Genomic DNA, 57,671 nt, shown 5'->3' with positions numbered 1-57,671 from the left:
TGAAAACAGCTGGATGGAAAAATTTTTATCGAGTAATCAATTGTAATGACCCAGCACTTTCAGTATTTCAACAAGTAGATAGAGCCAGCAATGATTTAAAAGTTCAAATCCAAGTTTGATTTGAACTTTGTATGTTGTCTGGCTAATTAATAAAGGAACACCCGTCATGAAAAGTCAACATAATATCGAAAAAGATCTGGCAATAGACAAAAAAGATAAAATATCAACCTATTTGTCAAAAGGAAAATATTCTAAAATTTTGTCTATATTTGATGATTACGGCGTTTCCGACGTAGATATTGGAAATCTCCTCGCCAAACACGCTATAGAATTAAAATACAACACTCGCCAATGGCATCTTTTTCAAAGCTTTCTAGAAAAGATGGTTATGAAGAAGTGGATAGACGAGGATATGCTAAAAGCTGTCTTGGTTGATTTAAAAACAATATCATTTTCAAATGAAACACTCGATAACTTCAAACCTGATAAAGATAAAATAAATAAATGCTGTAATTTTGATGACAAAATGTTTTGTCATATTCATAACGATCATGAAATTCAGGGGGAAACTGTACAAGGTAATATTTTTTTTAAAACCTCAGATGTTTTCGTTAACCTCTTACAAGTTATCAATGATGCCGAACCTTCTAAGGATATAGGGAATGTTATAAGTTTAATTGAAAATATCCCTCATAACATGAACTGGTCTGAACATGATATAGGGAGTGTCATAGATACCTTTACTTCAAATTCAAATGATTCTCTAGTGCTCTTTGGTGGATATCCAGGCCATGCCATGTTGTATCAAGTAACAAAACACGATACTGAAAAAGATGCATTTTATCTGGATATTATTAATACAGGCGGAGGTGTGAATTTTCATGAAAGCATAGATGATACCCACCTTGAAAAATCACAAAAATACTCAGACACTTTAAGATTTGAAGTCAAGAGTTCAGAAGATTTAAAATACATACTCCATACTATTTTAAAGCACCAAAGAGAAGAATCCAAATCCAATGCGTCAGGATTATACCGTGACATTTTCGTCTCCACTCATGATAGAGGAGCCAAATTATGTCCTGTTGATTTAGAAGTATCACAATTAATTAATCCTCAAAAATCTGGGACTTGTACATGGAAAGTCTTAAAGTCGTTTTTAAAAAAGAATATAAAAGATAAAACAGAACAAGAATATGTGTTTTTTATGATGCGCTTTCTTTCTTTGCAAGGGTATTTAAATAATAACAGTATTGAAGACATGAGCCCATCGGAGCAAAGACATTTGAAAGGCGCGTGTATAAAATTATTAAAGAAAACAGAAAATTTGATATTGACTTCCAAGTACTCTCAAAGTGAGCATCACTTGGCTTTATTTAAAGCCGGGATCAATTTAGCCAATCAAACACTAAAAGCATTAGATATCCAACAACATATAGGAAATAAAGCTTCTCCAGAAATCACGTATCAACAGGAAATATTAAAAACAAACTTGAATTTACATGCGCTTAAATATCAAACGCTTACCGAAAAAATTAATTTACCACCATTACCAGACACTTTAATTGCATTAGTTTCAACCAACTCCTTTACTAAGGAAAGTGAAAAAATAGATTTTTTAAGACAAATATTAAAATCGCCTGAGACGGATGTAGAGAATCATTTAACGAATGAATACATGGACAATCTCGAAAAAATAGCTGGTGAAATGCAAAAGACAAATCAATATATTTCTAAAACAAGAGTCATCAGAGGACAAATAGAAAAGCACCAGAAAGCATATAAAGAATTAATTGAAAAAAAGGCACTGATTACCTTTGCAACTCTTGATATGCAATCCCTGAAAAACGAAATACAGAAAATGAGTTGTGATGAAATAGCTGATTTTCAGAACACACTTAATCAGGCATTTCATTCATATACTAAACTTAAAGAACATTCATTTAATATGAATGATGTATTGGCTCAAATAAAACTAATCAGTATTAATATGGCCTGTACAATACAACAATCAAAACTAAGAGGTAAATCCATAGATCTTAAAAGTTATCAAGGAGAGATTCACGAAAAAATAAAACTTTTAAGAGAATGTGGCTATTTAACAGGTCTTAGTATCGAGCAACAAAATACCTTAACGGAAACCATAGAATTTGCCGAAAACCAACTCTCCGAATATTCAACGTATAAAAAAGAATTAAGACATGATACGCCAGAATTTGGATTAACCAGTATAACTGATTTCCATTTCGGTCAAGATAATACATTACATTCCAATTATTTGGCATGGCTGAAAAATTTGGTCTCAGATTATGTAAAAAAGAATTTAAGTACAACAAACATGTCAGATAAGCAAATTGATTCGTCCATTTTAGAGGTTGTGGATTCCTTGGCACTGGATAAGGAAAAAGGTCCTATTTTGAAGATCTGCTTCCTTAAAGAAAACGGAATGTTATCCACAGATGAAGAACATGAAATAAGTACAGTATACAACCAAAATGTTTCTAAATTGCTTAACCTGATGGATGCGCCTGGTTATTTTGAAAAACTACCAGGGAAGGAAGATATTTCAGAAATAAAAAATATTATCTTCGACGTTAATAAAGACTATTTTAATCCAGATAAGCTAATAGAAATACGACGGGTAGACGATGATTTTAAAGCGACTATCAAATTAGACTCCGATGTCATTTTTGAATTGGATTCTGGTGAGTTACTGGTAGATTGGGCAAAAAGACAACATTCCAAACAAGTTGGCAATACCAATACTTTCCCAATTATAATTCAAGACAAAGACAGATATAAGTTATCTGCAAATCAACTCCATTGTAAACTGCTTAAAGAGAAAAGCTCTGCACAAGAAGAGCTTGCCTTTTATCGCAGATTGATTCAAACCCAGGTTTCAGAAAGAACTTCAATTACAGCACTAACATCCGTATTGCTACAAAATATCCATAAAATTCAAAATCCTGAAGTCATATCCCTATTATTTTCTACAGTAGAAGCTCGCCTCCATAATCAACTGATGGATAAAGGAACAATAAAACATTTATCTTACTTTATTAATCAAGCGCTGGAGTTTCTCCAGGAATCAAAATTTAAAGCAGAACTTGAAGGCAATACCATTAGCGCTTTACTTATACTTAGTCGAATGAATGAGAAGCTCCATTCTCTTGAAGAAAGCACTGAGTCAGTGAAATTAATACAAACGAACAACACGATTATCGATACCATGTTAAATGAGACAGACTATCGTCTGCTCACAAAGCTATATCGGCTTTATCATAAGTCAAATAAGGATAAATTAAATCTTAAAGACTACAAAGATTTCTTAACGCTCAGATCAGAAATACATCTACGCGGTATTCATTTACAATTTGACACACAGAACCTCTTGAATGAATTAAATGATTTTTATTTTTATAACAACTTTTTTAATCAATTAACACTGCCCGAAGACTTGGATAGTTTCCCAACGTTGATAAAACAGTTTTCCAGTGATGATTTTAAATTCGAGCGATTTGGCTGCAACATAGTAGTGCGTGATCATAGTAATCAGATGGTTGGGTTTTCAGATATTACAACCGGTGAAACCAGGCTGTATGGAGACGCAACACCATCAACTTGTCCCGATTGGGCAATGACCTTGCTTAAAGAACATTTCAATATAACATACGATAATATAGATGGTTTGCTCACTGCGGATAAGAAGGAGTTTACAACTAATTACATCGATAGTTATAAAATTAAAATTAAAAAAGATAAATCCTGGGGGGATAATATTAACCCCATATACAGAAGTTTCCAGGAAGAGAGAAAAGAAATCTGGTATCAGCTTTCAGACCAGATTCCCGAAGATATGAAAAAGATCTTGAATCGTTGCAATATTCCAAAAACTCTACTATGCAAAGACACATGCCTTTGGGTCGGGAAAGATCAAACTCCTCCTTGCGCTTATATTACCAATAAAGTTACAGGAGAGATCTTATGCAAAATCGTTGGAGATAACATTATTCATCGAGACTCTAAAATGATAAATGTATTTTCCTTGGGAGAGGATTTAAAAAAAATCCTTTCCCGGTTTGAAGGAGAAGAATTTATTGAAGTCTGGGAACATGATGATGGAACCATTAGATTTGATTTACCACGATATCAACTGTCGTTTGAAACTCGTAAAAATAAAAAAGGTGAAATTTGTCTTGTTTGGCTGGGAAACCCCGATTACCAAGTTGATATTAACTCTTCATTAGATGAAGCTAACTTTGGCCTAATTAAACTCAAACCTGCAAATCCTGAAGAGGATCTTGAACCAAAAGCCTTAACCCTATTTAATGACCGATTGTTTGTACCTAAAGTAAGTCAAGAACCCTGTATCTATGAAACAGAAAAAGATATTCATGGATTACTGCTTATGGAAGAACATTATGAAAAACAAGAAAAACCACTTAAAGAAGAACTGGATAAAGCCATTAAAAGTACCTGGCGTTACGATATAGAGAAAATTCCCCGTCTTAAAAATCAAATAGACAAATTAGGTTTAAATGATAACCATCAAAACAATATTATTACCAGTTCCTACTTTAATTTAGCCAATACATGCCATTATTATATCATTTCGAATGATTTGGAAGTGGATACCTCCCGCACTAAGGAAGAGCCGGAAAACATACAATTAAAATTTATTTATCAATTAATGGGACTCAAGGATCATGAGCAAGCCTTTAAATGCATGGAGCGCTATAAGCAAACACAAATAATGAAGTCAAATCCAGAGAAGATTAAGACTCTTGTTGATATTATTGCTTGCCTGCCTGTTCAACTAAAAGAACCTGATAGATTAAGAGGATTATTTCCTGCTCTTGCAGGACAAAATGAGCTGGATACATTGAAAATAGGCAGCCCGGAAACCACTTGCCTTCAAATGCATAGTGTAGTATTGCTGATCGAACAGTTAATTAATTTTCCCAAAGATTTAACGGGTATGGAGCAAAAGGAACTATTTCTTCTTATTAGCAAAGTAACCACCGATTATTATGATAAGTTAAGAAATATCAATGCGTTACATCATATCTCAACGGATGACGAATACAAACTCCTTAAATTTATTCCAAAACAATATCTTAACTCTGTGGCACAAAAACGACTGATAGAATTACAACACAGTAAACAAATAAACATTAACGATACCAATGAAATTGTATTATTAAAATGTAACTATGAAGAAAATCAAGTAGGTTTTCCAGAGATATATGGTTTATCACTTGACAATTTCAAAATTAAGAATACACAAGAAAATTTATTGCGATTCATTTTCAAAGATTCATACACGGCCCAAATTATAAAAAAATTGCAGGCTAGACAGCCATACGACAGTGCGGGGAGATTAATTCCTGATTTATTTAAGTTGACTGGAGAAGATACCTTAAACAACATTCTAATAGGCATAATTGAAAAAGGGCACCTGCTTGCAAGAAGCATTGCATACAAACGTGATAGCCTTGGTAGCGCAATGAGGGAGAGCTATGGATTTGAATCTGACTTTCCCAATATCGAAAAAATAGAAGAAATAATAAAGTTATGTGAGAATTTTCAAAAACTAATTGCAAATCATGAAATTACCTCTCGGAACCTTAATACTTTTTTCCAAACAGCATTAAAAAATGAATTTTCTAAACAAATTATCATCGATGAATTTAAAAAAATAGGATATGTACCAATTCAAGTTAAAAATCTTGATGATAAGGAACAAGACTCTGAAAATCTTGATGATAAAAAACAAAATTCAGAAGAGTCATCATATATATCTGATGAGTCTTCTGATACTTTAGAAGTAGAGATAAGTCAGGAAGAACATTTAAACAATTACCTAAGTAGATTTAAAGAATCACTCCTTCAATCCAATGAGGATTATTCTAGTAAAAAGGACATGTTGAAACCTCTGTTAAAATTTAACATCTCATCGGTAGAACGTAATCCCAAGCTCTTCGAAAAATTTGTTTTGGACCACTTTGCTCTTTTGCAAAATATAGCTATCAGCATTTCATCCCCTGAAAATGCAACAAATCAGAACCTGGTGTTTAGATATGGTGAAGAAATTAATGGTATATTTTTAAAACAAATTATTCCATTGTTAGAAGATAGGGTGCGTCGAAGATACTACACCAATTCATTTTCTTATCGAAACAAAGAGGAAAAAAATTCAATCAGCCAAGGTGTTGAAAATATTGTAGATGAATTGTCGTGTATATTGGTTGCTCTTGCACGTAAAGATGTTTCTGATTCCAAACTTCCAATGATATATGATCCTGGATACAGGACATGGAATAAAGATTATTTTGAAAAACTTACTAATTTTTACAATAGTGAATTAAAAAAAGAACTTCTTATTAATGCCAAGACAAAATCTCCAAGCACTTTCGAAACAAGGGTCTTTGATATAAAGCCTGTTACATTAAACAAAATAGATGAAATCGATATAGCGCAAAACAATACAACTACATTGACGTTATTTAATGAACTAATTAGTGCCTCTAAACTGAAACCACCATTTAAATATCCATATTATATAGAGCTTGAAACGGAGCCTTCTTTTGAAACACTTGACTTACGCACTGGCGAAGTGATGAATAATGTCCATAAGAGTAATATGAGATGGCTAAATGAGAATCTTAGTAAGAATGGAAATACTTTTGATGAGTTTAAAACTCACCTTGATAAAGATTTAATTCCAGAAGCTCAAAAACTGAAAAAGAAGTGTAAGCAAAAAATATTAACTTTTGTTGAACAGAACGTCTTATCCGCAAAAGGACTCTCTTCAGAGCAAATAAATAATGAAGCAATGCTGATGTCTGGACAGCAACTAGTCCCTAATATGAGCATATTGTTATCCATTTATCTTAAAAATGATATATCGCTATATAGTAAGCTTTTAAATATAGAATACTCTGATGCCATTACTTTAAATGAGTTAATAAGACAATACCTTGTTGAATCGTTAAACATAAAACACATGAACGCTATTTCCAAAAATATAGCCATCATTACAGAAACCAGCAACTCAGAAGAAGAAATATTAGAAGCCAAGAAAAACCTCATTACTAATTTAAATCAAAGCAGCCACTTATACGATTTTTCAATGCATCCGGAACGCCTGGTCTTTGAGTATCATAAAGGCTTCAATATACGGGAAAAACAAATAGAAATATTAGATGTGTTGGAATCCCTTGAAAAAGAGGAATCGGAAGTAATACCTCATGTCAGTAAAATAATTAAACTGGCTATGGGGCAAGGAAAAACATCGGTACTGACACCACTGTTATGTTTTTCAAAAGCCAATGGCAATAACCTGTTAATTTATCAATCCCCTTCGAGCCTGGTGAAAACGAATTATCAGGATCTCTCAAAAAATTCAAAAAAATTTTTTGGGCAATCTCCCTATTTACTGGAATTTGACCGTAATGAAATCTCACCAACCTATCTGAAGACAATTCTGGACAAACTGCAATTGTGCATTGCAAATAAAGATTACATAGTAACAACGCCAGAAACCCTGCAACGAATTGAACTGGTTTGGCTAGAACTACTTGAAAAGAATAAATCAGACTCTTTTAGAGAATCCATCTCACTTCTTTCAGACATACTCAACTTAATTCGAGAAAGAGGAGAAGGATTAGTTGATGAGGTTGATCTGTTGCTCGATCCGACCAAGGAACATAATTTTTCCTTTGGCGAAGAAATCTCTATAGACGATGAATACATAGACTGCATGATCAATTTCTATAGATTTATTAATGACAGTGACGCCTTTAAGGAATTATTAACACAAGGTGAAAATTTATCTGAAGAATATATTAACAGTGCAATGGTAGAGATTTTGAACCTGCTCTGTGAACAGCCTCAGTCTCCACTTGCGTTACTTTTACAAGAACAACCGCTATTACAAGCTAAGCTGAAAGGATTCCTTCTGGATGCCCCTGAATCGGATTTGGTTAATTTGGTTTCCCCTGACCTTTTTAATAAACTGATTCTTTATAAACAGCTCTATACCTCCATGCTTCCTTCTTTTATTGATAAAAAACATAACTTTAACTATGGCCGCTCACATCTCACTACCACTACTGATAATCCTATTTACACGGTTAAAGTCAATGCCGAACCCCAAATTAAGCAAGTCATTGAACAATATTCAACTCAGATTCCTTTAATTTTTCAGTGTTTTGGAGAATATTATGTCCTGGGGAAAGATGTACAAAATGAATATAAAATTACTAAAATTACAAATGATAAGAAAGGCATTTTCGAATCTTTAGAGTTCACATCAGAACTCAATAAAATAGATAGTATGCCTCAAAATATGATAAATTTTCTTAGAACTGAAAATATTCATACTTTTTCATCTCAACAAGTCACTGGTTTGGAAAATGAAGTCGCCATTCCTTATAAGGGAAATAAGAAACCTGTTGAAGGCTCTGAATTTTCCGACCCGTTTATTACGGCTAACTACACCATAGGCACGAATTTGATATCAGGTGTCTCCAAACAAGTAACTCAACACTATTTAAAATCAGTACTCGATAATATCAAGCAAGAAATAAGTATTGTTGGCAATATGAATAACACTCCTGCCGCCTTTGCTTTTCATTCCTTAACAAATAAATCCATTATGGATTACTTGCCACTCACGTCTAAGTCCATGGATGATTTTCATAGCGAATTTTCTTGTAATCGGAATTTCATTTACCACTGCTTAAAGGAAATTATTCTAAAAGAGATTAAAGTGTCTCCTTTGTATTTAAAACAAAACTCCATTTTTTTAAGTCATATGTTTAAAAGTATACAGGGATTTTCTGGGACGATTATTTCACCTGACTGGTTCCCAAGTAAAATGAAATTTGAAGAAGAATTGGCTATTGGTCAAAGCGGAGAAATTCGTGATAATTTAATTAAAAAAGATCCCAAAATATTTAGAATACCTGAACTCTCTGATGAGATTGGTATCCAACAGCAAATAGAATTCCTTATAAAAAGCAATCCTAAAAATACAGCAATTATTGATATGGGGGCCTTTTTTAAGGATTACTCCAATCTTAAAATTGCAAAAGACATCGCTGAATATTTAAAAAAAGAAAACTCAAAACTTCAATATGTTCTTTATTTTGATGAAGAAGACAAACTGTATGCTTACCCCATTGGAATAACAACTGATAAAGAAAAGGGAATTTTTATTGGTTCAATGGATTATGATGTCATTCAGGAAAAATTGGGTTGCGATAAAACGGGTTACTTTACTTATTTTGATCAATTAAGAACTACTGGTACTGATATAAAGCAAGCGAGCGATGGAAATGCCGTCGTCACTTTTTCTAATACAAATCTTACAAGAGATGTCATGCAATCAGTGATGCGAATGCGGGAATTACCTGATCAACAAACTGTTTCTTTTGCTGTTTCCCCTGGATTTATGTCCACTAAACCTGAGATTAAAATTAAAGACCTGCTTGATGTCACCGATGAAAATCAGCGAAAAAAAATTAAAGAAGTAAATAATCAGGTAGTTCAAGCTAAAATAGAAAACGTCCTTCGTAATTGGCTTGTTGCTCGAATTTTAAAGATGCCACCTGATACGCAATGCATGTTGTTTGAAAAGCTTAAAACAAGCCCTTTATTTTCTGGGAAAGTCACTACAGCACCGGTTGATTGTTATTATCACTCCAAGCAACCTGATAAGGTTGGTGAGCTTAATGAAAATATCAAGAAGCTGCTTTCAGACTGGGATGAGCATGTACGTACATTTAAAGAATTTTATAATGTTACCCCTGAAGATATCGATAAAAGATATGTTACATTACAGGAAGAGATGGTTGGTATAATAGAATATTATAGAAACAAGCTCAGTAATGAAACGACGTCTGATAAAATTGTTGAAGTTGAAAAAGAAGTAACCAAAGAACAAACGAAGGAAATTATAGGCGAAGTAGTCGACATTAAAGAAACAATCAATTTTAAAGCCCTGCCTGATGAAATTGTTTCAATTGCAAGCCAGCCCTGGCCTATGAATATTTTTGATGATGAGACGGCGTTTTATAATTTTACAGACAACTTATCAAAACATGAAGTAACAGGTTATGGACAAAATTTCTTCCCTTTAAGTATCTATTTTTCCGAGGATAATTCGTCTGCTTTACCATTAAATCTTTTTTGTAGTTCAAATTATTTTCATAGCTATCATATAGACAGAGAAAAATATACTTTAAATGATGAGGTTTATAAGCCGATATCCTATGTGCTTATGTTAAAAAAGGGAACTCAAAAACAATTCGTCATTATTTCACCCGATGAAGTTGATTTTTTTATGAGTTATATCGATAAGCTGGAAACAGCAGGTACGGATTTTACAGCAGCGATATTTACGCCTACTAATTTTTGTCTAAATCATTCCGTTGAAGAGAAACTCTCTAAAGACGATAAAGATGAAATTACCAAAGTATTAGATGAAGTTAATTTTATTAATGGTGATTTAAATATTAGTATGTTACTTGATACGAAACCAGACGTTTCCAAAATTTCCGAGGATAAATTAGAGTCATTTAAAACATCTGTATTACCTACTCATACGGATAAACAAAATAAGCTGGCCATGTATCAGCGTTTGATGGTGTGGAAAAGCCCTGTTATTGTAGACACTGATGAAGGTATAAAAAATGTGATCAAAACTTTATAATAATAGTAATTACAAATTTCCAATTTTGACCGCTGTATTTTGATCCTAAACATCAAAAGAGCAAGGACAGAAGTTTGTTGTTGGATAGCAAATCTACCTATTATATAATGCGCAACAATTCAGCATAACTACCACTGTCATTCTCTATCAAGGAATTAGATCTCATGTTTAGCAAAGCCCTATTAACTGCGACATACAAAAATGGAAGACCCAGTCAACGAACCGATGAACATGAGAAAGCCGAGCATCACCGTTTTAAAACGGAATATCTGTTTAAAACCACCAAGATCCCCCAAGATTTATATGTCGCTCGATTAATTCAACATTTTTTGATCATTAAAGCCATAGAAACACAATTACAAAATTTGTCAAAAACGGATAAATCAGAAATTAGTGCATTTTTTGCTTTATCTTATCTGGAACATTTATGGCGTACCCCAGGAATAGAAAATGATTTACGGCAATTAGGTATTAATCCTAATGAAATTCATGAGAATGAGACAGCAAAAACAACTGGAAAATACCTGAAAAATATAGAAAAACTCACTCCTAAAGTCCTACTATCCCATTTTTTATTACATGTTGCCGGTTTTATGCATGGTGGAAATATTATCCGCTCGAAATACATTGAGCCTAGTAATCGTTTAACATCTTATCAAATACCAACGAATCAATATGATTTTTCCTCTGCCGCCTCATTTTTGTCTACTGAAAAACATTCAGCACTGGATCTTTACCAGGATATGATGAAGCAAGTGGATAATATAACTCTGGACAATGAGGAGTATGAAGAGGTTTTTGAGCAATGCAAAGGTATCTATGAAACCATGACAAACATCTATGATGACTTATGTGATATGCACATTCATCAACCAAAACTATCGGGTTACTCGCTTGCTGTTTTCAGTGTCAGTATAATTGCTATTGCATCTTTGGCATTAATTTTAAAACTAATGACTAATTTCTTAAATCCAATGACAAATCATCTATCACCTAATCCTGCTTAAGACTCAGAAGAGTGACTTTATGTATTCTAGTCAAGCAAATTATCTCGATCATTAGTAACTGTAAGCTCAGGATCAACAGGATTCCCAGGAATTTTTCTGGTTTCACTAGCCCATTCACCTAAATCAATGAGTTTGCATCGGTCAGAACAAAAAGGCCTGAAAGGATTTTCTGGATGCCAGGTATTTTGTTTACTGCAAGTAGGGCAGATAATTTTTTGATGGTTGTGCATAACTTTCTTCAATAATTTATGTCAGATAAGGAGTATGCGATACGACACCAGTGATTTTCAATACACCGATTTCATTTTTCCACTTCAAACTAATCAACATGCATTTCGCGCACTAGAGCCAACCATGCTTTCGCAGCTTCTGAAAGATAGGAATTTCTACGCCAAGTCATAGCCATATTCCATTGTAACTCACTGTCGTTAAGTAAAAGAGTGTGAATTGACGTGCTATGTCTTTGAGTAGCAATCATCCGAGGTAAAAATGTAACACCAAGACCTGCCAAAACAAGCTCTAGCATAAAATCAATCTGACTGCTTTGAGCAACCACCTTTGGCTCGAAACCGGCTCGATGACAGGAGTCCAGTATCATTCGATGTAGAGCAAAACCACTGCCAAAAAGGATGAATGGTATGTTTCTAAGTTCTGATAAAGAAATGGAATGTCTGGTTGCTAATGGATGGTTCGATGCCAAGAGTGCCACTAAAGGTTCAGAGCGAACGAGTTGGCAATCAAATTCTTCAGAAATTGGTAATAAGGTTCCAGCAAAATCTATATCTCCCACTCGCAAACACTCAGCAAGCTTATCACTCCCATGTTCAATGAGCTCTACCTCAATACCTGGATAACGTTGGCTATAGAGCACAAAAAGAGGAGCAAATAGAGTACTACTACCTACTGGAGAAATGCCCAGGCGCAGTCGTCCTTGCTTCAAACCTCTGATTTCATCAAGTTCTTTAAGCAGATCATCTCTATCAGCAAGCAATTTGGTACCTCGCCGATAAACAATTTCACCTGCGGTAGTCGGTACATTACGCTTTTTAAGCCGATCAATTAGAGGAACACCCAGTTGCTCTTCAAGTTGCTTTATGGCTTTACTCACAGTGGACTGCGTAGCAAAAAGATTTTTAGCCGCTTTGGAAAAGCTGCCCTGGCGCACAACCTCAATAAAAGTATGAAGCAGTTTAAATTCCATAATTATTCCAAATTGGAAAGGTTATGAGTCTATAAATTCATTTTATTCATCTTAAAAGAAAGTGTAAACTTAATTGAAAAATTAATATCCATCTTGGCTGCATACATGACAATAAAACTCCAAAAAAACTCACTCTTCCAAATCGGATTAGTTTGCCTATTTTGGGTGACGAGCGAAATACTGGTCAGTCTTATAAAACTCCCCTTATCCGGTGGGATTCTTGGCTTGGGAATTGTTTTACTACTTTTAGCGACAAAACGCTTAAAACTGGATAATATAAGGCGTGGTGCCGAATTACTCCTGGCCGATATGCTCCTTTTTTTTATTCCAGCTGTACTCGCAATACTAGAGCATCATGAATTTATTGGTCTCTTAGGTTTGAAGATTCTCTTTGTTATTTTGCTCAGTACAATGGTCGTGATGTTAGTCACCGCTACCGTTGTTGATTATTGCTACCATTGGAGAGCCAATCATGCTAAGCCGCATTCTCTCTGAACCAGTAATACAAGCACTTTTCTGGTCACTTATAACGATAAGCTTGTATTTTATTGCCAAAAAATTATATAAACAGTGGCCATTTTGGTGGCTAATGCCACTGGCCTTGACACCAATACTTGTCGCCAGCCTCGTTCTTATATTGCATGTAAGCTACCAGGATTATTTTCGCGGAACAAAATGGTTAGTACTATTAATTGGGCCTGCAACTGTCGCCTTCGCGATTCCTATTTATGAGAAACGTACCCTTATTCGCCAACATTGGCCGATCCTTTTGATAGGTGTGATTGCAGGAAGTCTAACCGCTGTATTATCCAGCTGGGCATTAGCAATTCTTCTTGGCCTTGATGACAATTTACGCCTAAGTCTGCTACCTCGTTCTATTAGCACCCCCTTCGCAATGGAAATTTCACGCGGCATTGGAGGAACACCTGATTTGACTGCCATTTTCGTTATTATTACAGGAATATCGGGAGCCATTATAGGTAAGTACCTACTAACACGCCTATCTTTTAATTCAGCCCTTGCCAGAGGTGCGCTTTTAGGTGTTGGCGCGCATGCAGCAGGAACTGCACAGGCTCATAAAATGGGGAATACTGAAGGAGCTATTGCCAGTCTGGTTATGATTTTAGTGGGTCTTTTAAATATACTTCTTCTCCCTCTTATTAGCTATTTTTTGAATTAAGTAAATAACAAAGGATCATTTTAGAATTCTAGTCAGGGGGATTGGGAGTTCATTTCAAGTCAGTTGTTACGTATACGTATTCTTGTGAGCACACTGTGTAGTTTTAATTACTAAAGGGTAATTTTCAAAGTAATCAAATTGAATTGAAATTTCTGCCTATTGAACACCCCCGATTCCAAGTTGGGTTATAGTTTGCAATTATTTTTCTTCTTTAAGCCGTTTACGGCGGGAGAGCTCCGCTTCCGATGGCTCATCGAGAGCGAATGATCCTGTCTTGATATCTCCTGCACGCGCGTATGAGGCAGCGATCACCCCATTGGGTGAAACCACGCTTTCGAGCAATTTGAATCCAACCGGAATTGTCCCTTCGGCGAACAAATGCTTGCCTCCACCAAGTGTAATTGGGAATATTTTCAGCCAAAACTCATCCACCAAATCATGTTTCAGAAGTGTTTGAATGAAGTTGCCGCTACCATAAACCTGCAACTCAGGTCCATCCTGCTCTTTAATCTTTCTAATTTCTTGCGGGACATTGTCAGTGATAAGTACAGAGTTCGCCCAGTCAAGTTTCATAAGCGTTGTCGAGACAACGTATTTTTTCGCACTATTGAATTTGTCTGCAATCGGATCATCTTTCACATACGGCCAGTAAGCAGCGAATATCTCGTATGTTTTCCTGCCCAGCAATAAATCAAAGGGACCTTGCATTTGCTTGTCCATCACTTTACCAAGAAAGCCATCAAAATAAGGGAAAACCCAACCACCATGCTTGAATCCACCTGTAGGGTCTTCCTCCGGGCCACCAGGAGCCTGAATCACCCCATCAAGAGTGATAAATGATAGTACGATAAGTTTTCTCATATTATTTCCCTTATATGCTTACTTAAAAATTGTAGTATCCAATCCACTATCCCAGATACCAAATTTTGAAATAATTCGCATACATTTCCCTACTGTAAAATCATTTTTAGTTTAAATTTGCATATTATGTGAACACATCGCAGGGAGCAATTGATTAGTATGCTCTTTTTGTTTTCGTTTTATTAAAGAGAGTTGATCAAATAACCACTGCTGTTCCATAGCATAAAACTTCTGTGCCAACCTGTCCGACTTCACCTGTGTCGTAACGCATTGCAATAATGGCATTGGCATTGAGTTCCTGGGCGTGTTCTATCATCAACTGAAACGCTTCATCTCTTGCATGTTCACACATTTGCGAGTAGGCGCCAATTTTTCCACCAACAATTGATTTCAAGCCTCCCATCAATCCCTGACTGATGGTGGGGGAGCGCACCACTATCCCTCTTACTATACCCAAATACTGTTTGATAGCTTTCCCCTCAAACGAATCACCTGTCGTTATCATCATTGTCATGATCGGCTCACTGAAAATTCCTTTTATCTTTTCATAATAGTTTAAAATTTTAAAAATAGTAGTGCGTTGGTAATAAAATTAGTGAAAATCATGTCCATACTGGTTTATAGCTCTTTTTCCAAAAGTATTAAGCAGTCTTTCATGATCTGACATTCTGAATAAAATACATCTACTTTATTGTTTAATTGGAGTTCCACTGATTTGCCACAAAATTGGTTTGATTTAAAAGCGAGACTTCATAAATTTCCTGCAGAAAGAGATATTTTTTGGTTATCGTCTCCGTGACAATTGAATTAATTATAATTTTCTTAACTCTAAATCTATAACACTCGATTTTGGAATATGGCCATCATATAAATGATAATATTTCGCAGAGCCACCAGGATTTGTTTCGAAAACCAATCTCCCCGGTAGTTTTTGTGGATCAAGCTTAAGAATCATAACTTGTTGTGCATGTCGCCAATATTTCTTTAAAATATTGGGTATCTGTTCTTTCGTTGCCAAATGAATGAATGTACTATCAATGGGTTCAAGCGTTAAAAATGGATAGTCTTTTCCACTTTCCCAACTTTCCATCGAAAGAATTTTATATAGTGTCGGTGCAATTGAGCTTGCAGAAAAAATACTATGAGACAAAGTAAAAGTAATAAAAATATTTGTTAATCATCTTATCGCATACTGTTTTAAAGTCAAAGTAATAATAGATGAGAAGCACATATCAAAAGACAGTAGGAATTGAACTTGCTTACAGCGATTTTAAATCCTTCCATCCCAAAGACCGTGAAAAACCAGTTTAATGCAGAATTAAAGTCTGAATCGTCTAAAAACCGTATCGGCTTCAAATGTCCTGTAAAAAAGCAAGTAATGGCACGAATTCCTCTTTTTTACTGGTAACCCTTATCTTGTTAACTAGATATTTCTTCTCCCACCCAGTAGTATTACTAGTAATATTAATATAATAGAGAGAAACCACCCCATTAGTTGGTTCATTTCTTTTTCAAAGGTATTGCATGAAAACAAAGCGTTTTCTTCAATGGATGATTGCAATTATTTATCTATACGGAGGAGGAGTATCCTTTGCTGCTGATAAAACAGAACCACTCACGCTAGCTGAAGCAGAACATTTAGCTCTTGCCATCTCCCCTGAATTAAAGCGTTTTCAAGCAAATAGTCAAGCATTACAACAACAAGCTGTCGCTGATGGCCAATTACCTGATCCACAGTTGCTGACTGGTATGATTAATGTTCCTACGGATACCTTCAGTTTTACCCAAGATGAAATGACTATGGTACAAGTTGGAGTGCAACAACAATTTGCACGAGGTCACTCTTTAAAGATGAAATCTAAACAAACACAAGCTTTAGCGCAAGCAGAGTTTAAGAAAGCCTTTGATCAAACCATTACCTTGTTACGTAATGTACGTGAAATTTGGTTAGATCTGTATTATTGGACGAAAGCCTTAAATATTCTACATGCTAACCGGTTATTATATAAGGACTTACTGAAAGCCACTCAATCTCAATACAGTAATGGCAAAATTAGTCAATCCGATGTGATTCAAGTGGAATTGGAATTATCCAAACTCAGTGATCAGGAAATTCAAATTCAGCAACAACTGGCTGTATTACGCGCACAACTCGCTCGATGGATTGGAGTTAAGGAAGACAATCGCCCATTAGCTCTTGTTATGCCTCGATGGCCCAGGCTACCACCATTGAACCAATTACAGGCTCGATTATCAAAACATCCTTTATTAGAAGCCGATGCAGCCAATGTGAAGGCATCCCATTACGAAGTTGCGTATGCCAAAGAACAATATAAACCAGGTTGGTTATTAGGTGTGAGCTATGGTTTTAGGCAAGGAATCATGCTAGACAGGATGCCTCGATCGGATATGTTGACTGCTCAAGTCACAATGGACCTGCCTTTTTTTACTGCTAATCGACAAGATAAGCAATTAAATGCCAGTTACAACCGACTCAATGCCAGTCATTGGGATAGACAAACTCATTATCAAGATTTGCTCCAGGCACTCAACGCGCAATATACGACGTGGCAACACCTTTCCGAACGTGAAACCATCTACGAGAAGCAGTTGCTTCCTGAAGCAATGCAAAATTCTAAAGCAGCTTTGTTGGCTTATCAAAATGCAACCACTGAATTAACCACTGTGCTACGTGCTTACAGCAGCCAATTAACTATTCAACTGGAACAAGTACAGATACAAGTCGAACGCTTGAAATCCCGTGCAACACTACTGTATTTAGAGGGAGTTGCTTTATGAACAAGAAATTATTACTCATAATCGTAATCTCCATTATTTTGGGAGTATTTCTGGGACGTTGGACAGCTACATTCATTAATGGAAAAGCTTCGCAAGAGACAACAAACAAAAAACCACTCTATTGGATTGATCCTATGGAACCGACAGTCCATTATCCGGGACCAGGGAAATCGCATATGGGTATGGAACTTATCCCAGTCTATCCAGAGAACAACCAGGAAAAAGGCAATGAGGTGACTGTGCGAATCACTCCGACTGTTGTCAATAACCTTGGTATTCGTATAGCCCCTGTAATACAAACAACATTAGCTAAACATATAGACACGGTAGGTTATGTAGAGCCTAATGAAAATCAGATCAGTCATATCCATACTTATGCTGATGGCTGGGTGAAAAATCTGGTGGTCAAGACGGTGGGAGACTCGGTTAAAAAAGGTCAGTTGCTGTTTCAATATTATTCACCTTTGCTAGTAACCGCCCAAGACGAATACCTAATTGCCTTGGAGGGCAATAATCAATCATTAATCGCAGCGTCTTATAAGCGGTTACAAGCATTACACATTTCTGATCAACAAATTCAAGACATCAAAAAAAGTCATCAATCGAACCAATTAGTAGCTATTTATGCTCCTCAAGATGGGATTGTTACGGAGTTAAATATTCGGGAAGGTATGCGAGTTACGCCTGATGTGGAAATAATGAGTTTGGTTGATCTTGCAAGTGTTTGGATAATTGCCCAGATTTTTGAAGAACAAGCTGCTTGGGTCAAAGAAGGTGACTCTGCCGAGGCGCGAATATCTGCATTCCCTCAAAAACTATGGAAAGGCACCGTAGAATATGTTTACCCTCGATTAGAGCCCATGACTCGCACCGTCAAAGTAAGATTTCGTTTTGATAATCCCGACAATCAATTAAAACCCAATATGTACGCCAGCATTTCAATACTGGTAAAACCGAAATCCAATGTGCTGAGTATCCCTCTTGAGGCTTTGATTCGGAACTCTCACGGTGATCGGGTGATCGTAGCCTTGGGCAAAGGGCGTTTTCAAGTCCGTCAAGTCAAGACAGGTATGGAATCGGGTGGTCGAGTCGAAATTCTTTCGGGCCTTAAGGTAGGAGAAAACGTCGTTATTTCCGGACAATTTCTACTTGATTCCGAATCGAATTTAAAAGCGGGTTTGGAGCGCTTGGAGTCACCTAAAGAAAATGGAAAAAATTCCTCAGGGATATCCCAGTAAAGGACAAGAACAATGATTGCAGACATCATTCGCTGGTCAATAAAAAATCGTTTTTTAGTGCTGCTCGTTACCTCGATGTTAATAATAGGTGGTATTTATATCATCAGCAATACTGTCGTCGACGCTATCCCTGATTTATCCGATGTACAAGTGATCATTAAGACAGAATTTCCTGGACAAGCACCGCAAGTAGTTGAAGATCAAGTCACTTACCCCTTAACTACTGCTATGCTAGCAGTACCTGGAGCTGTTACGGTAAGAGCTGAATCAGGTTTTGGGGTGTCTTATGTGTATATCATTTTTAAAGATGGGATTGATCTGTATTGGGCACGTTCACGTGTTTTGGAGTATTTGAGCCAAATTGCCAATCAATTACCACCCGGAGCTCAAGTAGCTTTAGGACCTGATGCAACAGGCGTTGGATGGGTTTATGAATATGCGCTTATTGATCGTACAGGCCAGCATGATTTGTCACAACTGACCAGTATGCAAAACTGGTTTTTGAAATACGAGTTGCAAAAAGTACCTGGTGTTGCTGAAGTGGCTACCGCAGGTGGTATGGTAAAACAATATCAAATTACTTTAGATCCCAATCGATTACGCGCTTACGGTTTGACTTTGGATCAAGTCAAACAAGCAGTGTTACGTGGTAATCGTGAAGCGGGAGGCTCCACCATTGAAATGGGCGAAGCAGAATACATGATAAGGGCTAAAGGCTATTTGCAATCTATCCAGGATATTGAGCAAATTCCAGTCGGGTTAGGTAAGAATGGCATACCCATTTTATTAAAAGAAGTAGCACAAATACAATTAGGCCCGCAAATACGTCGAGGCATTACTGAATTAAACGGTAACGGAGAAGTCGTAGGTGGTATCATTGTCATGCGCTCAGGGCAAAACGCCATGCAAACCATTTCTAACGTCAAAGCAAAACTTGACCAATTGCAAGCCAGTCTTCCGAAAGGAGTAGAAATAATTACTACCTATGATCGCTCCAGTCTAATCCAACGAGCGATTAATACCTTACGAGATAAATTGATTGAAGAATTTATTGTTGTTTCTCTGATTTGTGTCGTCTTTTTATATCATTTTCGCTCTTCATTAATCATTGTGATTAGCTTGCCTATTGCAATTTTGCTCGCATTGATGGTGATGCACATGCAAGGAATTAATGCCAACATCATGTCCTTAGGGGGTATCGCTATCGCCATTGGCGCCATGGTAGATGCGGCCATCGTCATGATTGAAAATGCCCACAAACACATAGAACATAATACCATTACCTCAGAAAATCGCTGGTCAATAATGGAGCAAGCCGCCCTTGAAGTGGGTCCACCTTTATTTTTCTCTTTACTTATCATTACGGTGAGTTTCTTACCTGTCTTTACCTTACAAGCTCAAGAAGGAAGGTTATTTGCGCCGCTTGCATACACTAAAACCTATGCGATGGCAGCTGCTGCAGCACTTTCAATTACCTTAGTACCCGTATTAATGGGTTATCTCATCCGTGGCAAAATAAAAGTAGAACAAGAAAATCCAGTCAATCGTGCCTTAATGGCTGTCTATCGACCGATTCTAAAAGCCAGTTTGCAAGCACCCAAAACAACAGTAGCAATCGTTGCCTTTATCGTACTTATTGGATTTTGGCCTATCGCTTATCTTGGTGGTGAATTTATGCCGGAATTGGATGAAGGGGATTTGCTCTACATGCCAACTACTTTTCCAGGTATTTCAGCAGGCAAAGCACAACAACTCTTACAACAAACTGATAAACTAATTGCAACCATACCTGAGGTTAAAACGGTATTTGGCAAAATAGGGCGAGCCGAAACAGCAACAGACCCGGCTCCTTTATCGATGATGGAAACCACCATCCAATTCAAACCTAAAAATGAATGGCGTCCCGGTATGACCATGAATAAACTGCGTGATGAACTGGAGTCACGTCTCAAATTGCCAGGGCTTTCCAATGCGTGGGTGATGCCTATTAAAACCCGCATTGACATGCTAGCAACCGGGATTAAAACTCCTGTAGGAATTAAAATTGCAGGACCTGATTTAAAAACCATTCAATCCATTGGCCAACAAATTGAAACCGTGTTGAAAAAAATACCTGGTACAACGTCCGTTTTTGCCGAACGTGTTGCCAGTAGCCGTTATGTGACCGTAGATATTGACCGTATCAAAGCTGCGCGTTATGGGTTAAATATTGAAGACATTCAGCAAATTATTGAAACAGCCGTGGGTGGAATGAATGTGACACAAACAATTGAAGGACGGGAACGTTATCCGATTAACTTGCGTTACCCTCGTGAGATTCGCGATTCCTTAGAAAACTTACGCTCACTACCCATTGTCACTCCAACAGGAGCCACCATTCCTTTAAGTGAAGTGGCTAACGTTACGATTACTGAAGGACCTGATATGATTCGCAGTGAGAACGCCAGGCTCAATGGCTGGATTTATGTGGATATTACAGGACGTGATTTGGGCTCTTATGTGAAAGAAGCTCAGAATATTATTAGACAACAGGTGAAATTACCCGCAGGTTATTCACTAACCTGGTCTGGCCAATACGAATATTTGGAACGTGCCAAAGAACGCTTGTCTCTGGTTGTTCCTTTTACATTAGCCATTATTGCTTTCTTATTGTATCTTAATTTTCGTCGCCTAAGTGAAGTCATCATCATTTTAGCTACCCTGCCATTGGCGCTCGCAGGTGGCATTTGGCTATTGTATTTACTAGGTTATCACTTGTCTGTTGCAGTAGGTATTGGTTTTATTGCTTTGGCGGGGGTTGCGGCTGAAACAGGTGTCATTATGCTAGTGTTTCTGAATCAGGCCTTGAAAAAACAAAAACAGCAAGCAGAGCACGAACAGCGCGCGCTTACACGCCATAATGTATACGACGCAGTCATCGAAGGTGCTCTTCTACGACTACGACCCAAAATTATGACCGTGACTGCCATTATCGGTGGTTTATTGCCGATTATGCTCTTAGGTGGTACTGGCTCTGAAATAATGAGACGTATTGCTGCTCCAATGGTGGGTGGTATGGTGAGTGCAACCATACTCACTTTGATTGTCATTCCAGTGATTTATCTTTTGTGGCAGCAGAAAAAATGCATGGAAAAATAATAACTGGTAAGTGAATTATTGATTATATTGAGCACCACTATTTAACAAATAAATCAGTCCTTCCATACGCGCAATATGTGTTCAGAACAAGTTAAATATTCATCCATATCCATGCCATCAAAATCAGACCAGTGTTCATACCTAACTGGATGGGGGAGTTGCTTGTCCTATTTCTTATCGTAGATGATCACACCATCCCAATCACTGGGAGGTTCATGCGTTGTGAAATGGTGCGCTCTTTCATAAAACATTTGTGCTGGTTTATCGTTTGGATTGGTTTTCATAATTTGTGCAAATAATCTTGCGGCTTCTTTAAATCTACGACTATAAAAATAATCAAGCGCTTGGTTATAATCCTGTAATGTAGCTTTTTTTAAGGCTATGATTTCTTTATCTTCTGCGTCACATACTTCATAAATACACACCGGTTCCATTTTTCCAACGACCCGGATCTTATCGAGGTATCGGATAAAATAAGCATCTTTTTGAGTGAGTTGTTCAACCACCTTATTGCTGATAATAACTAAAGCGTTATAGTACTTTGTTAAACCTTCAATCCTGGATGCTAAATTGACGGTATCTGAAATGACAGTACCGTCCATGCGTTGCTCCTCCCCCACAGTACCCAGCATTACACTGCCACTATGAATTCCAATCCCAAGATGAACGGTGTGGTAACGCATGCTGTCTTTACTTTTATTATACTTTTCTAAAACACGGTGCATAGACAGTGCGGCATTTAAGGCGTCATCCACCTGTCCAGAGAATAGAGCCATAATGCCGTCGCCGAGGTATTTATCAATGATTCCCTTATTATTACGAATAACTGGCCCTAAATGTTTAAGATAAGAATTAATGAAATCAAAATTATCTCTGACGCTCATTTTCTCAGAAATAACTGTAAAATTTCGCACATCAGCAAACAATATCGTCATTTCACTCAAAATATGATCACCTAGATTGACATCAACAATGCTTTCTTTTTTCAGGAGTTTTAAAAGATCATAAGGGACAAAGCGATTAGATGCCGCAAGGATTTGCTGGATAGTATCTGCCATGTAATTGAAACTGTATCCAAGTCGGCCAATTTCATCATGACTGCGCAAGTCGGAGCGTGCATTAAAATCATTCTTTGCAAATTGTCGGACTAATTTATCGAGCCGAATGATACCTCGAGTCATTGCAACCCCAAGTATCACTGCAGTAAAGAATGAAATGAGTAATGCGATGCCAGCCACTAAAATCGATTGTTGAGTCACTACCTTTAGGGCTTTTTGGGCGTCTTCATTAGTCATGTCAATTGCCAGAAGTGCCAAAAACGTTTGGCCATTCTTCGCAAAAATTGGCGCATACCCGGAAATCGTGTAAGTGTGATATATGTCATCATAAGTGAATTGTTTTTCGATCAAAAAAGCCTTTTCTCTAAATGCCTGTTGCATCACTGGCCAGGAGGAAATATTAAAATCGGCATAAAAATCAAGTGTTTTCGAGGTGGGGTAAAGGAAATCCGCATCAACAATCTGCTTGGCTACGTTGGGATCTCGGGTTGGGATAATCAAGTAAATATACTGTACGAGATTGCTTGTAGAACGGATAAAATCTAATTGTTTTGCCAATAAAATCATCTCTTTTGAATGCTGAATGGCATTAATTTGTTTGTTTGACAACGGCTTTTTGGTTTGATCAATGATAGTTTTTAAAGCATCACGATTTAAAATTTGGGTGCTAAGTTGCGTCATCGTCTTAACGTTGTACAAAAATTCTTCAAACATTCTTTTTTTAAGCATGCTGTAAGATACATAACCTAGAGCGATGCTTATAAAAAAACTAATGGCAAGAAATGCTACCATCAGCTTATAACGAAGACTAAAAAAGTAAGATTTAAACATAATCCTTTGTCTTTAACGTATTCTCTTACAACTGAATAATTCGGCCATGGAGATGTCAATACTGCCTTAGACTATTCCTAAGTTAAGGGTAGCTCATACTAATTGATTGGGCAACCAGATGACAATTTAGCCAAAATTTTACGCATGTATGAATTACCTCTCATCAAGTGATTATCCAAGCCAAAGCGGCATAATAGTAGACCTCTTGCATAATCTGCCTCTTTTATTTTATTGCTGTGTTGTAGAGATTTCTGCGGTGCTCATTTACTCTATGTAAACTTCGCTCCCTGAAACCTTTACGCCTCGCACTAAAGCAAAATATACAGGTTATGCAAGAGGTCTAGTTAAGGACTATGTGAGTGCCACCTTCTAGTTGAACACCCAAATTCTCACCATGCGCTCAAATTATTTTATTGAAACATTCTATTTTTGGTAAATTTTTAATCAAAAGCTCTATACTTTAAGAATATGTTGAACCAAAAATGGGGATCTGTCATGCATTCCAAATATGATAAACTCATTTACATCAATTTGACCCAAGATCAAATAACGGCCAATATTGATACGCTTATAATTCATGAAAGCCCCACAACACTCGTGAAAATACCAGACGGAAGTGACCTTAAGATCCTGGATGGTCCTGATTTCTTTCCTGAACCGATTACAAACCGTACTAAAATATATTTTTCGGCTCATGGACATGAGGACTTAGATGACATGGTCCTTGATAGACAAAAAGGCAATTCAAAGATATACAATTTAGATGATGTTGCCGCCTATTTTGGAAAATTACTAAAAAATCCTGATTTTAAAAATCCTAATGTAATACCTCGGTTGACGCTGGTGTTGAGTGTATGTGAAGGATTAGGTTTTGCCAAAAACTTACAAAAAAAATTATTTGACGACTATGGACTATTTATTGATGTGATTGCCAATAAAAATGTATTACATGAGCAATTTATACACCCTCCAGGTGGAAATACGGCATATATTACACACAGAGAAACCTCCATCAAAACTGTGGGGAGAGAACACAAGCGACCACATAGCAAGGTATTATTGACTATTGATAAAGATGGTTCACAGCAAGAAATTGATGCCTATGAATTAAAATGGATAGAAAATGTCCTCAATACGATTCATCAACAAGTAGCAACCTTTAGCAAATGGGCTGATTTTGAAAAGCCAGAAAACATCAGAATATTAAAAGGGCTCACTGCCTTTTGTCAGGATGTTGATGCCCTCATCTCGTTATCCATCAATCAAGATATTAATTTGACTGCTAATAACCTCTTGGCATTGCTGCTAAGTTGTCAGAAAAGCTCTGCTGATCCACTGTATCAACAAGCAATGAACTATGAAATGTTTCAAATCGTGACGAGAAATCTCATTAATGAAGGGGTAAGATATATAAATCCGAAAATGGAGATGCAAGAATATTTTCATGCTCTTGAGAACCTTGAATCACAAAAGAACAAAATGATTCGAGATAAGGTTGCCCCCAACATATTTCAGGCAAAAAAAGCAATTTTTTCTGCATTACTCACTGAAGCTTCAGAATATGGTATAGAGTCGGTCTTGGAGCAACTTGAAAAAGCAAAGCGAGAAGTGTCCGAGGGGAAGATGAATCCTTTTTAAGTAACAACAGAAGTTTATTTAAAAATGAGGGATGTGACACGTGCCGTAGGAATATCATCGATGAATTCTTCTCGAATGAGAGATTTCGCACGATCGCTATCGAAAACCTCCTTAATGTCCATAATTTTTCCAGCGGGAACATTTTCTCTGTATAGAATTTCGAGAAGCTCATCGCTCTGCCATGTCGCTGTTTGTTTAGCAATTAGTGAAGCAAGTCTCTCTCGGTTCCTTACTCTGTTCTGATTGTTCCTAAACTCATCCTGCCCTGGCAGATCTTTTAGCCCGAGGACAGTACATAGTTTTTCAAAATGCCGATCGGAGCCTATTGCAAAGACTACAAGAGCACCATCTGCTGTATCGAACAATTCGCCATAGGGAGCGATATTTGGATGTATTGACCCGATGCGCTGTGGTACTTGACCAGTCATTAAGTAATTTGATGCCTGATTAGCAAGACTGCTAACGGCAGCATCGTAAAGAGAGACAGTAACAACCTTGCCTTTCCCACTTTTTTCCCGAATATAGAGTGCCAGAAGGATGGCTTCTTTCAGGTGGTGTGCCGCAAGGACATCGATTAGAGCGACAGGCATTTTAACCGGGCCACTGTCATGAGTACCATTGATTGACATAAAACCGCTTTCGCCCTGAAGGACAAGATCATAGGCTACGCGGTCGCTTTCTTCACCGTAGCCATTTATTTTTCCAATGATCAGGCGCGGATTGATACTGAGAAGATGAGCGTCTTGCATTCGAAGTTTTATATCATCGCCCTTTTTAAAATTCGTTATTAAAATATCGGCTTCTGAAATAAGGTGCAGGAAATGGTTGTGATCCTCTTCCTTCATGAGATCTAAAAAGAGGTATTCCTTCCCGAAGTTAACACTTGCAAAATAAGCTGAAATCTCAGAATCAGGGTCTTCTCCCGGGAGTTTCCATGTTCTGGTAACATCCTTATGCATGGGGTGTTCGATTTTAACTACTGAAGCACCTAACTCAGCAAAGAAAGTACCTACAGATGGGCCAGCGAGGACCGAACTCAGATCAATTACCTTTAAACCATTTAACATATGTTAGTTTTCCAAAGCTCAGTAAATACCCAAAAGCCCTATCCCATTTGCTCCTTATTGTGAGGATGATAAGAATGGCAAAAGCATTCCGAATTAAGCAAAGACTAACCCGGGATATGCTATTTTTAAGTCACATTGCTTGATAGTTGTTTCACCAGGTCATAAAGAAACGCTTGAGCTTCATAGAATGATTCAACGCGAATTCGTTCATCACGCCCATGAGCTCGAAAATCATCTCGATCTAAAAATAGTCCCATTGTCCCATAGGTAGGAATTCCAACTGATCGCAGATAACGTCCATCCGTTGCACCAGTAACCATAATTGGAATAGTAGGAACAGAAGGCCAATAGGTTTGAGTGAGCTGAGCAATAGTTTTTAATATTTCGGGACTAAGTGGGGAACTTGGACCTCTTGATATTTTGCCAATGCGTTTTAGCGTAACTTCCGGATCGTTGATAGCTACCCTTAGGGATTGCTCAACCATTTCAGGTGAGTCCTCTGGAAGAACACGACAATTTATTGTGGCAACAGCCAGTTGCGGTAAGGCATTTATTGCATGTCCCCCTTCCAGTACAGTAGGAATACACGTGGTTCGCAGAATAGCATTCCATTGTGGTGAACTATCAGCTAAACCTTGCATGGCTTGCTTAGAACCCTTGCTTGCCTCAATCATTTCTGTTTTCAATGACCCTGTCTCAATAGTAGCCATCTGTTTAAAATAAGCAGCGGTGACATCATTAGTTTTTAAAGGAAAATTAAATTTTGACAGACGCTCTAAAGCCCCGGCAAGGCGATAAATAGCATTATCATTGGTAGGAAGCGAACTATGACCGCCTTTATTACGGACCTCAAGATTGTAATTGATAATGTATTTTTCACTCACTTGGATATTTTGTGATATTTTTTTCCCTTTAGCCAAATCGCCCCATCCACCTTCGTTAAGGGCGAAGTCAGCCTCAATTAAATTCTTATGATTCTTAATCAACCAGCTAATTCCGTTGTATGGGCTACTTCCTTCTTCATCAGCTGTCAAAGCAACAATAATATCACGCTTGGGTTTAAACCCTTCATGCTTATATTGGATTAAGTTTGCTATCCAAAGAGCAGCTTGAGCCTTATCATCCAAAGTGCCTCTTCCATAAAAATACCCTTCTTTTTCAGTAAGTTGGAAAGGATTCATACTCCAATCAGAAGACTTGGCTTCAACAACGTCCGTATGCGCAAGTAATAACAAAGGTTTTTGCTCCCCAGTACCATGATAACGAACAACCAGATTGGCCTTTTGGGGACTAGCACCACCAACAAAGATATCTTTATCGGAGAAGCCTGCTTCTTTTAAGCGTTTTACAGCAACCTCGACTAGAGGCGTTGTTGATCCGGTAGAGAATCCAGATTGAACTTCGATAAATTGTTTATAAATAGAGCGTGCGAATTGTTGTTCATCCTCAGGTCGAGTGATATTTGCTTCTGTTGCCCCAGTAATCAGTGCGAAAACAATGGAAAATGAAATTTGGGTTATTTTTTTCGAAATCATAGAATGAAATCCATTCAAAGGATTAAACGTTTCTTGGAGAAACTAACTATAAAGTAATCTAAGTAAAAAGCAATGTACATTTTGGAAGTCATGACTTCATTTTTTATTACACCCTTTCGCGTTCTTTGTATGCAAAATTCGAACCTTTGCCCTGTTACTTTGGGAATGATATTCATCTTACGAAACCGCTTTAGCATTGGGATAGCTTCCTGAATAATTGTTTAATAGCGGAAAACGGATTTTGTTTCATCATGTTGAAGTCAAAAATAGCAAATGAGTTTTAACAGCAGACCATTCGTTTGCAATGATGCTGTATACACAGGTGTCCCTCAATGTGCCGTCGGGCATGATCATATGATTTCGCAAAATACCATCGAATTTTGCGCCGATACGCTCAATCGCTTTTCGGCTTTGTTTATTAAAACTATGTGTTCTGAATTCGACGGCGATACAGTCCATGGTTTCAAAAGCGTGAGTAAGAAGAAGTAATTTACACTCTGTATTTACAAAGGTACGTTGCGCACTTTTTCGATACCAAGTGCCACCGATTTCAACACGACGGTTTGGTTTATCTATGTTCAAATACGTGGTCATCCCTATGGCATTTTGTGTTTGATTATCAATGACGGCAAAGGGCAGCATGGTTCCTGCTTCTTGCATAGATAAGCGAGCAAGGATATTTGCTCGCATTGAGGTGGGTGACGGCACAAATGTGTACCATAACTTCCATAATTCACCATCTTGTGTTGCACAGACAAAGTCGTCATGATGTGATTCAGAAAGCGGAACCAGTGTCACATTGTTCCCTTGAAGAGTAACTGGTTTGAATGCATCGGTTGTCATAAAGATATTTTTATCTTAACCATATTAATTTTCTATCATACCACGTTCGATGTTTCTTAAATTATATTACTATGATGTTTTATAATGTTTTGAGGACCGCATTTTAGGGTCAGCGTCCTTTACGCTTATAAAATTTGTATTGATTACTTGAAGTTATGAAACACTTTATCTGACACATGGGTCAAGTTTTTAGAGAATGGACTAATTTTTCTAACTTATCAGCCGACATTGGTTTATTAAAATAAAACCCTTGGAATTTATAGCAATTATGTGATTCTAAATATTTAAACTGGCTCGTAGTTTCAACGCCCTCAACGACTAAATCCAAATGTAAATTGTTAGCCATGTCGATAATCGCTTGGAGAATCACTTCATCTGAACGTTTAGAATTAATATTTTGTATAAAAGAATGATCAATTTTTAATTGATCAATGGGGAGCTTACTCAGATAATTAAATCCTGAATTAGCCGCGCCAAAATCATCAAGAACAATACTCACACCCAGCTTCTTCAATTCATTAATTGAATCAGTCACATTTACTGTATTGATAATGACATTTTCAGTCACTTCCACTTTCAAATATTTAGGATCCAGCTTACTGGTTTTTAATATATCTTTAATCATTGTAATAAAATCAGGCTGCATGAATTGCTTAGTCGCAATATTTACTGAAACAGGAAAGGCTTGAATTCCTTTGTCCTGCCAGGCCTTATTTTGATAACAAGCTGTCCTGATAACCCACTCACCAATCGGTACAATTAGTCCCGTTTTTTCTGCAAGTGGGATAAAATCCATAGGCAATAAAATACCTTGTGTTGGATGTCGCCAACGAATCAGGGCTTCTACCCCAATTAATTTTTGTTCCTGCATATCGTATTGTGGTTGATATTCTAAAAAAAATTCATTTTCAATTAGTCCACGGCGCAGATCAAATTCTTTTTCTAAACGAACAATGGATTTTTCTTCCAATTCAGACGTGTATAATTGAAATTGACTCCCTCCTAAAGCCTTCGCCCGATACATCGCCAGATCAGCATTACGTAAAAGCTCTTCAACTGTTGAGCCATCTTGAGGATAAACACTGACTCCAAGGCTTGCAGAAATAATAATGTCTCGATCTGCAATCTGCAGACTTTCATTGAAAGTATCTAAAATTTTTTTTGCAATATGCTCTACATGTTCAATTTTATGTACTTCTGATGAGACGGAGATGAAAATAAATTCATCACCACTTAAACGTGCAATGGTATCTTCTTCTCTTGTAACCTTAGACAGGCGCTCAGCTATTTGTTTAAGTAAAATATCGCCTGATTCATGGTTAAAACTGTCATTGATTAGTTTAAATCGATCAAGATCGATAAAAATCACGGCAAACATCAAATTATGTCTTTTAGCCCGAGCAATTTCATGATTAATCCTATCCACTAGCAAAGCTCGATTGGGTAAATTGGTTAAACTATCATGAGTTGACTGGTACTCAAGCATAATTAAAGTTTTTTGTAGGGAATTGGTACGTTCTTCGACAGTTTTTTCCAAAATTTTCTCGCGATTTTTTGATTCTTGCATCAATCGCCATTTTTTGGTTAATGAACAGGCTAGTTGTCGTACAGAAATACTATCAAAGGGTTTTTTGAGAATTAATAAATTATCAGTTAGCCCCAATTCATCTACAGTTTCCTCCCAGGTATAATCAGAGTAGGCTGTGCAAATCACAATCTGTATTTCTTTATCTGAGGCCCAAATGCGTTTAATGGTTTCAATGCCGTTTAATCCAGGAGGCATGCGAACATCAACAAAAGCCAAAGCATAAGGTTCTCCCTGATCTAAAGCCTGTTGAATATATTCAATACCCTCCTCCCCTTGCGAAGCACAGTCAATTTGAAAGGATGGAAAATCAGTCTCGGCAGATTCTGATTTATCTCCAAAGACCAGTTGATTTAGTTTGTTAAATGTTGGGGTTAATTTTCTCATTTTTAATATTTTTTGAAAATCAAGATGAATCGCAGGATTATCATCAATAATTAATATTCTAAAATTGTTTTGAGTATCCATTGCTACACCCCTCCCACCTCTTTTAATAAGCTTGCTTTGCGATAAGGTAAATTAACGGTAAAAGTAGAACCCTTTTCAAGGCCTTCGCTGTTAGCACGAATTTCGCCCCCCAATTCATTGATAGCAAGAGCAGAGGCATGCAGACCAAATCCATGACCCGATTTTTTAGTTGTGAAACCAAAAATAAAAATTTTATTCAAATTGTCTTTTGAAATACCAATACCATTTTCAGAAATCTGGATTTCAATTTTGTCTCTATTTATCAGCCCTGTTTTAATGATTAGGGCTTTATTTGGATTTGAGGATTCAAGTAAGGCATCTTTTGCGTTGGAAAGGAGATTACCGAATACTTGAAACAATTTAATCTTATCAACCGTAATAGGCTTGATATCGCCATATTCTTTCTTAACCTTAATCTCTTTTTTTAGATGAACGCCTGACAAGAGAAGAGTTTCATCAATAAGATCATTAATAGAAATAATCTGTTCAAAATTATCCACTTTAATAACCTTTTGTTGGGTTGATATGATGTTTTTGATAAGTTCGACATTTTTGGAAATTTCTTTTAATTCACCCATCTGGAGTTCATATTCATTTTGCCAACACTGGGCTAACTCATTAATATAAGCTCCAACATGAACGCCGTGCGGATCTTGGGTGAGAAACTGAGGTAAATCTTCTTTATGAGTATTCAATAGATCTGCTAATTTTTTTATTTCTTGCAACGGTGAAGAATGCTGGCTGGCTATCATTGTTTCGACTGACACATTAACAGAATTGAGCACATTACCTACATTATGCAAAACAGAGGCTGAAATTTCAGCCATGCCTAATTCTCGAGCCCTTTCAAATTGCTGTTGATTTTTAGCTTCTTTATAAGAAGAAGCTAAAAAAGCAATGCCTAAAATCACTATAGTGACTCCAGCGATTATAATGGCCAGGAGGGTTTGATTAAGTCCGTGGTAACTGCTTATTTCGATGGGCTTACATAGAGGAGTAAACACGGATGCACCCATTGCTGTATAATGCATTCCACAAATTGCCAAACCCATGGTGATGGCCGATAAAATTTTAATCCGGGTTCTTAATTTTAAAACGACCGTGTTGCTTTTTAAAGCGAACCAGATAGCAGCCTCTGAAGCTAAAATTGCCACAAGAATTGATAACAAAAATAAGCTAGGCAGGTAAGCAATATTTAACGAAATAAGCATTGCCGCCATGCCTGTATAGTGCATGGAGGCAATCGCTAATCCTAAAATTAAACCGCCAGCAATGAGATGAATAATATTAATGATTGATTTTTTTAATATAAATAAGGCAAAACAAGAAGCCAAAATGGCAACAAAAAGTGAAAAAACAGTCCATAACAAATCGTACTCCAAAACAAGACCAGGAATTGTAAATGAGAGCATCCCAATGAAATGCATAGACCATATCCCTGACCCCATCGCAATAGCACCACCCAATAACCAGAGCCTGGCATCTTTTTTTGTATTATTGTGATCTCTTAAGCGTCCCGTTAAATCAAGTGCAATATAAGAAGCCATAGCAGCCACTAAAAAAGAGAGAATAACTAATTTGGGATCATAGATCCCTATTAATTGATTAGTTGGTAAGGCATCCAATTGAAAGAAGCCAGTATACATTTACATTGATACCCTTTATATTTTATTTAAGTGTAGCATGGATTGCTGTTAATTATTTGACAATATGAACAAGATTACCTCCATAATCCTTTTTTATTTAGTTCTCGCAGCGAGTTTCATTGTTTACGTTGTCTTTAATCATAGTAAAGTCAACCTGGAAGATGGAGTTTACATCAATCAACCTCAACCCATCGCTCATTTTGAACTTATTGATAATCATGGAAATTTATTTACGGAAAACAACTTAAAAGGTCATTGGTCTTTACTATTTTTTGGCTTTAGCTCTTGCACAATGATTTGCCCTCTTACTATGCAAACGCTTAATCAAACTTATGAGCGTTTAGCTAAAACCAAAAAACCACAAGTTATTTTCATTTCAGTTGATCCTGGGCATGATTCCTTGCAGAAACTAAATCAATTTATTCATCAGTTTAATCCTGACTTTATAGCGCTTAGGGGTGACATGTCAGCAATAAATACCTTACAAAAACAGCTGCATGTTACCGTTTCTACCACACCGATGAGTCATGGGACAGAAATTTTGCTAATTAATCCAGAAGCAAAGATACAAGCTTATTTTTATTATCCTGTTAGTGCGAAGACATTGATATTGGATTTGAATCGCTTAATTAACTAGTCGAAGCAATTCCATATCGCATTGTAAAGATGTGTGTTATCCCCATTTAATAATAACTTAAGATTCTGACTGTATAATTTAACGACAATATATTAGTTGAGATTTTAATGGCAGCGTCTTCTAAAAATTTTTGGTCAAGATTTTTTGCACTTCCCGAAAACAATCAGTCCTATTTACCCTATATTTTAAGCTTTAAATTTATTTGGGCTCCAATTGTTTTTATTGTACTAACTATTAAAAACTGGCTCTTTGGTTTTTTTGGAACCTCTGACAAAAGAAATACGCATACAGTTAGTCCTGAAGAGCCTACCATTACAATAACAGGCACCCCTTTGTACAAAGACAGCAACATGACTCCATCTTTGTCATCACCAAAAGAAATAGTAGAACCTGTCCAAATGCTTGAACAGTTTGAAGCAAATCCTTTTTCTAATGATCAAATAGGCAATACTCCCTTAACCAGCTTTCTGGCTGCAAGAGTTTTTAATTCATTGAATAATTATAAAGAATTATATCAACAAGAGATCAAAGCTGTTTTAACTCGGCTATGTGAGTTGGCCAAAACGTCAAAAACAGCTCAAAAATTATTAACCACTCCGAATGATCCCAATATAGAAGTAAATACCAACCTTATTAAGAGTGGTATGCCAGTGAATACACCCTTGATGTTATTGGTGAAAGCAGGAGACATCGAAGCAGTTAAATTGGTGCTTCCGTTTTATTCTGCAGAAGAACTGATGAGAACGACTCCCCGAGGGAATAGTGTATTTCACATTGCATCCATTACAGGACAAGAAGAGGTTCTTGTCGCGTTAAAAAACAGGGCTCAGGAATTCAATATTTGGAATGCGTATAGAGAGCATAGAAATAATGCTGGATATACTGCCTATCAAATGTTAACTGAGCTGTATTCTACGAAAAACTTTTTTCAAAACCTCCTGGATTTTTCAGATTCATTTTTAGGCGGAGAAGAAATCAATAAAGTCGCAGTTTCAGACCACGGACAAAAACCGGTGCATGTAGCTCGCAGAGGTGCTGTTGCCTTCTATAAAACTTTAAATAATGAGGAGAACCAACCTCACGATTTAGAAAGAGGACTGGATTTGAAACTCAAAAATTTCTAATCGAAGACCACAATATAAACTTTTTTAATTCGTGAGTTGTTGGGTCCGGAGCCATAGCCGTCAAGATAAAACTGTGTTTACTCTTATATATCGCCGCTCGGGCTGAGGAAGCGCTTGAGCGCTGTCTCGAAGCATTGCTGGTCTTGACGCAAAGGCTTCGAGGCTGAGTAAACGTCTCCTCAGCCCGAACGAACAGGGGTAAGGTGATAATCGAAAAAAGTTCAAAGATCAACCTGTTTATTTTTATATATGGTTCATATGTGTTAAATTATGAGTCGATCTTTTGAATTAAATAATAAAAATAATATTTTTTATTCCAGTACTTGCACCGGCGAGCAAACTGTCCAAGCTCTTGTAATGCTGGATTTTTAAAGCGAATCCTCCACCAGGGAAGAAACATCAGACCCATTGAACTGGCTACATTAGCCAGCTCTGAAGTAAGTGTAACCTTATCAGGTCCTAAAAAGTATTGCGCTAATTGATAAAATCTTTTTTCATTGACAATTAAACGCTGATAAATTGATGCCTGAACCATTTTGGTAATATTATGCTTTTCTACAATGCGTAAATTTTTTCTTGTCTTTACGAAGGCTTCTAATCGTTCTGCTTGCTGCTTCACCTCAATATTAATATCGGCATAACAAAAAAATCCGTTCGTAGCTAAAACCCTCTCTACTTCAGTAAAAAAATACTCTATTTGCGGATAAAGATGTGAGCTTTCAAGGTTGGTTACAATATCAAAACTTTCATTTGCCATAGCCATATTTTCTGCATCTGCTTGCATGTAATTAATTTTATCTTCTATGTAGAAACTATTATTGGAATTCGTTATCAACTTACTTACTAAATCAATGCCTAAAGCGTATCTTGTTTTTAATAATTCAGAACTTATTTTTAAACCCACGCCATTACCACAGCCCACATCAAGTAATCTTTTATTAAAAAAATGGATTTTAATTAATGGTCTTATCAAATAAAAAAGTAGTGATTGCCCATACACATGAGGAAAAGGACCTAATTCAGAAAAATCAAAGTTTAATGCCAATAATTCCCGATATATTTTTTTATTACATAATCCCCAGTTCAAAAAAACTCCGGGATAAAGCATGTTAGCCCAGCTATGGTAACTCTCTTGAATATTAGATTTAATGAGTTTTGCATCTGATGCATTTAAACAGACATGATGTATTGAATTACCTATTTGCTCATTAGCTTCACTAAAGCTTGGAGTGTCTTTATTCATTTTTTAATTTTTAAAATTAATAATTTAAGTATAGGCAAATTTATAATTATGATCGTTTTGTTTTTTCAATCAAAAATCAGACAAAATAGGGTTGAATTTTGTATTTCAACCATTCACAATCTTTGCACGCTAAATTCAAGTCCCAGCCTTATATATAGGATATATTACTAAACCTGTATGTTTCCTATGTTTTATTTATATTATTCATAGAGTTGGTTCTCAAACCAGATAAGATATACTGTGAGCCGCATCGAATTAGAGTAACTCTCAACAGTTTTCTAATCTGATAATAATTTGAATGGAGTTCTGATTAATTAAAAAGGAGTTTGTGATGAAAATAAGTTATTCATTGGGCGCTTTGCTTTTATCGCCCCTTCTGGCTTTTGCCAGTTTTGACAATAGTGCAGAAGGTCTTATCTTTTCCCCATTACCGCAAAATAAAAATACAGTAGTCAGGCACTACAGTAATGAGCAGGAAATACCTGATCTTAATCAAATGACCCAAAGAACCATTGATTTCCCAACTCAAATCGTTCGAGTTAGCGGTAATGTTGCAGGTTTGGAACTCAGCTGCGAAGAGGTGGAAAATGAAATAGATCAGGTTTTTTCAAAAAAAATCTCTCCTAATCTGTTTACCTACAACACTTATGTCAGCTGCGGCTATGATGAAAATAACCCGGACTACGCAGTAAATTTTTCTATTCAAAGTTATTTTGATCCATTAACGGACAAAGCGGTTGATTATTTAAAATCCTATCTGAAAGAATACAATGGGTACAATTTATTCAATACTGCAACATTACAAATTGAAAATGCCAAAGGTATTATTATATCCATGAATCTTAATGCAGGTTTTAAAAACAACCCCGATAAAACGCCATTCACACTTTATCGTCAAGATCGAAACAATTTTTATTTTAAAAGTAATTTCGAAATGAGAAAGGAATTAATTGCTGATATTTACCAACGATTTTATTCTAATAATCCCGATATGATTCTACCCTTTTTGGACAAATGGATTTTCTCCTATGCAGGAGCAGTTTATTATTCTATTCTAAAAGCATCCAATTATCTTGAATTGCAGCCTGAAAGAATATTTATAATGGAAAATGAAGGGGATATCTTCGTATCCGATTTAAGATATTATTTCGCTAATCTTTGTATGAAGAGAAATTCTAATCAACATTGCTTGTAAATAATTAAATCAGAGAGCCACGTGTTCGTCTCTAAACGCTCCACGATGGCTCATATGATTTTCAGGTGTTTTTTAGAAATATCGGCGCAGGAGTGTTTATGTCGTTTTTTGAAATCATAGCTGTTCTAATCACACTCTCAGCATTATTTAGCTACATCAATTTTAAACTGTTCAAACTTCCCCCAACGATCGGATTGATGGCTATTGCCCTGGTGCTATCCCTATGTCTGAATATCGCTGGCACTATCTGGCCCGAAATAATTTCTGGTGCCAAGAGCTTTCTGGAACGAGTAGATTTTAATAAGGCCTTGCTTCATGGGATGCTAGCCTACCTCCTCTTTGCTGGTGCACTTCATGTCAATATTAGTCAACTCTCTGAGCAGAAAATCATTGTTACACTTCTAGCCATTTTCGGCACGCTAGTCTCTACCATCATTGTAGGCCTATTGATATATTGGTTGCTCCATGCCATCAGCATTCAACTTTCCTTTATCTATTGTCTGCTCTTTGGTGCACTTATTTCTCCAACCGATCCGATTGCGGTGATGGGTATTTTAAAAGTTCTGAACACGCCTAAGAATTTGGAAATTAAAATTGCCGGGGAATCGCTTTTTAATGATGGGGTAGGCGTTGTCCTTTTTCTGGGCCTGCTTGAAATTGCCTCAGGTACCCATGAAATCAGCAGTTCACATTTGCTGATGCTGTTTGTTACAGAGGCTATAGGAGGTGTGGTGTTCGGATTAGTAACCGGCTATATCACCTATTACATGTTAAAATCCATCGACAATTATCAGGTTGAAATTCTTATCTCGCTTGCACTTGTGACGGGAGGATATGCGTTGGGCGAACGAATTCATATCTCAGCACCCATCGCAATGGTGGTAGCTGGGCTGTTGATTGGCAATCATGGTCGAAGATTTGCAATGTCAAATAAAACACGCGAACATCTGGATACCTTCTGGGAGTTGCTGGATGAAATATTAAACGCTGTACTCTTTGTTTTAATCGGCCTGGAAGTGCTGGTTTTAACTATCAATAAACATTATCTAATGGCTGGATTAATTGCGATTCCAGTGGTGATACTGGCACGTTGGATCTCCGTAGCAGTTCCGCTGACCTTGATGCATTATCAACAGAAGTTCGCACCGCACAGCATCAAGATTCTGACCTGGGGAGGCTTGCGCGGGGGGATCTCCGTAGCACTGGCTCTTTCGTTGAGCGATATAGTTGGGAAAACAGATGAGTTTGCCTTTGAAGCCATCTTGATGATGACATACATGGTGGTCATTTTTTCCATCCTGGTTCAGGGTCTAACCATTGGCCCCTTGGTGAAGAAACTGTATGCGAAGATTTGAGTATGAATCAATATTATTGAACCTGGAAGTCTAGCAAGAATCGTCATTACATTTGGATAATTTTAAAAGTATGAATCTTTTTATATAACGCCTAATACCAGTAGGAAATTAATGAATCCTATGATAAATATTTATAGCCATGAAATGCAGCAACAACTCAAAGAAAGCCTGGAATTATTGAAAATGATTTTAGGACCTGATCTTTTAGGGGTTTATCTTTATGGTTCGTCTCTTGTAGGCGGACTGCAAAAATACAGCGACATTGACTTATTCGTTGTCGCCAATCGTGTAACAACCCCAGAGGAAAAAACCAGATTAATTGCTAATCTTCTCCAAATCTCGGGCATTTACATGAAAAGTTCAAAAAGGCCCATTGAAATGACCATTGTTGAGAAAGCAGCGATTAATCCTTGGCAATATCCTCCTCACTTTGATTTTCAATATGGTGATTGGTTACGCGAATCTTTTGAGAAAGGCATTATTGAACCATGGCTGACTCATGAAATGCCTGATCTCGCGCTAATTATTACTCAAGTTTTATTAAAGAGCCAAACATTACTTGGATTAAAGCCCGAGCGGCTATTGGCGCATGTGCCATATCATGATTTTATAAAAGCCATGATTCATGATTTAAATACACTTGCCATGGATCTTGAGCATGATACTCGAAATGTCCTACTTACTTACGCTCGAATCTGGAGTACTTTGGAAACAAATGCAATAAGATCCAAAACTGCAGCGGCAGATTGGGTACTGAATCATTTACCTAAAGTTTATCGACCTGTGATGAAGCGGGCCAAATCGATTTATATCGGTATAGAAAATGAATATTGGGAGGATATAAAAGTACTTGTACAGTCTTGCGCGGACTTTATGATAGATAAAATCAATGAACAAGTTTCATTGATTAATTCTGATAATCCCAATAAGTTAATTAAACTGGCTGAGGAACCAGTTATAGTTCCTTAACAAGTATCCTGGGCCCCTTCATTTTTGTTGATCACTTTGATGTTATCCCTATTTATTATGGATACATTGCCTTATTTTTTGGCCTTGGCTGGTTTTGTGGTCACAAATCGAATATTATTCCATGTCCAGCCCATTATTAAATTGCGTTTTAGTCTAATCTGCCATTTTTCGACAACCCTGGTTCTTTTAGGGAGCGCTCTCATGGGAGTTTATAATTTAACCCTCACAATAATTGCTTTTTTTATATACATCTATGCTGCCGGTTTAGTTTTTCCTCTAATAGTAGGTGAAGGACTGTCTTTATTTCCAACATTAGCGGGTTCGAGTAATGCCTGTTTATTTGCATCAACCTGGATAGCTTTTGCCATATATACAGGTATTGCTACACTAATACCTGTGAATACCTTGATTATCTTGTCTCTGGTATTTTTAGGGATAAACTTAGCGAGTATCCTGTTTTACCAAGGTATAAAACAGAACTTTTTTTAAACACTTTATAATGGCTTATGTAAAAAGCATTATTTGAGTTAATGATCTCACTCAAAAAATTGAATGCAATGGGATACTAAGCCAGTTTCGGTCAATAGCCAACCTGATAAGTGGTTCATTATATTAAATCCATTTTTACCACTTAAATGAATAACGACTTTCTTTTGAACTCCAGCCATCGGTAATATGTACACCAAGTTGTTGCTCTGAAAAAAGATCAAATTCAATGAATGAGCCCCAGTAAGGGTTATAGAAATTAAAAATTCGTGTTATTTGTCCCATATTCAGCGTGCAAAAAAGTTCTCGAGGTTCGGGAGCGCCAAGCCCATCACCATAGGCTAAATCCAATTGTGAAGAGCCTTGAGAATTTCCTTTAGAAGTTACTTCACTTAGCCAATTGCACTTAATTTTAGCAAACTGCGAATAGTGATTTTTTAGTATTAAGCAGCTTCTATGAGTGATGGTACAAGGTTTTGCAAAGCTTACGCCAGCTATCAAACCCAAACCAATAAAAAAACAAAATTTCAACATTATTCTAATAATTCAATGAGATTGGATTGTTTTTATCATGGTTGTTCCGTTGTCGTCAATGATACGGTAAAAACCATTTGAAATAGCAACTCAGTGGGAGGGATAGTACATTAAAACTGGCAGGACATTGTTTTGAATTTCCTAAGAGGAGATACGGCATTACCTCACAACAATGGATTGCTCCATACAACAGATGATGAGAATATATGGTAAATCAAGACAAATTTAAGATAAGATGATGCTTCGGCACTTTATTCTCATTTTTGATCGCTAAATCAAAGGATTAGTTTAAATCAAGCTGATTAAAATGCCCTCTTAATTAGTCTAAAGCCAATTGTTTGAAACACTCTGGGTTCTCGCAACGACAGCTACTAAAAATGGCAGTGGACAGCGGTAAAATTTAGCTCCCAGCGTTTGATAGATTACTTATCATTAACCTATTAAGAATCTCAATGCCTAGTACATATGAAGTCTTAATCAATGAGTTCACACCTTACTTACAACTGTTATCTATTCTGATCGCAGCCCTATTGGCTATGACGGGTAGCCAATTGTTTTTAGCCAAGTATGTTCCAAAATCAATATTCTATTGGAGAAACATTCCTTGCCTTTCCCTATGGGTATACACAATAGGGCATAGTCGCTTCGTGAAATATCCCATTACTTTAGCCATCCTATTTTCTGTAATGCATTTATATCCCAGGGATTATTGGTTCATTTTTCGCAAAGCGTTGTTCTTGTGTCGTTTAAAAAAACTTTTTGGCAAATTGGACGATATCGTTGATAGTGCGTCACCTGAAGTGATTATCGCATTGGGAGACGCTTCTTTAGGAGTTAACTTAAGTCCTTTTTTAAAAAAATTACTGGATCAAGATGATTTATCAGTACTCAATAAATTTATTGAGCAAAATTTAATTACAAAAAAAGATTTATATGCTTTTTGCAATTTATTTGCCAATAAATTGGCATTACAAGCAAGGTTCACTTTGCAATACAATTCAAACCAAAATGCGAGGTTACGAGAAAATATTGCGAAAAATAATATTGAGATATCCGGCGCCTACTTGGCTTTGTTGACGCATTTTATAAAAAAAGACCCTAGAGTTACCGATTCTATCGAGCGGAACAGGGGATTAACTTATTCTGCATTAGAGCACATATATCCTAAAGCTACTCAAGGTGGTGAGCTAATTCAGACGGCTCATGACATCATAGATTTTCGCTATGATTTAATCCAACAACCAAAGATTGGTAAAATTTGCCCTAACGTATTTTTAGCAATGCTTGCTCAAAAGCCCGATTCTGATACTGTATTCCCACTCATTTTAAATTTACCGTCTCGACCTGTTGGTATTTTTGAATTACCGAATGACGTCAGAACTCAATTATATGTCCTGGTGCGTGATTTCAAAATCAAATCACTTAAAATCAATATAATTTCTGGCGTACTTTACACCCTGCTCTGGGAATATATTAAAAGAGTTGGTTTTGCCAGTGATAAGCTAAAATATCAAAAAAAATCAGCTATCGTCGCTTAGGTATTACACTTAGAAACAATATCTTACTACGGTCTTGATAAGATCAATGGGGGTCAGTCTCGATTGCTTCAATTTGCTTTCAAGAGTTCGTTATTAGTTCTTTATATTGTGCTTCATTAAAACCCAATGCGATTGTTTTGCCATCTTGTACCAAAACAGGTCTCTTAATGAGTGATGTATTTGCGATAATAAAATCTATTTTTTCCGACAAACTCAATGCTTCATAATGGTCTTTATATTTTCGGTAAGTCATTCCTTTTTTGTTGATGGGAAGTTCACCTGAGTAATCACTCCATGCTGTTATTTGTGCTTTTGTTGGTGGAATTTTTTTGAAATCAATAAACTCATAATCAATTTTATTTTTCTCCAGGAAGGTACGAGCTTTTTTTACAGTATCACAATTGGGGATTGCAAACATCGAGATCATTTTTGTCCAAAAGATTCAGTTACTCCACATAACAACATCTTATAATGTTGCATTAATTTCTTCCAGGAAAATATCACGGCCAGCAAACCATGATGTATAGATCATGGTCTGGATTAATTAATGACGCTTAACTGAGTTGTGTTTTTTTTGCTTGACCACATTATTTAATGTTTTTATACCCCCTTAATAATGATTTAAGATTCGTGTGGTATAAATAAAGACCTAAAAGATAATTTTTTGATCTTATTATAAGTATTAGAACTTTCATTTTAAATAAGAAACGTATTAATTTCATCGGATAAATTTATGCCTAAAACTCATAACGTTACAACCCCATCTAATAATGGAACTATAGAAATTCGAACCTGGGGGACTAAAAATAAAAAATTATCAAACTTCAAAGAAAATCTGAAAACAGGATTATTCGGAGGTAATATTGGTCATGCTTCTGTCGCTTTAAAAATTCCTTATAATGAAGAAAACCTGGCTTTAGTAAAAAAATATTGCGACACAAATGGAATACCCTATTATATCAATAGCAATATAACTCCATCATTACACTATGAAGAAGAAACAGATCAGTTTATCAGGTCCGAAGAGATTGCTTATCAAGCAAAACAGATTGTTGTTTATTTTAGTTGGTTTCCTGGAAGCAATAATTCGTTTAGCCTAAATACCCCTAGTGAAGACTATGAAGCAGAGTGGAAAAGCAGAAAATTTAAATGGACACTTGATGATCAAGAATTTTTTCAACCTAAAGAAAAAAAAATTAAAGGTAAAATTCCTATTTCTCATACCATAATGCTTGGCCCTAAAAAGATGGACTTAACCTCTGTTTACACCACTGAAGATTTTGAATTAATAAATCAGCTTGAACAATTAAATTCAAAGTTAAAACAACTGTTAAGCGATTATTTTTTTGAAAACAAACTATTATGGATTGATAATACTACAAAATTTTCTGAAAACTTTATTGAGTTCCTTAAAAAAGAGCACAAAAATGATTTCAAACAACTAAAAAAATTTTTAAAAGAAAATCATTCATCAAAATGGGACAAGTTATTATACAATGCATTAAATGGAAACATTCCCGAGCATTTTGATGTTCTTTCTCTTTTTTCCAAACTGAACCTAAAAATAGAAAGAAACATTTTAAGAATTAAAAAGAATTATACAGAAAAAGGTATCAGGACAACTTCTGACAAATTGCAGGCCTTAGAGCAATTAATTAAGGCATTAGAGAGCCAACGAATTAAGTTTCTCAATGAAAAAACTTCTTTATTATCTGATAAAGAAATAAACGATATAAATTTTTTAGAAGCTTTTATAAGAGACTGCCGAGTTCTTCTTAATAAAAATGCGGATATTATGCCGCTTTATAATTTATATAAAAAAAATATTCCCCATTTTAAACAACTTGAAAATCAACATATTATTGGCATTTTGCAAAAAAAGTTGCTGCCTTTGTTAAAAGAGCATAAGAATAGCTCAGTAGATGACAATTTCTTAACAGGGGTTAACAAGTCATTTAAAAAAATTCAAGCATATATAGACGATAAATGTAATAGTCTTCCGGTTTTTTTTGAAGATGATAATGGACTCGCAATTAAAAAAATGCTTGATGAGCAGCTTCCTGAATGGGAATCACTAATAAATATCCCGCATATCCCTTTATCCAATGAGTTATCAAATTTAAGAAGATTAATTCAGAAAAAGATTGATGAAGAAATTATTAATAATCTTGACAAGCAACCTATAGTTGGAGCCCATCCGGATCAAACGGTCACATTACCAATTCATATTAACAATGAGAAGAATTCCTCAAGTTTGTATGGTCTGGATTTAGAGCGCATGCTAAAAGAAATGGAATATTTAGTTCAAAATAAACGTTACAAAACATATGGGATTAATTGTGCTGAAACAGTTCGCCGAATTGTAAACTCTGGATTAAGCCATTTAAATACAAAGCTCCATAAAAATAATATATTAGCAATTTCGACACCACAAACTTTGATGCATGAAGCTATTAGTATTGGCACGCATATTGTTCAATTAAATTATCAAAAAATAAGGGAAACTATTCGAAGAAATAAGCCATTTGATTTTTTTAATTTATTAATTAGAAAAAAAGACCATTTATTTGGTCACTTATGTTCGCAAGGAGAACTTCCCTCCGTTGAATTTGATCGGCTGTTAGTCTCGCAGGGAAAAAATATACCCTATGGGCATAAGGATTTCGCAAATTATTATAAACAAATGGAACAAACTTTAATTTTTAATTATGTCAATATTTTTGAAAAATTATATAAAAAAGAAATGGCAAGTTTGCCTAAAAAGGAAATTAAAAAACTAGGGAAATTTTTTCGAGAAAAAACATCTGATTGTTTTGACAACATCACAGAATTAGATGCTTTCACTCAATCCTTTGTATTTTACGATATTTTAGTCCATAAGCGTAACAAAACCAAGATAAATGCATTTCGGCGTTGGCTGGATATTGCACAAGCATTATTAGAACAAGAATCCTACGCTCCTTTTTTTGCAATTATAAATGCTCTGAATTCTCCCGAAATTAGTCATTGTAACTTAGTGAGCTATTTACCCAATTCATATCAAAACCGGTTTAATCAATTTGTTGAATTATGCTCTCCAGAACATGGCTACAAAAATGCTCGAAAAAATTTGGATTTATTTAGTGAAACTTCTTTAACCCCATTTCAGTGGTTTTCTAAAGAAACAATGAAAGCTTATGGACACAATTCATTGCAAGAAAATGACAGCAAAGGATACTCACCTTTTGCTAAAATTTTATCCAATAAAGTGAACTGCTTACGAAACTTCAACGATCATTTAGATAAATATCAAATGCTAGTAGTCAAAAAGATTCAGAATCTTCAAAAGACAAAAGAAAATAATCTTCCCAAATACTTTAGAGCGCGCTCAAAAGAATCAAAGCAAAACTTGGAAGAACAATCAAATACTACCTATTATCGCGATATGTTTTTTTCTAAAAAAACATTTGGTCAATCTAGAAATAAAAAACTGGAAGGTCTATTTAACGGAATTTTGAAAACAACTTAACTGTATACGACTTAGACTTGATTTGATAGTCGCCGGTTTTCAGAAGTGTCTATCAGGTCAAGTTTGTTCTAATAGCTTTTTCTGGCTTTATCGTAAGAATAATTTCAGCTGAGAAACAGAAAAATTCTGGACAAGTTTTTAGTCTGAGGCTCAATGGGGTCAGACGCAATCGAGCTTTGTCTGTGCTCTGGAATTGTCCTGCACAAAAAATTAATAACTCTATTGTTAACTATTAATGTTTTCTTAATAAAAAGAAAGCATTATATTCATCTTGAAGTCAGATTTACTCATCAAAAACACATTGAGAAATTAAAAGCCACAATAAGGAGATAAAAAATGACAAAAAGTAACCGTTTAAAGAATCGTGGTACCAAATCATTAAATGATCTTTGTAAAGATGAGCTTACTGTAATTGGCTCATACCTTAGTACCTGGAATGATTTATGGAGTTTGAGATTTACTTCCACTGAACTGAAAGGGCGGCTAATCCATCAACAAAATGATAAGTTGTGGGAATTCTTTTTCAAGGAATATTTCCCATATATTCCCCTGCCAACAAAGGATTTTTATAAGAATTTTATAGAAACCTATAAAATTTGGTATCAAACTCTGTGCCGTGTGAAACAGGATCCCTTTTTTCTTATGTATCTGGGCAAATTCAAAGAGGACCCTGCACAAGTATTTAAGAACGATAAAGAAATCGTTATCGCAGCGATTGAGAAACAGCCATTATTGTATAAAAATTTTTCCGGGCGATATAAAGAAGATGAAGAAGTTATTCTGTGTGCTCTTAAACAGAATCGATTCATAATACATGATGTACCAAGAACGATGAGACAAGGATTTAAGGAAATAGCTGATATTAAAGAGGATAAAGCAAGATCTGATGCCTGTGACAAGCTAATTGATAAACTGTCATCACAACGTGTTTCTAAAATCAAAAGCTTGAACTTGTTTAAAAGCCACTTAAAACTTCAACCACGCGATATAACGAAAAGAGGTGGTGAGACAGCTAACAACCATAATCTTCAAAACTCAACTGTGTCTATAACAACTGCAGGTGTTCCCCCTCGCGTTAATCTAGGTATGTTTAAAAACATACAAACCCATGGCGACCACAACGATGAATCAATACATAGCAAATATCGAAAATAAAGTGACTCAATTTTGATAAGGTTTCTCTCGCGAAAAAATCGCAGAAATACCAGCCAAAGTCTTGATAGCAATAGGGTCAGATCTTGACCCTAAATACTCTCTAAATATTCCATCTGTCTTATTTCTAATCATAAATTGGTTTTGACCAGTCATCTTCATAACAAGTAGTGCTATTTTTATCTCTATTGATATAAGAAACATCAATACCCTTGGTATAAGGATGTTCATTAAATAAGTTATCGGATGAATTCAGGGCAAGATCTTTCAGCAAGCATATTTTTGATGTTACATGATTCGATTGCAAAAAATTCTCCATAAATTCCGGATAGAGCCCGAATAGTTCCGAAAGGCTTTGATGAAAAGGATTGGAACTGCCACTGAACTTATCATAAAATTCTAAATAAGCCATCGTATAATCGCGTAATGCTATTTTCTCTTCTTCCTCATCCACTTCTTGAGTGTATTTTTTTCTTAAAAGTGAAATTAACTGACAGTAGAGCGTATTAAACGCTATTATTGCTTCGTGATTATCAGGAGATATACTGACATAAAAAGGGTTAACTAATTCTTTATCGTGAACCGTTATTTTTTTTATGCTGCAAAAGGGTACAACTAAGGCGGTATGCTCTTTTTCCCGTTCCATTCGACCAGGAAAATTCAGCTGATTTTTACGGAAGGTTGCATGAACATCTACAATATAATCAGAAAATAACGCAGGGTCGATTGTAATAAAGCATCCATTCCCCCAATCCAATGCAATTTGAGGATCTTCTGACATACTCACCATATGAAAATCATTCGATAGGTTTGTTAATTTGTGCAATCTTATTTGCTCAATATCTACTACTTCAGGGAAGCTTTGACAAAAAACTCCAGTAAACAGAGTAGGTAAAAGAAAAATGACGCCTGAAAGATTATTATCACCTCGGTATAATGATTCGATTGCAGAGGAAGTTTTTGCAATATTTGTAAACTGTACACCTGAGGAAGATTTTGTATTTTTACTTGGGAAAAACGCTGGATATTTACTATACATAAGCTATTTGATGGCACGTAATGTTGCTCAATAATATATCATATTGGTCGTAAAATTAAAACAAACATTTGGATGTGTACCCTTTTGCCTTTACTCGTACTATCTCGATCAGCTATTCCTGATAAACTTGAAGTTCCTTTTGTCACATCCATTATTTGTTATTGAAACACAATTTGTCTATTATTTATTTAAACAGATTTGCATGATACCAAAATGAGTTATCCATTAGCTGAATTAAGAAATGATATGTTAGCCATTCTAAATTATGCAGAAAAACTCAGAAGCGCAAACAGAGATACTGAACAGTATACTTCTTTGCATACAGATTATATAGATAAGTTATCGTCAGCAGGCTTGGCAATAGTAAAATTGATGATAGCGTATAAAAAAAGCAAGGAGTCAAGCAAAGAAAATGACCAAAGAGTTATATCCTATAGTGATTTAGGTACTTTATTCACTGAACTGCTAAATGACCGATTAGAGATTGGCAAAACAAAACGTGTTCAGGTCATAATGCAAAATTTTTCTCACTTTAATAATTTAGAGATTCAAATAACAGGTACGCCAACTGGAAATCGTATGAACGTTGCTATTTTGGACGCAGCCGATAGTATCGTGTATCAAGCTGTCAAGGAAAGCTTATTTAATGCAAAAGAAAAATTTTCTTTTATCGATAAAATATTTTGGACTTCTGAGGCCATTCAATACGATGAGATAACCTGTTTTATGTTTGCGATCAAACTGTTATCTGCTTCAAGTAAAGAAAAGAATTTTCATCAGTTCTTATCAAAAATTGCAGCTCCTTCAGGAGAGGTCAGATGGTCAGATTTTCCAGCGCAATTCCTCAAGCTCTGCCAGTCAAAAAGCTTATTAGATAAGCTCTTATTAAAAGCTTATTATCAAGAGTATTCAAGCGCTTTTTGTGAATGTCAGGATTTGGATCCGATTGTTGAGAAATTTAAAAATTATGGTTTATCTGATGAGACAATCGAAAGCGCTTATGCCCTCTCGCTGGATCAAATCAATCACTATGCTAATCAGCCACCTATCCCAATTGATTTTTTCGATAATCCTTTGAATAGAAAAGGACAAAATTTGATGACTTATGTCTCCGAACATACTATGTTTAGGCCCGGCTCAGATAAACCCCTTAATCAAGCATCCTTGGATATGTTTGAACATTATGCTGCGATACTAAAAAGAGCCTTAAATGAACTGACCGATGAGGAACTAAACGATATCCTGGATGAAAAAAAACCTTTTCCAATGGAGAAAGCCGATACCCCTCCTGCAACCCCGCAGCTCTGATGAATTTTAAATTTTTGAGTTCAGTAATGAGAGATTATCAAAAACCACTAAAAACCATAAGTCTGGGCTATTCATATTAACTATCGATTAAATTTCCCGCCCTGGCCTGCGAATCATTAACCATTGGGATTCGACACAATTTATGTATAATGGTTGGTTTGGGATCACAGAATTTACCTAAATTCATCCCTTTGATGGCTGACCAATAACCGATATAATCCTTGTTACAAATTCAAATCAATAGTTAGGGGAGGATGCTAATGTTTCAATCCGCTTTAATAATTGCACTGATGACTTTTAGCATCATCACTCAAGCAGCCCTCCCTGCTGATCCAATCCAGCGCTGTTTAGATATTAGAAGGCTCGCGGACTTAACCTCAAGACAGAAAATGGCCGCCAAAGAGCCTGGTGTGTTGCGTTTTAAATTTCATAAAATTTCATCATCAGAGCTGCCGTTAAATAACCCCAAAGGCAATATGGATGAAGTGATCCAGGCATTAAATAATCAGATTGAAAACTGCAAAAATTACCATGGTGAATTTCAGACAGTGACTATAGCTGGTCAAAAATTCAAACGCCAGGAATGGTGCCTGAATACCAACAAAAAAATGCTCACTATTGCAAAAGCGGCCCAAGGTGATTATCCAAAATTTTTATCGAACATCAAAACCGAATTTGACTGGTATAAAAGCGATGGCTGGCCTGAAAATCATGCTGGATTTAAAAAGGGTGAGTTTCAATTTACTGCCTATTACGCACCAGCCCCTTTAGAGGCTCGCACCAAACAAGGAGGAGCATTTTTATATCCTATCTATAGTAACCCAGGGGTTGTAAGTGTTGCTTCGGAATGCAAAAAATTTAATTTGAAAGCGCCTCTTTGCGGAGTTGACCCGGTTAGCAAAATGGTGCGTGGATTTTGTCTGAAAAATGCCAATGGCGCCTACTCTATAGCACCAGATCGAGGAGAAATTAATCACGGGGCTTTAGATCCAAAATATATCATTGGCCATGTTAAAGACCCCAATGATCCTGCTTTTTTAATGCTTCAAGGATCTGGTTCATTAATTCTTGATGGTCAATTATTTCATCTCAATTACGATGGCGCCAATGGCAGGCCACGCACCATGCTTGGCCGCATAGTCCAATGCGCACAAGACCCAACCTGTGGTGGCAATCTGGACGCAATGGAGCGTTGCGCCAAAGATCCGAAATGTCATGATGAAGCAAAATTGCGCTGTAACGTGTCTAAAAAAATCAAACAAAGCGCTGCAACAGAAAAGCTGATTCGTAAATATCTAAATTCTCTCAATCCCGATAAAGCCGCCGATTTGCGCAATCGCGATCAAAGCTTTGTATTTTTTGCTAAAGAAGATGGTGGCCCTTATGGTTCAGAAAATATTTCTCTGACTCCACATACATCATGCGCAACAGATCACAGGGTAATTCCTGTTGGAATGAATTTTATCTACAATTGCAAAAAATCTACCTCATGGTGTGTAGCCCAAGACGCGGGTGGCGCCATTGTTGGAGCTCATGTTGACGTCTATAAGGGAGAAGGTGATCAAGCGGGTGTGGAAGCAAATGCACTAAATCATTCAGGCTCATTATTTGTGGCACTGCCCAAACGTAAATAGAACTCAGGCAAGCGCCTCTCAATTCACTCCTGACAAGCGGTATCCGTATATTGGAAAAGTGAAAGACATCCAATTCCAAATACGGTACTTTCTTAGATTACTTGGCATTGATGTTTTACTCTCTAAAATTTTTGGATAACTAATTTCGACTCCATGTTTCGAATTTTTTCATAGTCTAATAAAATTAACTCGCGGTCTCCAGCTAGCCCAACAATTCCAATACTCGTAAGATAATCTACCGTTTGTGGAACAAGGTCACCATTTTTAAACCAAATATGTTCATTAAGAAAGGTCGGTAATTTAGAAACGTCAGCGAAGACTTCAACATTCGATATTTTTCCTTTAGCGAGTGATTTCAAAAAAACAGGCACAACTGTTTTTTTAAATACATATTCTTTGGCTGAGACATCACCATCGGCATAGATCTCAACTAATTTATCCGCTTGACTGCTACCAGTAGCTTCTCGAGCAAAGCCAACCACTGGACCGCCGCACATTCTGGCACCTGTTTCTATGAGACGGGGTCCATCCTTAGTGAGCATGACTTCATTGTGAGCAGCCCCCCAGCGAACTCCCAAAGCATCTAATGCTTTTTGAGTATAATCAAATAATTCACCATATCTTTCTTCACTATAAGGCACAAATTCGACATAGTCGTAAACCGTTTTGCGATCATTAGAGGATGTTTTATTGTATTGAATTAAATGCGCTAAATAGTGTTTGCCATTGGCACTCACAGTACCTACAGCAAATTCCGTCCCAATAGCCTGTTCCTGCACAACAACGGTTTCGTTAATGTTTCCGGTAATTTTAGATGGCTCAGATAAAACTCGGTTGAACGCCTTTTTCCAATCTCCTCTTGCTGGAATGTGAAAAACCTTATCACTGCCGGCTGATACAGGAGGTTTAATTACAAGTGGAGAATCAATTAATCCGTTTGTCTTAATCCAGGTTTCAGCTTCATTTTCGGATGACGTATTGAGTGTCTTGAGAGTCGGAACCCCTGCTTCCTGCAAAGCTTTTTGCATGAGAGCCTTGTGTAATCTATGAGGGGATTTTTTAGGATCATTAGCAAACCGAGGTGTTAAGGTTGCAGCCAGAGCCTCCGCGAGGGGAACCCCTTCATCGGCACCAGGAATAATGACAAGAGGGTCGTACTTTCTAAGCACCTCTACAAGATTTGGTTGGTCTGGAATAATCTCGATAAAGTCGGAAGTTTGAATTTTTGCTCCAAATCCAACCCAATCCGGATGTTTCAGTGTGATTGCAATAACAGGTATTCCCCGAGCTTTAAAAGCAGGAGCCAATTCTATTCCTGATGATAATGGAGCGACAATGACGACAGGCCTATTCATGTACTATACACCTTATTTGAATGGTTAATTAACATTAGCTGACATATCAATACAAAGAGTAATAAAGTTGCGGCAGGTAAAGGAAGATAGATTTCCCTGAATCCAGAAGAAATGATTAAGCCGCCAAGCAGCGTTCCCAAAGCCGCTCCCAACCCCAAGGCCGAAGAATTTATAGCGGCCAGTATGGTTCCCTGATTTTCATGTAATTCATATAAAATGTGTTGCTGAGGAGTAACGATAGCCCACCCGAAAACACCCCACATAAAAAAAGAGATTAATCCCAAGTAAGGCAAGTTCTTGGTGAAGGGTATAGAAATTATAGTAAGCATTAGGCCAACTAAAATTAAGGCCATAATAACCCGTGGTTTTCTGGTTCGATCGATAAAAATTCCAACCAGTGAGCTTCCTATGAATCCTCCCAGTCCCCAACTGAACAACGTCATGCCCAGTGAATTAGGAGATCCTGATTGAATAAGGGCGATATACGAGTATAGTCCTAAACTTGCCAGGGCTGTAAAACAAGTAACTCCAATTACCGATAGCGTTGTTGGATTGACTATAAGGCGAAGTCTGGCTCCAAATGGTGGAGACTTGGGCAATCTTATATCGGCGTTTTGCAGTGAAAAACCAATTAATGCAACTAAGCCTAAAATCACAAGACAGGCAATCGATAACTGCCAATGAAACAATGAAGACAAGTAAAGTCCAACAGGAACGCCAAATACTACGCCTGCACTGTTAGCACTCCAGACAAAACTTAAAACTCGTCCCTTGGCTGAGGTACTGACAAAATAAACTGCAATGGTGATACATAACGGAGTAAAAATCCCAGCTCCTACTCCTGCAAGAGACCTTCCAATCAAAAACAGCACGATATTTTCAGAAAGTAGCGTTATTAAATTGCCACAGATGAATACAATAAGTGCGAGTTGAATAATACGCTTTACCGACTTATTAGCAAAGAGCATTGAAAAAAGTGGTGCTGAAAGAAGATAAGTCAAGCTGAATATAGTCATACCTTGACCGGTTACTGCAACTGGTTGTCCAATCGTTTGGCCTATTTGAGGAAGAAGTCCGGCAATTAGAAATGTGTTGCACCCTACTGTAAACATTCCTAATGCTAAAAAAATCAGATTTTTTATCATAACTTTGCCAACTCTAACAGGGACTCAATTTTATCCAGTGGCACGGAGGATTGAATGTATGAATCAGGTCTCACTAAAATGGCCTGGTTTGTATATCGCGTGTTATTTGTCCAAAAATTTTCCTGGCATTGGTTTGGATAAATTGGAATAACCTTTACAAACTCTGGAAACTTTAGATCCAATTCACTATAACCAAAGATTAGCAAGGTGAATTTCATATAATCCAGAAGAGAGTAAAGTCGTGTTTTGACGATGCCGTTAAAAATTTCAAAATCAAAGAGTCGAGAGCCACGAAATCCTGCTTCTCCATAACGAATCCCCATCCCAGTGATATTCCCAGCACGTCTTTGTATAATCTTTACGTAGTCTTGGGCATGTGTTCCATTCAGTGAATACTTGGTTGAACGGACAAGCTCACCTGAAGTCCCTATCACATCGTGAGCTACTGGTTTACGCTCGTCTTCATAACTCTGTAAAAGTTCTTTGGAGGCTCCGAAATTCATTACCATATTTAACTTCCACATGAGATTAAATGCGTCTGCAAGGCCTGTGTTGAGACCTTGTCCACCATTTACTGAATGAATATGGCATGCGTCGCCGACAAGAAAAATACGATTCTGAACGAAGAAGTTTTCGGCTACAGATTCCTTGACCGAAAATTGTGAAAACCAGACAATCTCCTTAAAACTTAAGGAATGAGGCTGCATGGCATGATTAATTTTGTCAATTGTTTCCTTCAAGGTAAAGTCTTTGGTGTCCATTCTTACGTAAAACCTGTCGATTTCCCCTTCCCTTGGGATCCAGGCCACATCTGACGTTTCTGTCTGAAATACGATGATTTCAGGAACTTTTGGAAAATCAGTGTCTATAATGCCGTCTATTACGGCCCATACAATTTGTGGTCGTATGATCTCAAAAGGTATTTTAAAGTGATTTCGAACAAAGGAACGTGCACCATCTGCACCAATGACGTAGTTTGACTGAATACGCTCTCCATTTGAAAGAGTCGTGAGACATCCCGCCTTATTAAGCTCAATGTTGACAAGGGCTGTTGAACGTTTTACTGCGCCAGCAGTCTCTTTAAGTTTCTCATCTAACAGTTTTTCTATATACGACTGACCAAGCATAAGGAAATGTTTATGCAAACAACCCTCCAGTTCCTCCCACCATGACGATTGTCGTGAAATGAATTTTCCGTCTGCCCAAACCGAACTGGTGTTGCAGGCCTTTCCTAAAGGATACAGTTCATCAAATAAATCGACTAGCTCAAGAAGTTGTAAAGTGCGCGCATTAAGCGCATCCGCTCTACCAACCTCTAAAGGACCATCAGACTTATCGACAATAACAGTACGGATACCACAAAGTTGTCCCAGGTAGGCACACATGAGGCCTACCGGACCAGCGCCAGCAATCACAACGTCTGCAACTTGTGCACTCATTCGTAAGACTCCAGACCAGGATTATCAAAAGGAGGATTACTCAAAACATGAACGCGTTGAATATGACGAGGGGATTTAGAGACAAATCCTTCTCTACCATGTAATAGCGAAAAATTATCTGCGATGACTATATCTCCAGTTTGCCACTCATGGGCATAGAGATTATCTGGTGAATAAAGGGCTTTTTCCAGACTTCGATGGAAAAAATCCAACTCTTCATGCTTAATACCAGTAAATTCAAGATCTGGCGGGTTTACAAAATGACCTTTGTCTTCAGTGGGAGGTTCATTGTAGCGAATTACTGAAAAATCCTTTTGAGGGTGCTTCGTGATAATTGGCGATACCGTCTTACTACTATAAAATTCCATTTTTCTTTGATAAGTACCAGTCACTTTATTCCAAAATTCTTTTACTTCAGAAGACGCAAACTTTAAAGCTAAAATTGTGTTTGAAAAAGTTGTCCTTCCTCCTTGTCCAGGCAAAGGCGCTTTGACACAATGAAAAATCTGATATTCAGGGACTTGGGGTCGATACATACCATCCCAATGCAGGGGCATGTAACTATGATCAAAAATGTGATCTTCCGGATCTTCTTGCTCAATTAACTCAAGTACCTTTCCAAATGGCCAAAGACTAATTTCTCCCCAGGATTCGCAATAATTAGAAAAATCCTCAGCATTTTGAAATGCATCAAACCCTCTTAATACAACGAGTTGATTCTTCCAAAATAAATGACGCAAGCTCTCTATATCCAGATCGTTCACCTTCATCTTTTCGCTCACACATTCCAAGAGCACACCAAATGGTTTTAGATGAGTCACTTTATAATTCATAGGCCACCTCTGTCATTAATTGATAATGACTGTGACGTCCATCAGAAGAATAAATTAATTTTGCACCTAAAGCCTCAGCTTCTGAGCGTTTCAGCAAGACATATCCATTCTTGCTTTCAACGGCAACACCATGCCAAGGAGTCATCCAGCTTTCATTTCCTATTAAACGAATTCCTAGTTTTTTTGACCCACAAATTTGCGGATGGATGGACAGTCGAACTGCCTCAGGAAAGTATTCGGAAATTAGCGCGCTCCAGGCATTACTTCTTCTTATGACCTCATAGGCTTTAGAACGAGATTCTTTTTGAATAGCCGAACGACTTTTTGTTTGACCTGCATGCATGGCGTCTTCAAATAAAAAACGAGTAATTCCACTGTACATACGATTTGCCTCTTGTTCATCTGGACTTGACGATGATTTTGCACCGTTGCGAATCTTGAGCTTAAGAAAGTCTAAGGACTGTCCATAACGTTTCATGAGTTCATCGCGCATTTGAACAAAGTGAAGATCCTTATAAAAATAATCCAGGTTAAAAATGGATAGATCTGAAAGAGACATTTCCTTGATAAGTCTATCTAGCTCAACTTGGTAGGCGGTGACATTACTTTCTTTCATTCCAATCACATCACTAAAAACTCTTCCATCGGAACACAGAATAATCTTGATTCCCGGTGTATAAAATTTTTTTATTCGCTGACAAAGTGTTCCCAAAAAATTAAGAGAAAGTCGTTCAGCATAATCTGGTAGAGAGCCCAGAACTTTCTCAGGGTTTGGGGACTTTCCTGGGAAGGCAGGTAATATAAAAGTAACAGGTTCATTCTTTTTAACTGCTGAGATGATTTTTGGAAAATGTGGTGAAGCGCACTTTTGACATCCCACACCACATAAGCTAATGGTCTCCGGAACACGACGAAAAATCATTACTTCAGCTAATATTTTTTTGGCTATTCCTATAGCCGAGTCGCTATCTAATGACTTTTTAAGTACGTAATCTTTAGTGTAATGATTCTCTGTAATTAAGGTGAACGCTGTATTTTTCATTTTCTTTCCCTCCTAAAATGAAGAGTACAGATCTTCAACAAATAATTAAAATGATCTATTTTAATTGTTGTGATAAATTCTATTTATGTCTAATGTAAAATTGATGATTTATGTCTTTATTGTTGGATGATATAAAGTATTTCATAGCGGCTAGTGATACGCTCAATATTACAAGGGCTTCTGAAATTATTGGGATATCTCAACCTGCGCTTAGCTATTCTATAAAGAGACTAGAGAATAAACTTGGTGGAGCACTATTTATCAGGCTAAAAAATGGGATCCAGTTAACGAAACTTGGAGAGGAATTTAAGCAACGCTCTCATCGTCTATTATATGAATGGGAGCAACTCCAAAACATAGCCAATCCTGAATCAGGATTTGTTCAAGGAAACTATACCATTGCTCTTCACCCTTCCGTCGCTCTTTACACTCTTGAGTACTTTATGCCAAAACTTCAAGTTGACTTCCCGGGCCTTTGCTTTAATTTAATTCACGGCCTTTCAAGAGAGATGACTGAAAAGGTGATAAGTTGGGAAGCAGATTTTGGCATTGTTGTTAACCCCATACAACATCCTGATCTCGTTATAATAAAGCTATCAACAGATGAGGTCTCAGTCTTTTATGCCAAGAATGCACAAAATAAACTGATTTATGATAGAAAACTTGCTCAATCACAATACATAATTAAAAAAATTGGCAAAAAGGCAACTTTTAACGGGGTGATTAACTCTACTAATCTTGAAGTTGTCGCCAAACTCACGTCCTTAGGTCTTGGATATGGTATTTTACCTACAAGAGTTACATTTCCCTACAAACATCTTAAAAAATTAGACGATGCGCCTGTATTTAGAGATGAGATTTGTTTAGTCTATAGACCTGAAAAACATAACAATCCTGTCAGTAAAAAAATCATTCAAATTATTAGATCATCTATAAGCGATGACAACGTTCCAATTTTGATAGGCTAACTTATTGATTTGACGATCAAAAAGAAGATTCAAATGCCGAGGCACAATCTTATCCCAAGTTTACCTGGATTTACCATACAAGTGATCGTTATACTTTCTTTGTACTTCTTCTGAATGTTTTTCGAGCCTTGTGATTGGAACTATAGCTACCCTTTTTATTGATACCTGGCTTATTTGGAGATGATGTTGCAACAGAGCTCGGTAAATGATGTTGTGGTTCAAAATCATCAATGTTGATTCGGTCCAGTTTTTGTTTCATTAGTTTTTCAATAGATTGTAACTGCGCTACTTCATCCGCACTGACTAGTGAAACAGCAAGACCTGTTTCTCCTGCACGCCCTGTACGACCTATTCG

At 36.7% G+C, this 57,671-nt stretch carries 41 protein-coding genes (1 of these 41 running past the window's edge); 20 read left to right on the top strand and 21 right to left on the bottom strand.

Translation table 11 applies throughout. The features are described from left to right. The first annotated feature begins 166 nt into the window (after nucleotides 1-166). Nucleotides 167-10,717, top strand: a complete 10,551-nt coding sequence (locus tag ACZ5EK_RS01220; RefSeq protein WP_464430981.1) for a DUF3638 domain-containing protein — start codon at nucleotides 167-169, stop codon at nucleotides 10,715-10,717. A 164-nt stretch (nucleotides 10,718-10,881) separates the two neighbouring features. Beyond that, the gene (locus tag ACZ5EK_RS01215; protein ID WP_464430980.1) at nucleotides 10,882-11,724 is read left to right on the top strand and encodes a biliverdin-producing heme oxygenase; all 843 of its coding nucleotides are present in this window, start codon (nucleotides 10,882-10,884) and stop codon (nucleotides 11,722-11,724) included. A 26-nt stretch (nucleotides 11,725-11,750) separates the two neighbouring features. On the opposite strand, the gene yacG is transcribed toward ACZ5EK_RS01215, so the two are convergent. Both yacG and ACZ5EK_RS01205 read right to left on the bottom strand, forming a co-directional pair. Continuing rightward, nucleotides 11,751-11,954, bottom strand: coding sequence for a DNA gyrase inhibitor YacG (gene yacG, locus ACZ5EK_RS01210; RefSeq protein WP_464430979.1), 204 nt, complete (start codon nucleotides 11,952-11,954; stop codon nucleotides 11,751-11,753). Between the two features lie 89 nt (nucleotides 11,955-12,043). Next, nucleotides 12,044-12,925 (bottom strand): LysR family transcriptional regulator, encoded by an 882-nt coding sequence (locus ACZ5EK_RS01205; RefSeq protein ID WP_464430978.1) that lies wholly within the window; start codon nucleotides 12,923-12,925, stop codon nucleotides 12,044-12,046. 105 nt (nucleotides 12,926-13,030) lie between these two features. Here ACZ5EK_RS01205 and ACZ5EK_RS01200 point away from each other — a divergent pair, with 105 nt between their 5' ends. Beyond that, nucleotides 13,031-13,420: a CidA/LrgA family protein gene (locus ACZ5EK_RS01200; RefSeq protein ID WP_464430977.1), complete on the top strand. Its 390-nt coding sequence runs from the start codon at nucleotides 13,031-13,033 to the stop codon at nucleotides 13,418-13,420. Next, nucleotides 13,398-14,105 (top strand): LrgB family protein, encoded by a 708-nt coding sequence (locus tag ACZ5EK_RS01195; protein WP_464430976.1) that lies wholly within the window; start codon nucleotides 13,398-13,400, stop codon nucleotides 14,103-14,105. Before ACZ5EK_RS01200 ends, ACZ5EK_RS01195 begins: the two co-directional genes overlap by 23 nt. Nucleotides 14,106-14,303: 198 nt before the next feature. Here the strand turns inward: ACZ5EK_RS01195 and ACZ5EK_RS01190 are convergent, their stop codons facing one another. The 3 genes from ACZ5EK_RS01190 to ACZ5EK_RS01180 form a co-directional block, all read right to left on the bottom strand. Then, nucleotides 14,304-14,966 carry a dihydrofolate reductase family protein gene (locus tag ACZ5EK_RS01190; RefSeq protein WP_464430975.1) on the bottom strand — a complete coding sequence of 221 codons (663 nt, stop codon included), beginning with the start codon at nucleotides 14,964-14,966 and terminating at the stop codon, nucleotides 14,304-14,306. A 196-nt stretch (nucleotides 14,967-15,162) separates the two neighbouring features. Further along, nucleotides 15,163-15,480, bottom strand: coding sequence for a YbjQ family protein (locus ACZ5EK_RS01185; RefSeq protein ID WP_464426127.1), 318 nt, complete (start codon nucleotides 15,478-15,480; stop codon nucleotides 15,163-15,165). A gap of 297 nt (nucleotides 15,481-15,777) precedes the next feature. Next, nucleotides 15,778-16,056 (bottom strand): DUF952 domain-containing protein, encoded by a 279-nt coding sequence (locus tag ACZ5EK_RS01180; RefSeq protein WP_464430974.1) that lies wholly within the window; start codon nucleotides 16,054-16,056, stop codon nucleotides 15,778-15,780. A gap of 434 nt (nucleotides 16,057-16,490) precedes the next feature. On the opposite strand from ACZ5EK_RS01180, the gene ACZ5EK_RS01175 reads away from it, so the two are divergent. Genes ACZ5EK_RS01175 through ACZ5EK_RS01165 form a run of 3 tightly spaced genes read left to right on the top strand, consistent with a single transcriptional unit; the run spans nucleotide 16,491 to nucleotide 22,141 of the window. Continuing rightward, nucleotides 16,491-17,765, top strand: coding sequence for a TolC family protein (locus ACZ5EK_RS01175; protein WP_464430973.1), 1,275 nt, complete (start codon nucleotides 16,491-16,493; stop codon nucleotides 17,763-17,765). Further along, nucleotides 17,762-19,003: an efflux RND transporter periplasmic adaptor subunit gene (locus ACZ5EK_RS01170; protein ID WP_464430972.1), complete on the top strand. Its 1,242-nt coding sequence runs from the start codon at nucleotides 17,762-17,764 to the stop codon at nucleotides 19,001-19,003. Before ACZ5EK_RS01175 ends, ACZ5EK_RS01170 begins: the two co-directional genes overlap by 4 nt. 12 nt (nucleotides 19,004-19,015) lie before the next feature. After that, nucleotides 19,016-22,141: an efflux RND transporter permease subunit gene (locus ACZ5EK_RS01165; RefSeq protein ID WP_464430971.1), complete on the top strand. Its 3,126-nt coding sequence runs from the start codon at nucleotides 19,016-19,018 to the stop codon at nucleotides 22,139-22,141. 167 nt (nucleotides 22,142-22,308) lie between these two features. Here ACZ5EK_RS01165 and ACZ5EK_RS01160 read toward each other — a convergent pair whose 3' ends face one another. After that, nucleotides 22,309-24,030 (bottom strand): adenylate/guanylate cyclase domain-containing protein, encoded by a 1,722-nt coding sequence (locus ACZ5EK_RS01160; RefSeq protein WP_464430970.1) that lies wholly within the window; start codon nucleotides 24,028-24,030, stop codon nucleotides 22,309-22,311. 495 nt (nucleotides 24,031-24,525) lie between these two features. Here ACZ5EK_RS01160 and ACZ5EK_RS01155 point away from each other — a divergent pair, with 495 nt between their 5' ends. Beyond that, complete coding sequence (locus ACZ5EK_RS01155; RefSeq protein WP_464430969.1) at nucleotides 24,526-25,668, top strand: hypothetical protein; 1,143 nt, start codon at nucleotides 24,526-24,528, stop codon at nucleotides 25,666-25,668. A gap of 14 nt (nucleotides 25,669-25,682) precedes the next feature. Here ACZ5EK_RS01155 and ACZ5EK_RS01150 read toward each other — a convergent pair whose 3' ends face one another. The 5 genes from ACZ5EK_RS01150 to ACZ5EK_RS01130 all read right to left on the bottom strand — a co-directional run bounded on the left by ACZ5EK_RS01150 (nucleotide 25,683) and on the right by ACZ5EK_RS01130 (nucleotide 32,812). Next, entirely contained in the window at nucleotides 25,683-26,735 is a 1,053-nt protein-coding gene (locus ACZ5EK_RS01150) for a CaiB/BaiF CoA transferase family protein (RefSeq protein ID WP_464430968.1), read from the bottom strand. Between the two features lie 125 nt (nucleotides 26,736-26,860). Continuing rightward, nucleotides 26,861-28,270: a M20/M25/M40 family metallo-hydrolase gene (locus ACZ5EK_RS01145; RefSeq protein ID WP_464430967.1), complete on the bottom strand. Its 1,410-nt coding sequence runs from the start codon at nucleotides 28,268-28,270 to the stop codon at nucleotides 26,861-26,863. 249 nt (nucleotides 28,271-28,519) lie between these two features. After that, nucleotides 28,520-29,113, bottom strand: a complete 594-nt coding sequence (locus ACZ5EK_RS01140) for a GNAT family N-acetyltransferase (protein WP_464430966.1) — start codon at nucleotides 29,111-29,113, stop codon at nucleotides 28,520-28,522. A gap of 181 nt (nucleotides 29,114-29,294) precedes the next feature. Further along, nucleotides 29,295-31,166 (bottom strand): two-component system response regulator, encoded by a 1,872-nt coding sequence (locus ACZ5EK_RS01135; protein ID WP_464430965.1) that lies wholly within the window; start codon nucleotides 31,164-31,166, stop codon nucleotides 29,295-29,297. Between the two features lie 2 nt (nucleotides 31,167-31,168). Next, entirely contained in the window at nucleotides 31,169-32,812 is a 1,644-nt protein-coding gene (locus ACZ5EK_RS01130) for an MHYT domain-containing protein (protein ID WP_464430964.1), read from the bottom strand. A 64-nt stretch (nucleotides 32,813-32,876) separates the two neighbouring features. On the opposite strand from ACZ5EK_RS01130, the gene ACZ5EK_RS01125 reads away from it, so the two are divergent. Continuing rightward, on the top strand, nucleotides 32,877-33,449 hold the full coding sequence (locus tag ACZ5EK_RS01125; protein ID WP_464430963.1) for an SCO family protein: 573 nt from the start codon (nucleotides 32,877-32,879) through the stop codon (nucleotides 33,447-33,449). 107 nt (nucleotides 33,450-33,556) lie between these two features. Beyond that, nucleotides 33,557-34,573 carry a hypothetical protein gene (locus ACZ5EK_RS01120; RefSeq protein ID WP_464430962.1) on the top strand — a complete coding sequence of 339 codons (1,017 nt, stop codon included), beginning with the start codon at nucleotides 33,557-33,559 and terminating at the stop codon, nucleotides 34,571-34,573. A 268-nt stretch (nucleotides 34,574-34,841) separates the two neighbouring features. Here the strand turns inward: ACZ5EK_RS01120 and ACZ5EK_RS01115 are convergent, their stop codons facing one another. Beyond that, nucleotides 34,842-35,816, bottom strand: coding sequence for a class I SAM-dependent methyltransferase (locus ACZ5EK_RS01115; protein WP_464430961.1), 975 nt, complete (start codon nucleotides 35,814-35,816; stop codon nucleotides 34,842-34,844). A gap of 331 nt (nucleotides 35,817-36,147) precedes the next feature. On the opposite strand from ACZ5EK_RS01115, the gene ACZ5EK_RS01110 reads away from it, so the two are divergent. The 4 genes from ACZ5EK_RS01110 (at nucleotide 36,148) to ACZ5EK_RS01095 (ending at nucleotide 39,824) form a co-directional block, all read left to right on the top strand. After that, the gene (locus ACZ5EK_RS01110; RefSeq protein WP_464430960.1) at nucleotides 36,148-37,011 is read left to right on the top strand and encodes an Lpg0189 family type II secretion system effector; all 864 of its coding nucleotides are present in this window, start codon (nucleotides 36,148-36,150) and stop codon (nucleotides 37,009-37,011) included. Between the two features lie 98 nt (nucleotides 37,012-37,109). Continuing rightward, nucleotides 37,110-38,366 (top strand): cation:proton antiporter, encoded by a 1,257-nt coding sequence (locus ACZ5EK_RS01105; protein WP_464430959.1) that lies wholly within the window; start codon nucleotides 37,110-37,112, stop codon nucleotides 38,364-38,366. A gap of 111 nt (nucleotides 38,367-38,477) precedes the next feature. Then, entirely contained in the window at nucleotides 38,478-39,335 is an 858-nt protein-coding gene (locus ACZ5EK_RS01100) for an aminoglycoside adenylyltransferase family protein (protein ID WP_464430958.1), read from the top strand. Between the two features lie 201 nt (nucleotides 39,336-39,536). Beyond that, a complete protein-coding gene (locus ACZ5EK_RS01095) occupies nucleotides 39,537-39,824 on the top strand; it encodes a hypothetical protein (RefSeq protein ID WP_464430957.1) in 288 nt (95 codons plus the stop codon). A gap of 135 nt (nucleotides 39,825-39,959) precedes the next feature. Here ACZ5EK_RS01095 and ACZ5EK_RS01090 read toward each other — a convergent pair whose 3' ends face one another. Beyond that, the gene (locus ACZ5EK_RS01090) at nucleotides 39,960-40,355 is read right to left on the bottom strand and encodes a hypothetical protein (protein WP_464430956.1); all 396 of its coding nucleotides are present in this window, start codon (nucleotides 40,353-40,355) and stop codon (nucleotides 39,960-39,962) included. 452 nt (nucleotides 40,356-40,807) lie between these two features. Here ACZ5EK_RS01090 and ACZ5EK_RS01085 point away from each other — a divergent pair, with 452 nt between their 5' ends. After that, nucleotides 40,808-41,893 (top strand): hypothetical protein, encoded by a 1,086-nt coding sequence (locus tag ACZ5EK_RS01085; RefSeq protein ID WP_464430955.1) that lies wholly within the window; start codon nucleotides 40,808-40,810, stop codon nucleotides 41,891-41,893. Nucleotides 41,894-41,972: 79 nt separating this feature from the next. Here the strand turns inward: ACZ5EK_RS01085 and ACZ5EK_RS01080 are convergent, their stop codons facing one another. Next, nucleotides 41,973-42,320 (bottom strand): arsenate reductase family protein, encoded by a 348-nt coding sequence (locus ACZ5EK_RS01080; RefSeq protein WP_464430954.1) that lies wholly within the window; start codon nucleotides 42,318-42,320, stop codon nucleotides 41,973-41,975. Between the two features lie 306 nt (nucleotides 42,321-42,626). Here ACZ5EK_RS01080 and ACZ5EK_RS01075 point away from each other — a divergent pair, with 306 nt between their 5' ends. Both ACZ5EK_RS01075 and ACZ5EK_RS01070 read left to right on the top strand, forming a co-directional pair. Beyond that, nucleotides 42,627-45,401, top strand: a complete 2,775-nt coding sequence (locus ACZ5EK_RS01075) for a RasGEF domain-containing protein (protein WP_464430953.1) — start codon at nucleotides 42,627-42,629, stop codon at nucleotides 45,399-45,401. A gap of 336 nt (nucleotides 45,402-45,737) precedes the next feature. After that, a complete protein-coding gene (locus tag ACZ5EK_RS01070; RefSeq protein WP_464430952.1) occupies nucleotides 45,738-46,556 on the top strand; it encodes a DUF4116 domain-containing protein in 819 nt (272 codons plus the stop codon). Nucleotides 46,557-46,680: 124 nt separating this feature from the next. Here ACZ5EK_RS01070 and lart1 read toward each other — a convergent pair whose 3' ends face one another. Next, on the bottom strand, nucleotides 46,681-47,592 hold the full coding sequence (gene lart1, locus ACZ5EK_RS01065) for an NAD(+)--arginine ADP-ribosyltransferase Lart1 (RefSeq protein WP_464430951.1): 912 nt from the start codon (nucleotides 47,590-47,592) through the stop codon (nucleotides 46,681-46,683). Nucleotides 47,593-47,805: 213 nt separating this feature from the next. On the opposite strand from lart1, the gene ACZ5EK_RS01060 reads away from it, so the two are divergent. Both ACZ5EK_RS01060 and ACZ5EK_RS01055 read left to right on the top strand, forming a co-directional pair. Further along, nucleotides 47,806-48,900 (top strand): hypothetical protein, encoded by a 1,095-nt coding sequence (locus tag ACZ5EK_RS01060; RefSeq protein ID WP_464430950.1) that lies wholly within the window; start codon nucleotides 47,806-47,808, stop codon nucleotides 48,898-48,900. Between the two features lie 260 nt (nucleotides 48,901-49,160). Beyond that, nucleotides 49,161-50,534 carry an MltA domain-containing protein gene (locus ACZ5EK_RS01055; RefSeq protein WP_464430949.1) on the top strand — a complete coding sequence of 458 codons (1,374 nt, stop codon included), beginning with the start codon at nucleotides 49,161-49,163 and terminating at the stop codon, nucleotides 50,532-50,534. 122 nt (nucleotides 50,535-50,656) lie between these two features. On the opposite strand, the gene ACZ5EK_RS01050 is transcribed toward ACZ5EK_RS01055, so the two are convergent. Genes ACZ5EK_RS01050 through ACZ5EK_RS01030 form a run of 5 tightly spaced genes read right to left on the bottom strand, consistent with a single transcriptional unit; the run spans nucleotide 50,657 to nucleotide 56,348 of the window. Beyond that, the gene (locus ACZ5EK_RS01050; protein WP_464430948.1) at nucleotides 50,657-51,889 is read right to left on the bottom strand and encodes an ATP-grasp domain-containing protein; all 1,233 of its coding nucleotides are present in this window, start codon (nucleotides 51,887-51,889) and stop codon (nucleotides 50,657-50,659) included. Next, nucleotides 51,886-53,034 carry an MFS transporter gene (locus ACZ5EK_RS01045; RefSeq protein WP_464430947.1) on the bottom strand — a complete coding sequence of 383 codons (1,149 nt, stop codon included), beginning with the start codon at nucleotides 53,032-53,034 and terminating at the stop codon, nucleotides 51,886-51,888. The genes ACZ5EK_RS01050 and ACZ5EK_RS01045 overlap by 4 nt, the downstream gene beginning before the upstream one ends. After that, on the bottom strand, nucleotides 53,031-54,473 hold the full coding sequence (locus ACZ5EK_RS01040; RefSeq protein ID WP_464430946.1) for an FAD-binding protein: 1,443 nt from the start codon (nucleotides 54,471-54,473) through the stop codon (nucleotides 53,031-53,033). The genes ACZ5EK_RS01045 and ACZ5EK_RS01040 overlap by 4 nt, the downstream gene beginning before the upstream one ends. Next, nucleotides 54,470-55,306, bottom strand: a complete 837-nt coding sequence (locus ACZ5EK_RS01035) for a TauD/TfdA dioxygenase family protein (RefSeq protein ID WP_464430945.1) — start codon at nucleotides 55,304-55,306, stop codon at nucleotides 54,470-54,472. The genes ACZ5EK_RS01040 and ACZ5EK_RS01035 overlap by 4 nt, the downstream gene beginning before the upstream one ends. After that, nucleotides 55,296-56,348, bottom strand: a complete 1,053-nt coding sequence (locus ACZ5EK_RS01030) for an L-tyrosine/L-tryptophan isonitrile synthase family protein (RefSeq protein WP_464430944.1) — start codon at nucleotides 56,346-56,348, stop codon at nucleotides 55,296-55,298. The genes ACZ5EK_RS01035 and ACZ5EK_RS01030 overlap by 11 nt, the downstream gene beginning before the upstream one ends. Nucleotides 56,349-56,458: 110 nt before the next feature. On the opposite strand from ACZ5EK_RS01030, the gene ACZ5EK_RS01025 reads away from it, so the two are divergent. Next, nucleotides 56,459-57,316 carry a LysR family transcriptional regulator gene (locus ACZ5EK_RS01025; RefSeq protein ID WP_464430943.1) on the top strand — a complete coding sequence of 286 codons (858 nt, stop codon included), beginning with the start codon at nucleotides 56,459-56,461 and terminating at the stop codon, nucleotides 57,314-57,316. Nucleotides 57,317-57,404: 88 nt separating this feature from the next. Here the strand turns inward: ACZ5EK_RS01025 and ACZ5EK_RS01020 are convergent, their stop codons facing one another. Then, nucleotides 57,405-57,671: the end of a DEAD/DEAH box helicase gene (locus tag ACZ5EK_RS01020; protein WP_464430942.1), read on the bottom strand. 987 nt of this gene lie beyond the right edge of the window; 267 of the gene's 1,254 nt are visible here — the last part of the coding sequence; its start codon lies beyond the right edge, outside the window; the stop codon is at nucleotides 57,405-57,407.

Source organism: Legionella sp. JM-2024, from assembly GCF_055389095.1.
Note: the sequence above shows the minus strand (reverse complement) of the source record. Positions and strands in the feature narration are given on the sequence as shown.

Bases quoted from the DNA above. Each gene is read 5' to 3' on its own strand.
- ACZ5EK_RS01025 (WP_464430943.1), top strand. From the start codon at position 56,459: ATGTCTTTATTGTTGGATGATATAAAGTATTTCATAGCGGCTAGTGAT.
- ACZ5EK_RS01110 (WP_464430960.1), top strand. From the start codon at position 36,148: ATGAAAATAAGTTATTCATTGGGCGCTTTGCTTTTATCGCCCCTTCTG.
- ACZ5EK_RS01130 (WP_464430964.1), bottom strand. From the start codon at position 32,812: ATGTATACTGGCTTCTTTCAATTGGATGCCTTACCAACTAATCAATTA.
- yacG (WP_464430979.1), bottom strand. From the start codon at position 11,954: ATGCACAACCATCAAAAAATTATCTGCCCTACTTGCAGTAAACAAAAT.
- ACZ5EK_RS01085 (WP_464430955.1), top strand. From the start codon at position 40,808: ATGCCTAGTACATATGAAGTCTTAATCAATGAGTTCACACCTTACTTA.
- ACZ5EK_RS01105 (WP_464430959.1), top strand. From the start codon at position 37,110: ATGTCGTTTTTTGAAATCATAGCTGTTCTAATCACACTCTCAGCATTA.
- ACZ5EK_RS01125 (WP_464430963.1), top strand. From the start codon at position 32,877: ATGAACAAGATTACCTCCATAATCCTTTTTTATTTAGTTCTCGCAGCG.
- ACZ5EK_RS01160 (WP_464430970.1), bottom strand. From the start codon at position 24,030: ATGTTTAAATCTTACTTTTTTAGTCTTCGTTATAAGCTGATGGTAGCA.
- ACZ5EK_RS01185 (WP_464426127.1), bottom strand. From the start codon at position 15,480: ATGACAATGATGATAACGACAGGTGATTCGTTTGAGGGGAAAGCTATC.
- ACZ5EK_RS01150 (WP_464430968.1), bottom strand. From the start codon at position 26,735: ATGTTAAATGGTTTAAAGGTAATTGATCTGAGTTCGGTCCTCGCTGGC.
- ACZ5EK_RS01115 (WP_464430961.1), bottom strand. From the start codon at position 35,816: ATGAATAAAGACACTCCAAGCTTTAGTGAAGCTAATGAGCAAATAGGT.
- ACZ5EK_RS01205 (WP_464430978.1), bottom strand. From the start codon at position 12,925: ATGGAATTTAAACTGCTTCATACTTTTATTGAGGTTGTGCGCCAGGGC.
- ACZ5EK_RS01190 (WP_464430975.1), bottom strand. From the start codon at position 14,966: ATGAGAAAACTTATCGTACTATCATTTATCACTCTTGATGGGGTGATT.
- ACZ5EK_RS01195 (WP_464430976.1), top strand. From the start codon at position 13,398: ATGCTAAGCCGCATTCTCTCTGAACCAGTAATACAAGCACTTTTCTGG.
- ACZ5EK_RS01100 (WP_464430958.1), top strand. From the start codon at position 38,478: ATGAATCCTATGATAAATATTTATAGCCATGAAATGCAGCAACAACTC.
- ACZ5EK_RS01220 (WP_464430981.1), top strand. From the start codon at position 167: ATGAAAAGTCAACATAATATCGAAAAAGATCTGGCAATAGACAAAAAA.
- ACZ5EK_RS01060 (WP_464430950.1), top strand. From the start codon at position 47,806: ATGAGTTATCCATTAGCTGAATTAAGAAATGATATGTTAGCCATTCTA.
- ACZ5EK_RS01155 (WP_464430969.1), top strand. From the start codon at position 24,526: ATGCATTCCAAATATGATAAACTCATTTACATCAATTTGACCCAAGAT.
- ACZ5EK_RS01140 (WP_464430966.1), bottom strand. From the start codon at position 29,113: ATGACAACCGATGCATTCAAACCAGTTACTCTTCAAGGGAACAATGTG.
- lart1 (WP_464430951.1), bottom strand. From the start codon at position 47,592: ATGTATAGTAAATATCCAGCGTTTTTCCCAAGTAAAAATACAAAATCT.
- ACZ5EK_RS01055 (WP_464430949.1), top strand. From the start codon at position 49,161: ATGTTTCAATCCGCTTTAATAATTGCACTGATGACTTTTAGCATCATC.
- ACZ5EK_RS01170 (WP_464430972.1), top strand. From the start codon at position 17,762: ATGAACAAGAAATTATTACTCATAATCGTAATCTCCATTATTTTGGGA.
- ACZ5EK_RS01215 (WP_464430980.1), top strand. From the start codon at position 10,882: ATGTTTAGCAAAGCCCTATTAACTGCGACATACAAAAATGGAAGACCC.
- ACZ5EK_RS01050 (WP_464430948.1), bottom strand. From the start codon at position 51,889: ATGAATAGGCCTGTCGTCATTGTCGCTCCATTATCATCAGGAATAGAA.
- ACZ5EK_RS01035 (WP_464430945.1), bottom strand. From the start codon at position 55,306: ATGAATTATAAAGTGACTCATCTAAAACCATTTGGTGTGCTCTTGGAA.
- ACZ5EK_RS01135 (WP_464430965.1), bottom strand. From the start codon at position 31,166: ATGGATACTCAAAACAATTTTAGAATATTAATTATTGATGATAATCCT.
- ACZ5EK_RS01095 (WP_464430957.1), top strand. From the start codon at position 39,537: ATGGGAGTTTATAATTTAACCCTCACAATAATTGCTTTTTTTATATAC.
- ACZ5EK_RS01175 (WP_464430973.1), top strand. From the start codon at position 16,491: ATGAAAACAAAGCGTTTTCTTCAATGGATGATTGCAATTATTTATCTA.
- ACZ5EK_RS01090 (WP_464430956.1), bottom strand. From the start codon at position 40,355: ATGTTGAAATTTTGTTTTTTTATTGGTTTGGGTTTGATAGCTGGCGTA.
- ACZ5EK_RS01075 (WP_464430953.1), top strand. From the start codon at position 42,627: ATGCCTAAAACTCATAACGTTACAACCCCATCTAATAATGGAACTATA.
- ACZ5EK_RS01180 (WP_464430974.1), bottom strand. From the start codon at position 16,056: ATGGAAAGTTGGGAAAGTGGAAAAGACTATCCATTTTTAACGCTTGAA.
- ACZ5EK_RS01040 (WP_464430946.1), bottom strand. From the start codon at position 54,473: ATGAGTGCACAAGTTGCAGACGTTGTGATTGCTGGCGCTGGTCCGGTA.
- ACZ5EK_RS01080 (WP_464430954.1), bottom strand. From the start codon at position 42,320: ATGATCTCGATGTTTGCAATCCCCAATTGTGATACTGTAAAAAAAGCT.
- ACZ5EK_RS01045 (WP_464430947.1), bottom strand. From the start codon at position 53,034: ATGATAAAAAATCTGATTTTTTTAGCATTAGGAATGTTTACAGTAGGG.
- ACZ5EK_RS01165 (WP_464430971.1), top strand. From the start codon at position 19,016: ATGATTGCAGACATCATTCGCTGGTCAATAAAAAATCGTTTTTTAGTG.
- ACZ5EK_RS01120 (WP_464430962.1), top strand. From the start codon at position 33,557: ATGGCAGCGTCTTCTAAAAATTTTTGGTCAAGATTTTTTGCACTTCCC.
- ACZ5EK_RS01145 (WP_464430967.1), bottom strand. From the start codon at position 28,270: ATGATTTCGAAAAAAATAACCCAAATTTCATTTTCCATTGTTTTCGCA.
- ACZ5EK_RS01200 (WP_464430977.1), top strand. From the start codon at position 13,031: ATGACAATAAAACTCCAAAAAAACTCACTCTTCCAAATCGGATTAGTT.
- ACZ5EK_RS01070 (WP_464430952.1), top strand. From the start codon at position 45,738: ATGACAAAAAGTAACCGTTTAAAGAATCGTGGTACCAAATCATTAAAT.
- ACZ5EK_RS01030 (WP_464430944.1), bottom strand. From the start codon at position 56,348: ATGAAAAATACAGCGTTCACCTTAATTACAGAGAATCATTACACTAAA.